Here is a 57671-nt window from a genome sequence, read left to right as displayed (position 1 = left end):
GCGTCGGGCGATCCGTCGATCGACAAGGTCGCCGGTCCGGTCGGTGAAGCGCTCATCATGACCGCGCTCGGCCTGGTCGTCGCGGTGCCGGCGGTGCTCGCCTACAACTGGCTGCAGCGTCGCAACAAGTCGATCGCGGAAGACCTGTCGGCCTTCTCGAACGACGTGCTGGGCTTCCTGGCTTCGAACGGTGCGGTGAAGCCGGCGGCTGCGGGCCCGGCGCCCAAGGCTCCGGTGAAGCCGGCGGCGACCACGACCGCCGGCCAGGCCGGTGGCGTGCAGACCCGCCCGTAAGATAAAAGGGGTACGCGGGGCCGCCCCTGGTGGTGGCCCCGTTCATCACCTGCCGCTGCTTCCTTGTGGTCCGAAGGATCGGAAGCGAGGCGGCGGAACGAAGGAATAGGAAAGCCTGATCCATGGCGATGAGCGTTGGCGGAAATTCCGCTGAAGAAAAACCGATGTCGGACATCAACACGACGCCTCTCGTAGACGTCATGCTGGTGCTCCTCATCATCTTCCTGATCGCGGTGCCGGTCGCCATCCAGACGGTGAAGGGCATCAAGCTGCCCAACGTCACCTTCGATCCCACCACGACCAAGCCCGAGAACGTCTCGCTGTCGGTCACCGGCAACAACGGCACCTGCCAGGTGTACTGGGGCATCACGCCGGTCACCCACCAGGAACTGCTGGATCGTGCGGTCGCGAAGCTGAAGACCGAGATCGATCGTCAGGGCGGCGCAGGCAACCCGGACCTCGAACTGCCGGAAGCGCACATCCGCGCCGACGTCGCCACGCCGTGGCGTTGCGTCGCGGGGACGATCTACAACATGCAGATGGCCGGCTTCGCAAAGGTCGGATTCATCTCGCAGCCGTCCGTCGCGGGTTAAGGAGTAGCTGACATGGCAATGAGTGGTGGCCGCGATGACGGCGAACCGATGATGGAAATGAACACGACGCCGTTGATCGACGTCATGCTCGTTCTCCTCATCATGTTCATCATCACCCTCCCGGTGCCGACCCACGCGGTGAAGGTCGACCTGCCGGTCAACGATCCGAAGGCGGTCAAGCCGCCGGTCGACCCGATCAAGAACAAGATCGCGATCGACGTGGCCGGCAACGTCACCTGGAACGGTGCGCCGGTGAACTCGACGCTGCTGCGCCAATATCTGGACCAGTCGGCGGCGATGAACCCCGAGCCGGAACTGCAGTTCCAGCCGGACCCGGCGACGCGTTACGACGTCGTCGATCAGACCCTGGCGGAGATCAAGCGGTCGAACGTCACGAAGCTGGGCTTCGTCGGCAACGAGCAATATTACCGCGACTTCTGATCGGGTGCGATCCGGTTCGCTTGCGAACCATCGGACGATGTACGGGCGGCCCCAACGGGCCGCCCGTTTTCGTTTGTCATGTTTTGATCGGTACAGGGCTTACGTCGCTCGGTGACGACCGCTGGCAAGGATCGTGCGCATATGCGTGGCTCGGCCACACGCAGACACGCGGCCTAGCCAACGGACCCACCGGGGGAACGCCTCTCGGCGGAGCGCGAAAGCAGGCGGGATGCGACGTCGCGCGCCGACCATGGTGGTTCGGTATCGCTGCCCTCGCGCTCACGCCGTAACGCCTGGTTTGGCTCCGAAGCGCCATTATCCCGACTGGGTGCAGACACTGTAAGTCGCGCCGGCCGTGGCGCGTCCAGTGCGACGAGAAGACCGCTGTCTCGATGAGGTAAGGGAAAAGTTGTCGCTTCCTGTCTCCACCGCATGACATCGCCGTTCCGGCATCGCCACGCCGGATGATGCCGGGCGCCACGTGTCACGGGCGCCATCAGTACTGGCGCTCCGCGGGAACTCGGCATCGCGAGCACGATCGGGGCCTTCCGGAGCGGATGCTAGAGCCGAGCGAGACTTCGGCCGAACACCACGTCACCGCGCTCAATGGCTCTTGCCAATATGACGTAACGATGACACTCTTCATGTCATAAAACAGTAACCGAAGCATTGGGCGGAGGTCAGTGACAGGAGACGGTGATGGGCAGGATCGTCATGATCGCAGCGGCGTCGGCCGCAGTTCTCGCCACCCCGGCGATGGCGAAGGATCGCACCGGGTATCAGGCTATCTCGGCAGGCAGCCTGTCGCAGGCGGAAGCGACGCTGAACCGTGAGCGCGCGATTTTTCCCAGCAGCCCTGAGCTTATGCTCAACCTCGCCGCGGTCTACGCGCGGACCGGCCGCATCGATCAGGCCCGCGCCCTGTACGGGCAGGTGATGGAACGCGAGGCGGTGGCGATGGACCTTCCGGACGGCGCGGTGCTGTCGTCGCATGACATCGCACGACGCGGTCTCACCCGGCTCGGATCGGCGATGGCGTCGCGGTAAATGTGATAATGCTGCCACATTAGTTGCATTGAAGACACATGCGAGGGCCGGGGGGCGAAAGCCTTCCGGCCCTATCTTTTGTGGCTGCCGGCTACGGCGCCGATGATCCGATAAAGGGCGCTATCCGCACGGGATGTTGTCGGTTACGCTGCATGCTTCGAATGGGAACAGGGGCGGTCGATGAGGATGAGGTGGCCTGTAGCCGCGGCGATGGGCGCTTTGACGCTTGGGCTGGGCGCGCCGGCCGATGTGTCGGCACAGGCGCGCCGGCCGATGGCGGCGAAGGCCGTCGCGCCGGCATTCCAGGTGCCGGTCACCTATTACACGCTGCTCAACGGGCTGAAGGTGGTGATGAGCCGCGACACCACCGTGCCGCTGGTCACGGTGTCGGTCTATTACGGCATCGGCTTTCGCGTCGAGCCGCGCGACAAGACCGGCTTTGCGCACCTGTTCGAACATCTGATGTTCCAGGGGTCGGCGAATGCACCCAAGGGCGTGTTCGACAAGACGGTGACCAATTCGGGCGGGATCAACAACGGATCGACCCGCTTCGATTTCACCAATTACTATGAAACGGTGCCCGCCGGTGCGCTGGGGCGGATGCTGTGGCTGGACGCCGATCGCATGGCGCGGCCGGTCATCAACGATGCGGTGCTGAAGAACCAGCAGGGCGTCGTCGGCAACGAGGTGAAGGGCAATGTCCTCAATCAGCCGTACGGTGGGTGGCCGTGGATAGACCTGCCGATGCTGGCCAATACCAACTGGTACAATGCGCATAATTTCTACGGCGATCTGAAGGAGATCGAGGGGGCCATCGTCGCCGATGCCGAGACGTTCCGCCGCACCTTCTACAGCCCGAACAATGCCGTGCTGGTGATCGCGGGCGATTTTGACGAGGCAGCGGCCAAGGCGATGGTGGCGCGCTATTTCGGGCCGATCCCGCGCGGACCTGCGGTGGTGCTGCCCGACCTGTCCGAACCGCGCCAGACCGCGCCGCGCGTCAAGACGCGGGTCGATCCGCTGGCGCCCAAACCCGGTTACGCGATCGGCTATCACGTGCCCGACCGCGGCACGCCCGAATGGTATGCGATGGGGCTGCTCGACCAGATACTGGTACAGGGCGAGGACAGCCGCCTGTACCGCAAGCTGGTGAAGGAAAAGCAGATCACCGGCGATCTGGCCGGCGGGATCAATGACGGCCTGGGCAACATGTTCAACTATCGCGGGCCGATGTTGTGGGACGTGTACTTCACGCATGACGCCGCGCGCAGCCGTGCCGAGATCGATGGTGCGATCGACGCGGTGATCGAGGATGTGCGCAACCGCCCGGTCAGCGAGGCGGAACTGGCGCGCGCGCGGACCAAGCTGCGTTCCAGCCTGTATGACAGTTTCAACGATCCCACGCGCATGGGGCTGGTCGATCTGCTGGCGGTATATGCCCTGTTCGATAACGATCCGGCGAAGGTGAACACGCTGCAGGCCGGGTTCGATGCGGTTACCCCCGCGCTGATCCAGAAGGTGGCGCGCGACTATCTGCGGGCGGAGGCGCGATCGACCTATCTGATCGAAGCCGGGCTGAAGCGTGAAGGAGCCGCGAAGTGATGCGCCCGATCCTGGCCAGCGCGCTGTTGCCCGCCGCCGCCGCCGTCGCCGCAACGTCGATGCCGCTGTACGCGCAGGAGGCACCCCCGCCGCCGCCGATCGCCCCGCTCAAGCCGTTCCAGCTGCCGCGCAGCGAAACCTATGCGCTGCCCAACGGGATGAAGGTGACGCTGCTGCCCTATGGCACCACGCCCAAGGTGACGGTCGACCTGCGCGTGTTCGCCGGCACGCTGAACGAGGCGGGGACGCCGTGGGCCGCGCAGATGACGGCGGAGATGCTGAAGGAGGGCGCTGGCGGGCTGACGTCGGATCAGATCGCCGATCGCGCCGCCGACATGGGCGGCCGGATCACCGTCGGCGCAGGGGCGCAGATGACATCGATCAGCACCGACGTGCTGTCCGAAAAGGCGGCCGAGGCGGTCGCGTTGATCGGCGCCATTGCGACCCGGCCGACCTTCCCGGCGGCGGAATGGGCGCGGGTGAAGGCCAATGACGCGCGTTCGCTGGCGGTATCGCTGGCGCAGGCGCCGGTGCAGGCCAATGTCGTGCTGGCGCGTACCTATTATGGCGATGCGCATCCGTACGGCACGCCGATGCCGACCGCGGCGCAGCTGGACGGTTACGGGCTGGACACGGTCAGGAGCTTCTATGCCGCCAATTACGGGGCGCGGCGGGCGCATCTGTATGTCGCGGGGCGCTTCGATCCGGTCACGGTGAAGGCGGCCGTGGCGCGCGCGTTCGGCGGCTGGGCCAGCGGCCCGGAGCGTTTGAGCCGTCCGGCCGAACCGAAGCCGGGGATGCAGGTGGTGCTGGTCGACCGCCCCGACGCGCCGCAGACGACGATCCGCATCGCCTATCCGCAATCGCTGGCGGGCAGCGCCGGGGAGCCGGCGCAGCGGGTCGGGGACTCGCTGTACTCCGGTTCGTTCAGTTCGCGGCTGACCCGCAACCTGCGCGAGGACAAGGGCTATACCTACTCGCCCTATTCGCGCGTCGGTTACAACCCGGGCGACGCGCGCTACGTCTGGAGCGCGGACATCACCACCGCGCAGACCGGCGCGGCGATGCGCGAGGTGTTCGATGAACTGCGCCGCTTGCAGACCACGGCGCCCGACGCCGAGGAGACCGAGGGTCAGAAGACCTATGTCTCCGGCATCTTCGTGTTTCGCAACGCCACGCCGCAGTCGGTGGTCGGCACGCTGGCGAGCGCGGAGAATCTGGGCCTGCCCGACAGCTGGATCAGCGGCTACATCCCCACCACCCAGGCGGTGACCGCGGGGCAGGTGCAGGATTGGGCGAAGGGGCTGCGCGCCGATCGCATGACGTTGATCCTGGTCGGCGATCTGAAGACGGTGGTCCCACAGTTGAAGGCGCTGCCCGAACTGGCGAACGCGGACCTGCGCACGGTGCCGGCGCCGCAATAGCGGTGCCGGCGCGTATCGGTCGAACGGCTAGGCCAGCGCTTCCACCACACGGACGTCATGATCAGCGCAGGCGCGGCGCAGCCGGTCGTCGGTCAGGCGATCGGTCACCAGCGCGTCGATGCTGTCCAGCCGTCCGATGCGCAGCGGGGCAGGGCGGCCGATCTTGCCGCTGTCGGCGACCAGGATCACCTGCCGCGCATTGCGCATGATCGTCTGCGTCACCTGCACCTCGTCCGCAGCGAAATCGAGCAGGCTGCCGTCGGGGTCGATCGCCGACGCACCGATCAGCGCCACGTCGACCTTGAACGCATCGATGAACGACATCGCCAGCGGCCCCACCACCGCGCGATCGCCGCGCCGCACCGTTCCGCCGACGACCACCACGTCGATCGTATCGCGCCCGTCCAGCATGTCGACGACATTGAGGTTGTTCGAAATGACCATCAGGTCGCGGTGCGCGGACAGGTTCGCCGCCACCGCCTCGGTCGTGGTGCCGATGTTGATGAACAGCGACGCGCCATCGGGGATCAGCCGCGCCGCCGCTGCACCGATCGCCGCCTTTGCCGTGGCGGCGACGTCGCGGCGGGCGGCATAGTCGATATTGTCGACGCCCGACGTGACGATCGCACCGCCATGGACGCGCGACAGCAGCGATCGGCGCGCCATGTCATTCAGGTCGCGGCGGATCGTCTGCGGCGTCACGCCCAACCGCGCCGCCAGATCCTCGACCGTGACGCGGCCGGTGTGCCGCGCCAGCGCCAGAATCTCGCGGTGACGCTCGTCGCTCATGCGCGCGCCGCCAGCCATGCGGCCAGCCGATCGGCTGTGCCGGGCGGCACGTGCAGCCCCAGCTTGCTGCGCCGATACAGGATGTCCTCGGCGCTGATCGCCCATTCCTGATCGACCAGATAGGCGACCTCGCGCGCGTGGAGTCCGCCGCCCAGATCCTCGCCGAGGCCGGCGGGGGTGCGCGCGTCGCCCAGCAGGCGGTCGACACGCGTGCCATAGGCGCGCGCCAGCCGGTGCAGCAGCGCGCGCGGCATATCCGGCAGCCGAGCGGCGAGCGTGTCGAACCAGCGATCGAAATCCGCATCCGGCACGTCCCCGCCGGGCAGCACCGCGCCCGCGGTCCAAGCGCCGGACGCCTGCGGGAAGAAGCGCGCCAGTTCGCCCAGCGCATGTTCGGCCAGCTTGCGATAGGTGGTGATCTTCCCCCCGAAAATGCTGAGCATCGGCGCATTTTCGTTCGCGCCCGCCGGGCCGGTATCCAGATCGAGGACATAGTCACGCGTCACCGCGGAGGCGTTGGCGGCCTTGTCGTCGTACAGCGGACGGATGCCGGAATACGTCCAGGCGATATCGTCGCGCCCCGGCGCGCGATCGAAATAGCGCGCCACCGTCCCGAGCAGGTAATCGACCTCCTCCGGCGAAATCTCCGCACGGCCGGGCGCACCCTGCCACGCCTCGTCGGTGGTGCCGATCAGCGTGAAAGCGCCTTCGTAGGGGATGGCGAAGACGATCCGGCGGTCGGGGTTCTGGAGCATGAAGGCGTGATCGCCTTCGTACAGCCGTGGCACGACGATATGGCTGCCCTTGACCAGCCGCACGCCGCGATCGTCGCGTGCGTGGGGCACGCGGCCCAGCACGTCGGCCACCCACGGCCCCGCGGCATTGACCAGCGCGCGCGCCGTGATCGTGCGCCGGCCGCCGGCGTCCTCGATCGTCGCCCGCCAGCCGCCGCCGGTACGCTCGGCGTCGATCAGCCGGGTTTGGGTCATGATCGCCGCGCCGCGATCCGCCGCATCGCGCGCGTTGAGGACGACCAGCCGGCTGTCCTCCACCCAGCAATCCGAATAGACGAAGGCGCGCCCGTCGTCCTTCAGCCCGGCACCGCGCGCATCGCGGCCCAGGCGGATCGTCTCCGTCGCGGGCAGCTTCTCGCGCCCGCCGAGGTGATCGTAGAGGAACAGCCCGGCGCGCACCATCCACGCCGGGCGCGGCGAGTTGGTCTGCGGCAGCACGAAGCGCAGCGGCCAGATGATGTGCGGCGCCATCGCCCACAGCCGCTCGCGCTCGATCAGCGCCTCGCGCACCAGCCGCACCTCGCCATATTCCAGGTAGCGCAAGCCGCCGTGGATCAGCTTGGTCGAGGCGGACGAGGTATGGCTGGCCAGATCGTCCTGCTCGACCAGCGCCACCGACAGGCCGCGCCCGGCCGCGTCACGCGCGATCCCGGTGCCGTTAATCCCGCCGCCGACGATCAGCAGGTCCACGTCCTGCGCGTGCCGTTCCATGCCGTTTTCTCCTGCCGCCGTCCGCTCGTACGTCATATGGAACCGAACAAACGAACTTTCAAACGAAAGTGTTGACGTTCGCCCGATGCGCGCGGACAAGCGGGATGACGACGGATGAAGGAGAGGCACGGTGGCGGGAACGACGGGCACGCACGTGCTGGCGATAGACCAGGGGACGACATCGACCCGCGCGATCGTGTTCGATGCGAACGCGCGCCCGGTCGCGACCGCGCAGACCGAATTCGCGCAACATTATCCGCAGGGCGGCTGGGTGGAGCATGATCCGGAGGATATCTGGCGCGACACGCTGGCCGTCACGCGACAGGCGATCGCCGACAGCGGCGTCGGCGCGGCCGGGATCGCCGGGATCGGCATCACCAATCAGCGCGAGACGGTGGTGGTGTGGGACCGCGCGACCGGCGCGCCGATCCACCGCGCGATCGTCTGGCAGGACCGCCGCACCGCCGGTTGGTGTGCCGACCTGAAGGCGGCCGGGCACGAACCGATGGTGCGTGCCAAGACCGGGTTGCTGATCGACCCCTATTTTTCCGCGACCAAGCTCAGCTGGATCCTCGACCATGTCGACGGCGCGCGGGAGCGGGCGGAGAAGGGCGAACTGGCGTTCGGGACGATTGACTGTTTCCTGCTGTGGCGGCTGACCGGCGGGGCGGCGCATGCCACCGACGTCACCAACGCCGGCCGCACGTTGCTCTACGATATCCGCGGACAGCGCTGGGACGAGGAATTGTGCGCGCTGTTCCGCGTGCCGATGGCACTGCTGCCGGAGGTGCACGACAATTCGCATCTGTTCGGGCACACCGCCGACGGACTGTTCGACGCCGCGATCCCGATCGCCGGCATGGCGGGGGACCAGCAGGCGGCGCTGTTCGGTCAGGCATGTTTCGCACGCGGCATGGCCAAGTCCACCTATGGCACCGGCTGCTTCATGCTGCTGAACACCGGGGAGGAAGCGGTGCGGTCCGAGCACCGTCTGCTGACCACGCCCGCCTATCGGCTGGACGGGCGGATGACCTATGCGCTGGAAGGGTCGATCTTTGTCGCCGGTGCCGCGATCAAATGGCTGCGCGACGGCATCGGCGTCATCACCCATGCCAGCGAAACCAACGATCTGGCGACGACCGTGCCGGACAGCCACGGCGTCTATATGGTGCCCGCGTTCGTCGGGCTGGGGGCGCCGCACTGGGACCCGGATGCGCGGGGCGCGATCTTCGGGCTGACGCTGGGCGCGACGCAGGCGCACCTGGCGCGCGCCGCGCTGGAGGCGGTGGGCTATCAGACGATGGATCTGACCGATGCGATGATCGCCGATGGCGGCCGCGCGCCGGAAACGATCCGCGTCGACGGCGGCATGGCGGCGAACGACTGGCTGTGCCAGTTCCTCGCCGACCTGCTGGACGTGCCGGTCGAGCGGCCGGCGCATCTGGAGACGACCGCCTTGGGCGCTGCCTTCCACGCCGGGCTGGCGACGGGGGTATGGAAGGATCTGGACGCGCTGGCCGCGACCTGGGCGCGTGCCGATTGCTTCGAACCCGCGATGGCCGCGGATCATCGCGACGCGCTCGTCGCCGGGTGGCATGATGCCGTGGCCAAGACGCTGACCCCGGCAGCGCGGCGCTCCGATTGAGCAGGCCAAAAAAAAGCCGGGGCGAACCCCGGCGTAGAAAGTTTTTAGGAGAGGATGCCTGAAAGGCCCGTCCTTTTTGCGGTGCAGCACATGATTGCGCAAGTGCAATACGATCAAACCTGATTGCAGTTAATGCAATCGTACCAAATGGCGGTGGTGCCAAGCGCGGTCGCTGCGGAAACCTCGTCCCCGTTGGTAAACGTGAACCGGTCGTCCGGCGTCGCCACATGGCCATGCAGCCGCACGGCGCATCGCAACGTCGCGTCGCCATGCCGCCGTTCGAAGGCGAGCAAATGGTCGGCACCCGGGCCGTTAACCCTGGCGGGCACGTAATCGGCCTGTTCGAACAGCGCCGGATGGGCACGCCGCAGCGCCAGCAGATCGACGATCAGGCGCATCTTCGGCGGCAGGTCGCCGTCTTCCAGCAACCGCATCCGCTGTGCGAAATCGACCGGCCGGCGATTGTCGGGATCGACCAGGCTGAGATCGGTCAGTTCGGTGCCCTGATAGCAATCCGGCACCCCCGGCAGCGTCAGCCGCAACAACAGCTGCACGAGCGAATTGTCGAGCGCCGCAGGCGCGATCCGGGCGACGAAGGCGCTCATCTCCGCGACGAACGACGCATCGCCCAGCAGCGCGTCGACCAGCGCCGCGGCATCCGCCTCATAGGCTTCGTCCGGCGCCTCCCATGACGAGCGCAGCTTGGCCTCACGCAGCGCCTTTCGCTGCCACGCCTTGATTCGCTCGCCGAAGTCACCTTCCGGCCCACCCTCCGGCCACGCTCCGGTCAGCGACTGGAACAGCATGTAGCGGTCCGCCGGATGAACCGGCGCATCCGCGCTGGACCGCATCCAGCGTTCCACCTGCTCCGCCCAGGCATCGGGTGCGGCGCTCAGCACCGCCAGCCGCGCGCGCGCATCCTCGCCGCGCTTGTGATCGTGGGTGGCGGTGGTCAGCATCGCGTTGGGCACCTCGCGGGCCCGTTCCTGCGTCAATTCGTGGAAGAGCGCCGGGCGAATGCCCAGCAGTTCCGCATCGGCACCGACGTCGTTGCGCGACAGCAGCCGGCCGTAACGATAGAAGGCCGTATCTTCGACCGCCTTGGCCGCGATGGGCGCAGACAGTTGCTGGAGCCGGCGCACCGCCTCGCCGGCCTCTGCGGCGCGCGGACCGGTGCCCGCCAGCCAGTCCAGCACCATGTCGACGACCGCCGTCTCCCCGGGCGGAATCAGCGGCGCGACCCGTTCGCTCGCGACGGCGCGGATCGGCGCATCCGATGCCGGGGCGGCATTGCCGGTGCCATAGGTGCGATAGGTAGGGAATACCCACAACAGCCGCTCGATCGCGCGGCGCAGCATCGCTGAGGTGACGCCGTCGGGCGCGATCGCGGCGAAGGCGGCGACGCAGCGGTCAAGCTGTCCGGCGAATTGCCACGACAACAGGTCCTGCCGTGCGACGAATTCCTCCGGCGCGAAGTCCGCGCTCTCGCCCGTCAGCCGCGACCACAGATGCTCCAGCGTCTCCGCCCCGCTGCCGTCGTGGATCAGCAGCGATACCTGCTCCATGAAGTCGTAGCCGCTGGTCCCGTCCAGCCCCCAGTCCGCGCCCGGTTGCGGATCGGCGGGTGCCAGGATCTTCTCGACCAGGATATACGCCTCGTCGCCCAGCCGCTCGCGCAGCGTCCGGCAATAGCCGATCGGATCGGCCAGCCCGTCGACATGGTCGATCCGCACCCCGTCGATCAGCCGCTCGCGGATCAGCCGGATATAGAGCGCGTGCGTGGTATCGAACACCGCCGGGTCCTCGACACGCACACTCGCCAGATCGTTGATCGTGAAGAAACGTCGCCAGTTCAGATCGTCATTGGCGACCCGCCACCATGCGAGGCGATAATGCTGCCGGGTCAGCAGGTCGGGCAGGGGCAGGTCGGGGGCCGTCGCCTGATCCTCGTCGCGGATCGGGAAGCGATGCTCGCCATAGGCGACGACCGACCATGTATCGCCGTCGCGTTCCAGCGTCAGATCGCCGTTCGCCAGCGCCTCCGACAAGGGTGTGCCCAGCACCGGCAGCACGATCGGCTCGTCCCAGTCTATGTCGAAGGTCTGAGCATGGGCGCTGTCACGGCCGTGACGCAGCACGTCGTTCCACCATGCATTGGCACCGCCCGCGACCCCCATGTGATTGGGGACGATATCCAGGATCACCCCCATGTCGCGCGCGCGCAGCGCGGCGACCAGCGAACGAAAGCCTTCCTCGCCGCCCAGCGCGGGGGAGATGCGCGTCGGGTCGGCGACGTCGTAGAAGTGGGTCGAGCCGGGCGCGGCGACGGTGATCGGGGAGGCATAGATGTGGCTGATCCCCAACCGGTCGAGATACGGCACGATCGCCTCCGCATCGGCGAAGGTGAAGCCGTCGTGGAATTGCAGCCGGTAGGTCGCGCGCGGGATCATGAGGATGCCTTTCCGGGGCGTTGCGCGGTCAGCGCCGCGGTCCGTCGGGAAACCGGACGACGGGCGAGCAGCACGTCCGTCGCCGCGACCAGCCGCCGCCGCCAGTTGGGATGTTCGTCGATCGTGCCCGGCAGGTTGGGCTGCTCTTCCAGCGCCAGCAGGTCCTCCATCGGGAAGATCGCCAGCGCCCCCGGTGCCGCGGCGACATGCGCGAGGATCGCGTCGACCGGTGCTTCGTCCGGCGGGTCGCCGGCGCCGCCGATCGCCTGCCACAGCGCAGCACGTTCCGTGTCGCGATGCGCGCGGTCGACCGTGGCGCCCAGCTTCTCCCGCCAGTCGAGGTCGCGGCCCTTCCACCAGCCGGCGATCGTGGGGGTGTCGTGAGTGCCGGTCATCGCCACCGCCGCTTCGTCCCATTGCGCGGGCGGGGTGAAACCGCCGTCGCGATCGCGCTCGAACGGCAGAACGCGCATCCCCAGCATGCACCGCGCCGCCAGCGTGTCGCGAAAACCGGGCGGCACGGTCCCCAGGTCCTCCGCGATGACGATCGCGCCGGCGCGCTGCGCCTCGATCGACAGGATGCGGCGCAGGTGGTCGCCCGGCATCGTCAGGTACGCGCCCTGATCGGCGCTGGCACCCTCCGGGATCACCCACAATCGCTCCAGCCCCAGTGCGTGGTCGACGCGCAACCCGCCCGCATGCGCGAATGCCGCGCGCAGCGTCGCGATGAAGGGTGCGAACCCGTTGCGTTCCAGCGCGAAGGGGTCGAGCGTGGTGATGCCCCAATTCTGCCCGTCCGGCCCCAGCGGATCGGGCGGCGCACCGAGGCTGAGGCCGGTCAGCACCTCGCCGGGCGCGCTCCACGCATGGCTGCCGTCGGGCGCCATGCCGACCGCCAGATCGGCGACCAGCCCCACCGTCATCGCGCCGCCCGCCACGCGCTGCGCCTGCGCCAGCGTCAGATCGGTCAGCCATTGCAGGAAGGCGAAGAAGGCGATGTCGCCTTCCGCCTCCGCGGCGAAGCGCAACACCGCTTCGCCGCGCGCGTCGTGCAGTTCGGCCGGCCAGTCGCGCCAACCGTTGCCGCCCAGCCGTCCGTGCAGCGCATCGAACCGCGCATGATGTTCCAGCGCAGCGCCCTTCTGCCGGCGATAGGCCAGCGCCGCGGCGCGCGCGGCCTCGCCCGCCGCGTCGTACGCGCCGCGCAGCGCCGCCATCCGCGCCGGGATCGCCCGTTGCCAGTCGATCAGAGGTGCGGCCGGGGCAGGGGGGAGCGGCAGGCCGATCAGCCCGGGGTCGGCGAGCATGACATTGTGGAACAGTCGGCTGGACGGCGAATAGGGGCTGAAACGCGCGGGGGCGGCGGGGAACAGCGCATGCGTCGGGCTGATCGCGACCGCGCACGCATGGGCGCGCGCCAGCGCCGCTGCGCTGTCGGCCAAGGTTCCGGCGTCGCCGAATGCGCGCTCAGCACGACCGCGCAGAGCGGGGATCTGCACCGCCACGCCCCAGCCGCGCGGCGGCGGTTCCGGGCAGCGGCGCGGCGCCAGCGCCAGCTGGAAGCGCCGGCCCGCCACCTCGACATGGTGATAGCCGACCTTGTCAAGCGCGGGCAGCCGTCCCGCCTCGTCGAGCGGGAGGGCCGCGCCGCTGCCGTCCTCGAACGTCACCTGCGCGATGCCGGCGCAACCGGGCGGCAGGGGCACGCGCGCACCCGCATCCCCGGACAGGAACGCTTCGGCCGCGGGGGTGGAGTCCAGCCGGTCGCGGATCGCGCGCAGGACATCCTCCTCGACGCGCTGTGCCCGGCCATCGGCGTCGACCCAGTCGCGTTGCAGGCCAAAGCCGGCGGTCACGGCGCGATCCAGGCGACGAAGCGCGTGCTGTCGGTGACGATCACCCCCGGCGGGGTCGGCAGCGGGGCGGGGACATCGCCAAGGTCGACCGCAAAGCCCAATGTGCTGCCGTCCGCCAGCCGCCAGCGCGCGGTAACCGCGGCATCGCCGGTGGCGGACGCATCCAGCGCGGTCGCACCCGCCAGGTGCGGAACGATGCGTGTATGCCGCAGCGCCAGCAGGTGGCGGTAGAAGGTCCGCCAATCGTCCGCCGCCGGCCCCGGTGTGGCGCGCGACGCATCGAAGGTGGCGGCAGCGTTGGGGTCGGGGATGGCCGCGCGAGCGTCCGGATCGGCGAAGGCGGCGAATCTCGCGAATTCCCGGCGGCGCCCTTCGCGCACCGCATTGGCGAGTTCGTCATGGAAATCGGTGAAGAACAGGAACGGCGTCTCGCTGCCCTGTTCCTCACCCATGAACAGCATCGGGATCTGCGGCGACAGCAGCAGCAGCGCGGTCGCCGCGCGCAGCCGTGCCGGATCGGTCAGCGATATCAGCCGCTCCCCCATGGCGCGATTGCCGACCTGGTCGTGGTTCTGCAGGAAGGCGACGAACGCCGTCGGCGGCAGGTGCGCGCTGGGCGTGCCGCGCGACGCGCCGTCGTGATTAGCCGATCCCTCGCCCTGATAGATGAAGCCTTCCGTCAGGCATCGCGCAAGCCGCTGGGCGGGGCGATCCGCGAAATCGGCGTAATAGGAATCACGCTCGCCGGTCAGCAGGACGTGGAGGACGTTGTGGAAATCGTCGTTCCACTGTGCGTCATAGCCGCCGCGTGCCAGACGCGCGGCGTCATTCTCCTCGTTTTCGAGTACGAGATGGACGTGCCGGTCGGGCAGCGCCGCCCGGATCTCGCGCGCCATCCGGTCGAGGAACGCGGGACTGCGGATCGCATGCACCGCGTCGAACCGCAGCCCGTCGATGCGATAATCGCGCAGCCACATCAGCGCGTTGTCGATGAAGAAGCGCGCCACCGCCTCCTCCGCCACGGCGACCGCACCGCCCCACGGCGTATCGACGTCCGCGTCGAAGAACCGCGCGGCGTAGAGGTTCAGGTAATTCCCGTCCGGCCCGAAGTGGTTGTAGACGACGTCCAGGAACACCGAAATGCCATGGCCGTGCGCGGCATCGACCAGCGCGCGCAGATCATCGGGCGACCCGTAATCTTCCTGCACCGCATAGGGCAGCACCCCGTCATAACCCCAGCCACGCGTGCCGCCGAACGCGCCGACCGGCATCAGCTCGATCGCGGTGATCCCCAGCTGCGCCAGCGACGCCAGCTGCCTCGCGATCCCGGCGAATCCGCCCATCGTGCCGGGGTGAAGTTCGATCAGCACGGTTTCGTGCCACTGACGCCCGCGCCAGTCGTCATGCCGCCAGTCGAACCCCGACGCGGTGACCACGCTCCACCCATGGACGCCGCCGGACTGCACGCGCGATGCGGGGTCGGGTACCGCGGTGTCGCCGATGCGGAAGCGATAGCGGGTGCCGGGCGGGGAAGGGGCGTTGGCGGCCATCCAGCCCTCACCGGTGGCGGTCATCGCGACGGGCGCGGCGCCCTCTACCTCCAGCGTGACCGCATCGGCATCCGGCGCCCACAGCCGGAAACGGGTTGTGCCGTCCGCGTCTGGCTGCGGCCCCCAGCCGATCATTCGAATGCGCTCCGCCACGTGACCAGAACCGCACCCTGCGGTGCGACCTCGTAACTGTCGTCGATCGCGATCTCCCCTTGGTCGGGGCGGGCGCTGTCGATCAGCACGGTGCGGCTGGCGTGCGGCGGCGGCAGGTGGAAGGTCACGGGATCGCCGCTGGCGTTCAGCAGCAGCGACACCGCCTCCACCTGACCGTCATCGGTGCGGACCGCGCGTCGCATCATCAGCGCGCGGCCATCGGGATTGTCCCAATCCTCCGCCGACAATTGCTGCCCGCGCTCGTCCCACCATTCGACGTCGTTGATGCCGTGTCCAGGGGAATCCTGCCCGTACAGGAAGGTCGCGGCATGCAGCACCGGATAGCGCCGCCGCAGCTCCGCCAGACGCGCGACATAATCGATCTGCGCCTGCCCCTCCGGCGTCGCGGCGGCGTTCCAGTCGAGCCAGCTGATAGCGTTGTCCTGACAATAGGCATTGTTGTTGCCCTTTTGCGTCCGGCCGAATTCGTCGCCCGCGACCAGCATCGGCGTGCCCAGCGACGCCATCAGCGTGGTCAGCATCGAGCGCATCACCCGCCCGCGCGCGTCGTTGATCGCCGGATCGTCGGTCGGCCCCTCGGCGCCCCAGTTGCGCGAGGCGTTGTGCGAATGACCGTCGCGATTATCCTCGCCATTCGCCTCGTTGTGGCGCTCCTCGTACATCACCGTATCGGCCAGCGTGAAGCCGTCATGCGCCGCCAGCAGGTTGACGCTCGCCCACGGGCGCCGCGCGCGGCGATCGAACAGGTCGCCCGACCCCGCCAGCCGCGCGGCCAGATCGCCGCGCTTGCCCGGTTCTCCGCGCCAATATTCGCGCACCGTGTCGCGGTACTTGTCGTTCCATTCGGCGAAGCCCGGCGGGAAATTGCCGAGCTGGTAGCCGCCCGGCCCGACGTCCCAAGGCTCGGCGATCAGCTTCAGCCGGCCCAGCACCGGATCCTGGCGCAGCACGTCGAAGAACGCCGCCCCCGGATCGAACCCCGTCGCCTCGCGCCCCAGCGTCAGGCCAAGGTCGAACCGGAAGCCGTCGATACCGAAACTCGTCGCCCAGTAGCGCAGCGAATCCGCCACCATCTGGATCACGCGCGCCTTGCTCATGTTCAGCGTGTTGCCGGTGCCGGTGTCGTTGATCGTGTAGCGCGGATTGTCGGCGACCAGCCGGTAGTAGCTGGCATTGTCCAGTCCGCGCCACGACAGCGTCGGGCCGCGTTCCGACCCTTCGCAGGTGTGGTTGTAGACGACGTCCAGGATCACCTCGATCCCGGCCTTGTGCAGACGGTGGACGGCGCGGCGCAGCTCGTCCTGATGCTCCGAGGACATATAGCCCTGCTCAGGAGCGAAGAAGCCGAGCGTGTTATAGCCCCAATAGTTGCGCAGCCCCTTTTCCTGAAGGAAGCGGTCCTGCGTGAACGCGTGGATCGGTAGCAGTTCGATCGCGGTAACGCCGATCCGCTTCAGGTGGCGGATCACCGCGGGATGGCCGAGCGCGGCGTAGGTGCCGCGTTCGCGCGCCGGCACCTCCTCCATCAGCTTCGTCAGCCCCTTGACGTGCGCTTCGTAGATGACGGTGTCCGACCAGGGCGTGTTCGGGCGGGTATCGCGCGACCAGTCCCAGTGATCGTCGACGACCACCGCCTTGGGCATGGCGGGCGCGCTGTCGCGCTTGTCGAACGACAAATCTTCCTTGCGCGATCCGATGCGATAGCCGTGGAGCGCGTCGGTCCATTTGATCTGCCCTTGCAGCTTGCGCGCATAGGGATCGAGCAGCAGCTTGTTGGGGTTGAACCGGTGGCCGGCCTCCGGCTCATACCGGCCATGCGCGCGAAAGCCGTAGGTGAGGCCCGGCCCGACATCGGGCAGATAGCCGTGCCACACTTCGTCGGTGCATTCCGGCAGCGGCAGTCGGCCCAGTTCGCGGCGACCGCCGGGATCGAAGATGCACAGGTCGATCGCATCGGCATTGGCCGAAAAGACCGCGAAATTGACGCCTTCACCGTCGAAGGTCGCACCAAGCGGATAGGGCGAGCCCGGCTGCAGCCGGTCCGGCAATGTGTCCAACGATCCGAACCCCTTTTTATCGTTCGCAGGCGCACAACCCACGATCGCACGGTTCGTCGCACGGGGTAAGAAAATTCATCTGCGGTTGCGGTGGATCAGCCTCGGATACGCTAGGCGGGGGGCTGCGTCTGCGGTGGCAGCGGATCGCCCGGCGTGCGGATCAGCTCCATCCGCTGCGGCACGGTGCCCAATTCGATCCCGTCCTCGCGGAAACGCCGCAGGATGACGGTGAACAGCTGGCTGCGCGTGCGATAGGCGGCGCGCGGGCTGGCGACATGCGCGAAGCAGTTGAAGAACACGCGCCCGTCGACAATCGAATCGATGAACACCGCGGGGGCGGGATCGTCCAGCACCGCTTCCTCCGCGGCAAAGGCGCTGGCGATGATGTCCCGCGCGGCATCGGCATCGGCCTCGATCGGGATCGAGAACTGGATCTGGATGCGCCCCAGCGGGCTGGCCAGCGTCTTGTTGTGGACGGTCTTGGTAATCAGTTCGGAATTGGGGACGATCAATGTCGAATGGTCCGGCAGCTCGATCTCGGTCGATCGCACGCTGATCCGCTTCACGTCGCCTTCGTCGGTGCCGATCCGCACCAGGTCGCCGATCTTGATCGGCCGCTCCGCCAGCAGGATCAGCCCCGACACGAAGTTCGAGGTGATCGCCTGAAGGCCGAAGCCGATACCCACCGACAGCGCCGACAGTAGCAGCGCGATCCGCTCCACCCCGATCCCCAGCGACGCCAGCGCCCAGATCACCGCCAGCGCGACACCCACGTAGCGCGCGACCAGGCTGATCGAATTGCGCCCCGATCCGTCCAGGTCGGTCGCCGGCAAGAACTTGCCCTCCAGCCAGCGCATGAACGCACGCAGCAGCGTCAGGCCGATGAACAGCACCGCCAGCCCGCGCAGGATCGCACCCGGCGAGATGAAGATCCCGCCGACCGTCACCCCCGATGCCAGCGTCGCGAGGCGGCCGAACATCGAGCCGACTCCGTCGCCCGCGCCGAACGGGAAGAACAGCAGGCCCAGCGCCGCGATCGCCAGCATCACGCGCAGCACGCCCGACAGCAGCACGCCGAACTGGTCGATCAACGTGCCGCGCACGCCCAGCGCGCGCGACAGGATGCGCCCGGCGGGGCTGTCGCGGGTGAAGACGGTCACCGCGATATCGTCCACCGCGGCCATCAGCAGATAGACCGCACTGCCCAGGATGACCGCCCAGGCCGCCAGCTGGACGACGAACAGCGCGAAGCCCAGATAGCCGATCAGCAGCGCGATCAGCGCCGTCGCCACCATCCCCCATGCGACCACGGAAGCGGCGCCCAGCCCGGCGCGGGCAGGGGTGTCCGCATCGGCGTCGGCCCGCGCGGCGCGCAGCCGCGCCACCGCCACCAGCGCGCCGACGATCAGCGCCAGGTGCAGCATTACTTCCGCCACCTGCGTCGCGCTGACCGCGGCGCCGCTGATCCCGGTGGCGGTGATCACCGCCTGCGCCAGGATCGCGAAGGCGACGAGCGCTGCCAGCGGCCAGCTGAACGGGCGCAGGTGATGCGCGACGTCGTCGGCGATCGGCGCGACCCGCCACGTCGGCTGGTGCCGCATCAGCAGCGCGCCGGTGGTGGACGCGGCGAAGCCGGCGAACGACGCCGCCGCGACCAGCGCGTCGAACAGGGTATCCCAACCCTGCGGCTGCAGCCCCGACCATCGAAGCCCTGCCACCAGCGCGCCCGTCGCCAGTAGCGGCGCCAGCGTACCGACCAGGATGCGCCAGATCGCATTGGCCGATCGCCGGACGCGGTGACCCGGCGCGCCGTCGATCAGCAGCCGCAGCGCGAGGCGCTGCGCGGCCAGCCGGCCCGGCAGCATGATCGCGACCGCCGCCGCCAGCCCGAGCACTGCCGCCCATGGCAGCGCGCCCCGGCGTCCCTGTGCGACGCTGTCGGCGCCGTGCGCGACCAGCATCGCCACCCGCCGCGTGTCGCGCGGTGCGGCATGAAGTACTGCCGACCAGAAGGCTGGCGTGACGGGGGAGGCGACGCGGGTAGAGATCATCTGCCCGAATTGTTCGGCTTGGCTTTGCGTGATCTCGTCGGCCAGCTGATCGGCTTCGACCCCCAGCAGGCGCCCGCGCTTGACCGCGGAATCGAGCAGGTTGCGCTGTTTCGTCAGCCGCGCGCGCTCGCCGCGGATGTCCGCCGCCTCGCCCGCGGCAGGGGAGGGGCCGAGCTGCGCCAGCCGCGCGTCGATCAGCGCCAGCTGTTGCGACAATTGGCTGGCCGCGGCCAGTGCGGCGCCGCGCGCGCCGGTCGCGGTATCGCGCAGGTCGGCGCGCTGGTCCGGGGTGATCCGGCCGTCCAGCGCGCGATCGACGGACCGCAAGTCGCTTTCCGCCTGCGCCAGCTGCGCCGTGGCGGCATCCACCGGCGACGGCTGCGCCATGCCTGTTCCCGGGGCGAGCAGCAGCCCCGCCGCCAGCATCGCGCACCACCGCGCCACCCGCATCGTCATCGCTTCGCGCCTGCTGCTTCGCGTCATGGCGCGCGTCGATAGAACAACCGTTGCGCAAAGGCCATGATCGGCCGTACGCGGCGACCGAAACCGGCCGCTTGAGGTGCGCGCACGCCATGCCTTCGATGACCCATGTCGCCGCCGAGGGGCGGATGCTGGCCTATTCGTCGGGCAATTTCGGCAAGGCGCTGGTGTTCGGCGCGGCGGACCTGACCATCCTGTTCCTGCTGACCGATGTGCTGGGGCTGGGCGGCGCGCGTGCGGCGGCGCTGATGCTGTTCGCGGTGATGGGCGACCTGATCTTCGATCTGGCAGCGGCCCGCATGGTCCTGCGCGGTCGCGCGGCGGGGCGCGGCTATCGCTGGATCGTGGCGCTGGCGGCGGTACCGTGCGGGGCGGCGTTCGCGCTGATCTACGCCATGCCCGCGCTGGGCCTCCACCAGCCATGGATGCTGGCGGCGGCGATCCTGGTGTTCCGGGGCGCCTATGCCGTCGTCGACGTCCCGCACAACGCGCTGATGGCGCAGGTCAGCCGCGACAGCCGCGCACGCGGGCGCGTGTCGGGATACCGGCTGTTCTTCAGCACCGCCAGCGCTTTGCTGATCGCCGCGGTCCTGACCCCGATCGTGCAGCAGGCGGGACGCGCCGGGCAGTTCGGGGCGCTGGCCGTCACCGGGTTCGCGGTCGGCGTCGCCTTTGCGGTGACGATGCTGCTGTGCGTGTGGTCGTCCGGCCGACGTGACGGGAGCGGCGGCGCCGATGAGTTGCGGGGCGACCGGATCGCGGTTCCGTTGCGCGATCCGATGGTGCTGGGGATGGGGGCGCTGGCGCTGCTGACAGGCTTTGCGATGCCGTGTTTCGGGCGGATGCTGATCTATCTGGGCGGCTATGTCGTGGCCCGGCCGGCGTCGGTCCCCGCGCTGCTGGGGGCGATGACCGCGGGGCAGTTCGTCGGGGTGATCGCCTTTACCGCGCTGTCGCATCGCTTCGACAAGGCCCGGCTGCTCGTCGCCGGCCATGCGGTCAGCGCCGGCGGACTGCTGTGCTTCGCGCTCAGCCTGGCATGGCCGCCGGGCCAATTGGCGAGCGCGGCGCTGGCCGGCGTCGGCTTTGCCAGCGTGTTCATGTTGCCATGGGGGCTGCTGGCCGACGCGGTCGATGTGGTCGAATGGCGCCACGGCCGCCGGTTCGAAACCGGGTTGTTCGCCTTCTACCTCGTCCTTGTGAAGGCGAGCGGTGCCGCCTCCACGGCGATGATCGGCTGGGTGCTGTATCGCATCGGCTACGTACCTGACACGGTCCAGCCGCCGGTAGTGCGGGCGGCAATGGTCGCCCTTGGGCTGGGGGTGCCGATGGCCGGCGCGATGCTGGCGATCTGGCTGCTGCGCGGCTTCACACTGGATCACGCCCGCCACGCGCGCCTGCTGTGCGCGCTGGCGCGGCGTCAGGCGGGGGCCGATCCGGTTTCGGGGTTGAAGCGCGGGTTGGACGGGTCGAGCGGCGAGGGCGATACCTTCGCCGGCGGCACCGCGCTTTCCGCCCAGGCGCGGCAGAGCATGTCGCGCAGCATCGCCGCGCCCACCGCCGCCCGCTCGTAGACCAGCGCGCGCACGTCCTTATCGTTGGCGTTGGCGAAGCCGTCGCGCTTTTCCAGTTGGTAGACCCGCTCAAGCCGGTTGCCGGACGTGTCGAGGAAGGCCAGCACCGCATCGAACATGTCGCCCTGCCGATTCGCCGGCGCGCCGATCCGCGGCGCGATATCCGCCGTGGTCAGCCCGATCGCGTCGACGAAGCGGCTTTCGAACCGGCCGTGGATGCTGCGGTCGCGGGTGTAGCCGTTCGGGTTGGCGCCGCGCCAGCCGTCGGAATGGATCGATACGTGCAGCGGCTGCGAACCGTCGCCGATGTAATGGCCCAGCAGGATCGCCTCGAACGCGCATTGCTGTTCGGGAACCGATACGTCACCGCCGCTGGCCCGCGCCGCGCGGACCGCGCGCATGCACACGATCAGCCGCTGATAGGCCTCGACCGCGGCATAGGGCAGCGTGCCGGTCCAGCGGACGTTGGTGCGCGCCGCGGTGGCTGGGTCCGCGTCCTTGATCGCGAGATATCGCCTGTACAGCGCCAGGACGAATTCGTGGCGCGATCGCGGGATCGGCCTCAGGAAGGTGAATTGTTCGCGGAACCAGCCATGGTTGGGATCCTCCGCGATCTTCGAGAACCCTTCCGCATCGTCGCGCCACGTGTCCGGCAGCGAGGCCGATGCCGCGATATAGTCGACATGGCGGCGCAGGAAGACCGGGCCGTCGTTCGGGATCGCCTGGATCGCAGCGCGGTCGATCACGGCATGTGCCCTGACCCCCCAGGCATGAGCGGTGACGGGGACGGTCGCGACGGCGAGAGTGGTGGCGAGGGCGGCGGCGAGCGCGAGGCGGCGCATGGCGGTTCCTTTCAGGGATCGAGCGGGTCGCGCGGGTCGACGCGATCGGCGGCGCGCGCCGGGCGGAACACCAGTTCGGTCGGCGACACCCGCCGGACGACCCGGCCGGGCTGATAGCCCAGTTCCGCCGCGTTGCGTTCGGTGAAGCGCGCGCTCTCGATGTAGCTGCTCTGCAGCGGATTGCAGATGATGATCGTCTCGACATCGGCCGGCGCGTGCATCCGCGCCAACAGGCGGCTGGCGTTGCGCAGATTGGTGGTGGTGTGCCGGGCGTAGGGTTCGCTGACGATCGCGTCGGCTGGGATGCGATAGCGTTCGATCAGTGCCTTGCGCATCTCATCCGCCTCGGTGAACGGCGTCGCGCGCGGGTGCGCGCGGCCGCCGCTGACGATGATGAACGCGATGTCGCCCTGCGCGAACCGCTGCGCGGCGAGGCGCAGGTGGTATTTGCCGAACGGGCTGAGCCGCTCGCCGTCGATCTCCGGTCCCACCCCGGTCACGATCATCGCACCGTAGCGATAGCGCCGCCAGTCGAGCGTTTTCGTGCGCGCCATCGCGGCGGCATTGGCACCGCCGGACAGCGGCTCGTGCCCGATCGCATCGGTGCGATCGCTGACGTCGAGCAGCGCCAGCGCATAGTCGATGCTGGGGTCGAACGACTGCGCCGATCCCGCGCGGGGCGCGTCGGCCAGCCAGTCGGCGGCCTGGAGGCGGGCCTGACGATCCTGCGGTGACAGCGTGCCAGGGCCGTCGATCGCGGTGGCGGGCGGGGCGCCCAGCGCGTAGGTGCGCACGATCACGTTGATACCGGCGATCTCGCGATCGGCCTGCGCGGCGGGGCCGTCGTCGGCGTCGGTCAGCGTCGTGGCGGCGGCGGCGCTGCGCACCGCCCCCGCCTCCTGGTCGTTCCACAGCAGCGCCTGCGCCCGGCAGGTGAGGTCGGTGCCGCACGCCGCGCGGCGCGCGCGTCGGCCCCGCAGGATGGCCTGCATCCCCGGCGCCGTCGCCAGACGCTCCAGCGCCGCCGGATCGCGTCCGGCCGCATCCAGCAGCGGGAACAACCGTGCCGACAGCGCGGCCAGCTGGCCGTCGCCGACCACCCCCGCCGTAGCGGGAGCGGCCAGCGCCGCCAGTGTCGCCGCGCCGGCGCAGAGCAATGCCCGCATCACCAGCTGCGGCTGACGATCAGGCGGAAGTTGCGGCCGAACAGCGGGCGCCCGTAGATCGCCTGCGACGTCCCCTGACCCGCGAACTGATCGGTGCGGGTATTGCCCTCCGTCAGGCCATGGGCGTTGAACAGATTGTCGCCCACCACCTGCAGATGCCATGGCCCGCGATCGACCGACACGCCCGCACCGGTGGTCTGATATCCCGGCATCGCGGTGCGGTTGAACAGGTCGACATAGCGCCGGCCGACCCATTCGTACCGGCCGAACACCGACACCCGCTGTTCGCCCAGGTCGAAGTCGAAGCTGGGCCGCAGGTTGCCGAAGAACTTCGCCTCGCGGATGATCTGCTTGCCGTTCACCGCCGCCGGATCGGCGCCTGACGTGTTCTGGAGGTTGGCATATTCCGGATCCTGCCACGTCACCGATCCGGTGAGCGAGAACCAGCGGACCGGCGCGACGCGACCGTCCACCTCAACGCCCTTGACCGACGCCTCGCCGATGAACGGCAATACCTGGTCGTTGCGGCCGGTCACCGGGTTGAACGCCGCGAACGAGGCGTTGAAGGGGTTGAACTTCGTGTAGAAGCCGGTGGCATACAGATAGTGCGGCCCGAAGCTGGCCTTCAGCCCGACCTCATACTGCCGCGCCTTGGTCTTGACGATCGCGGCGTTGATACCGGTGACGACGCCGAGCTGCGGCGGCACCTCCAGGTTCGAGATGCGGCCATAGGCGCCGAAATTGTTGCTCAGGTCGTAATTCACGCCGACCGTCCAGTTGGTCGCGCTGGGTTTCAGCCGCTGGTCCAGCACCTGGCCGGTGAAGGCGCGTGTGGTGTCGTCCGCCAGCGTCGTCGCGTCGCCCAGATTGACCTGCGTGGTCGGCAGCGCGATCCCCTTGTAGCTGTAGCGTTCGGTGCGGATGCCGCCATCGACACGCAGGCCGTCGGTCACTTCCCAGGTGTCGTTGGCGTAGAAGGCGATCATCTGCGCATCGCCCTCGCCCTGGTTGAGCGTGGTGGTGTAGCGCAGCACGCCGTTCTGCGTCACCGAACCCAGCACCTGGCCGGTCGCGGAATAGGCGACGAGGTCCAGCGTGCGCGGCTGGCTGCGCACCTCGATCAGCATGTCCTGATACGCCTGACGCAGCGTGTTGCCGTAGAAGGCGCCGTATACGCCGACGCGCACGTCATGGGTGCCGATCCCGGTTTCGAACTTGCGCGTGACGCTCACGTCGCCCTGGACCGAATAGAAATCCGATTCCGACGCGCGATACTGGCCCGACATGACCAGCCCCGATGCGGTGGCGGGATCATAGACCGACGCGCCGTTGGTGCCCGCGAAGGCATAGCCCAGGCGCGCGACATTGGCACCGAACGCGGTGCGCGCGGCGGTCAGGTAATTGGCGGCGAAGGTGTTTGCGTCGGCCGGGTTGGTGGTGGAATAGAAGGCGTCGAAGCTCGACTTGCCCTTCGTCCCGCCCAGTTTCGCGGCGACCTCCCACCCGTCGAAATCGGCATCATAGTCGATCGCGGCGTTGAAGAAGCGCATATGGCGCCCGTTCGACAGGTCGCGCTGCATCGTCTGCAGCGCACCGGCGCCGTCCCGATACTTGATGTTGACGTTGCGCAGCGACGGCGAGTTCAGCGTGCCGGTGAAATAGTCGATGTACGGGTTGAGGGAAACGGACGGGTTGCGCGGATCGTTGGTCGGGATCGGCAGGTAGAACAGGTTGTGGTCGTTGACATACTCGACCGATACCTTGACCGAGCCGTTGCTGAGATCGCGCTTCAGGTTGGCGCGGATCTGACCGCCCTTGTCGCTGGGGAAGCCGGCGTAACGATAGCCGTCATGCTGGCGCAGGAAGCCGCCGATCGCGAAATAGGTGTTCTCGCCGACCGGACCCGACTGCATCGCATCAAGCCGGTAGAGGCCGGTGTCGCCCAGCGTCACCTGCGCCTTGCCGCGCGCCTGCGGGCCGCCGGTCACGGTGATGTTGTTGGCGATCGCCGCCGCGCTGCTGGCGTAGATCGGCGCCGGGCCGCCGCGCACGATCTCGACCCGCTCGGTCATCAGGTCGTAGCGGTTCATGCCTTCGCCGGAGTTGAAGAAGACGCCGTCGATCTCGTGGTACAGCGGCAGGCCGTCCTGCTGGAAGATCAGGTAGCCGCGATCGGTCGGGATGCCGCGCACGCGGGTGACGTTCTGCACCTCGCCGCCGGTGGCCTCCACCTGGATGCCGGGGACGGTGCCGAGCAGGTCGGCGAAGCTTTTCGGCGCGACCTTCTGCACGTCGGTCTGGCTCAGCGAGTTGACCGCGTAGGACACGTCGAAGCGCCGCTGCGCGCGTGCCGAGCCGGTGACGATGATGTCGCCTTCTGCCGGCGCGTCGGCATCGGCGGCATCCTGTGCCGATGCGGTCGCCGTCGCGGTGCCGCCGGTCGCCGTCGTGGTGGCGGTCTGCGCTGCGGCCGGAAGGGCCAGCAGGGCCAGCGCCGCGACGGCACAGCCGGCGGCGAGTTGATACTTCTTCATCGGAACATTCCCCCTGGAAACCCTGTCTGTTGTCAGCGCCGATGCTGCCCGCGCATGACGGAATTATTTATTCCGGCGAAAATTAATCGCGAGATGCCGGATCGGCTGGTACCGGCCGCTCACCATGCGACGCGCCGAACAGACATTGCTGGACGAGGAGAAGCGGCTGCTGTGGCAGCTGCGGACCGGCGGTGCGCAGTCACGCTCCGCGCTTGCCCGCACGTTGCAGCTGAGCAACGCGGCGGTATCGCGGCTGACCCACGGCCTGCTGGCGCGGGGATTGATCGAGGAATTGCCGGCAGAGGCGCTGGCGGGGCGCGGCCGACCCACGGTGCCGCTGCGGGTTTCGCCGGCCGGCGGTTATGCGATCGGGCTGGCATTGTACGCCGGGATTCTGGAGATCGCGGTGGTCGATTATGCCGGCGGGGTCATCGCCCTGACATCCGAGACGATCGAGCTGACCGATCCGCCGGGCTTCGCGCGGCACGTCGACCGTCGCATCCATCAGCTGGCGCTGGAGCATCGCCTGCTCGGCGGGCGGCTGTACGGAGTCGGCTTCGCGGCGCCGGGGCCGGCGCTGTCGCGGGACGGAAACCGGTGGCACATCGTGCGCAACCTGCCGGGGTGGAAGGACGCGCCGCTGCGCGACATCTTCGAGGGGGCGTTGCAACTGCCCGTCTGGATCGAGAATGACGCGACCGCCGCTGCGCTGGCCGAATATTATCTCGGTGGGCTGATCCGGCGCTGCACCACAGCGGTGGTGATCCTGCTGGGGCATGGCGTCGGTGCGGGGATCATCCACGAAGGGCGGCTGATGCGCGGCGAATCCGGTAGCGCGGGGGAAATCGGCATGTTCTACCCCGGCGATCTGCCGCGCCCCACGACGCTGGACCTGATCGCGACGCTCCAGGCCGCGGGATGCAGCGTCCGTTCGCTCGCCGACTTCGAAATGGCGATCCCCGGTTACGAAGCGGTCATCGAATGCTGGCTGGATCGCGCCGCCGATCAGTTGCTGACGACGGTCAATTCGGCGCTGGCGTGGCTGGAGCCGGGCGCGATCCGCCTCATGTCACCGCTGCCGGCGGCGATCATGAACGGACTGGCGGAACGGCTGAACCGAGGCGCGGTCGTCTGGGGCGATCACACCGCCGAAAGCGAGACCGGACGCTGCGCGATCGAGATTTCGCAGCTGGGCGGGGCCGGCTCGGCGCTGGGCGCTGCGCTGTTGCCGATCCATTCATCCATCACGAGAAGCTGATCGCAGGCGTTCGGGTCGTATCTGGTCGGCGCGGACCTGACGCTCGGTGAGCTCCTCTGGCCAGGGCAGGTCGAACATCAGCGATTCGACCGCGCGCGCCATCGCCGGCGACGTCTGCAAGCCATAGCCACCCTGTCCCGCCAGCCAGAAGAAGCCCGGCGCATCGGGGGCGAAACCGGCGGTCGGCACCTTGTCGCGGACGAAGCTGCGCAGTCCCGCCCAGCGCGTCGCCACGCGCCCGACGGTCAGCGTCGTCGCTTCCTCGACGCGCCATGCGGCCAGCGCGATGTCGTAATCGTCGGGCTGGACGTCGCATGGCTCGCATGGGGTCACATCCATCGGGGAAGCCAGCAGCCGGCCGGCGTCGGGCAGCATGTAGAAGCCGTCCTCGCTGACCGTCTTCAGGAACGGCCAGTCGGCGGTCGCCAGCCCGTCCGGCGGGTCGAAGCCGATGATCGTGCGGCGCAGCGGCGTGAGGCCCAGTGGGCGCACCCCGGCCATGCCCGCCACCGCATCCGCCCAGGCGCCCGCCGCGTTCACGACGATGCGCGCCGAGTAGGTGGCGCCGGGCGTGTCCACCGTCCAGCGATCGCCATCATGGGCAAGCCCGGTCACCGGCGAATCGAACCGGATCGTCCCGCCCGCCCGGCGAAAGGCGCGCGCATTGGCCTGCAGCATCGCATCGGCGTCGAGCTTGCGCCCGCCGGTGTCGAGGAGGGCGGCCACGACCCCGTCGTCGCCGGTCTTCAGCACCGGGACGATCGCGGCGGCGGCGGCCGCGTCGATCCGCTCGATCGTGTCGACGAAGCGGTCCATTTCGCCATGCAGCGCCTCCAAATCAGGAAGCGACGCGCGGTCGGCGATGAACAGCGCGGGCTTTTCGGTCCACAGCGGACCTTCGGCATAATCGGCGGGCGGGGCGGCGAAGAAGTCGCTGCTCGCCGCCGTCATCCCGCGGACCGCATCGTTGCCGATGCCGAAATGGTAGAAGGTCGCGCTGCGTCCCGACGAATGATAGCCCAGTGCCGATTCACCCTCCAGCACGACCGCGCTGGCATGGCGCGCGATCCGTGCCGCCGCGGAAATGCCGGCGATACCACCGCCGATGATGATGACGTCCACACGCTCGGGCATTGCCGCATTCTCTCCTGGGCATCGCGTCGGACACCGAATGGTCAGTACCGGTCGAAGACGTCCGCACTGACGCAAAGCGAACGTCGAGGTCTCATGGCATCGTGCGCTTTGACAAGCCGGGCGCTGTCGGACCAGATGGGTAGCATCCACGCTATCACGGGCGGCCGATGGACCTGAAGCATCTCGAAGATTTCGTCAGCCTGTGCGACACGCGCAGCTTCTCGCGATCGGCGGCGGCGCGCAACGTCACCCAGTCGGCGTTCAGCCGCAGGATCCAGGCACTGGAAACCTGGCTGGGCGCGGCGTTGATCGACCGCAGCACCTATCCGACGTCGCTGACCCCCGAAGGCCGGCTGTTCCGCGAAACCGCGGACGAGGTGCTGAACCTGTTGCAGGACGCGCGCGACGACACGCTGTCGCGTCGCCAGCTGTCCCGCCGCACGATCAGCTTCGCCGCGCTGCACACGCTGGCGCTCAGCGTCTTTCCCGACTGGCTGCGCGATATCGAGCAACTCGTCGGCCGGCTGAAGACCGATGTGCTGGCCGACAATTTCCACAACTGCGTGCAGTCATTGGTCGAGGGGAAGAGCGACTTCCTGATGACCTTCCACCACGATGCGATCCCGCTGTCGATCGACCCGGAACGGTTTCCGTTCGTCGTCCTGGGCGAGGACCGGCTGCTGGCGGCGTCATTGTGCCGCGATGGTCACGCGCTGTTCGCGCTGGACGATGGTGCGCCGCTGCTGGCCTATGGCGCCAATTCCTTCCTTGGCCGCATGAGCGTCCATGCGGCGCGGACGGCGCGGCTTCAGCTTACCGCCAGCCACGTCAACGACAATGCCATCGCCGAAATGCTGAAGGCGATGGTGCTGGCCGGACATGGCATAGCATGGCTGCCCGAAAGCCTGATCCGGCGTGAACTGGCCAGGGGGGAGCTGTGCGACCTGGGGGCGGACGTGCAGATGCAGATCCGCATCTATCGCTCGCTCGATCGGAACAGGGCCGCGGTCAATCGCGTGTGGGAAGCGGCGCGCACCTTGCCGGCGCTGGGCGGGCAGGGCGCTACTTCGTCGGCGGTGCCACGCGGATGACGCCCACGCCGTCCTGAAGAAGGATCGTCGTGCCGAGCGCGGCGGACAGCTTCTGGAGACGGGTAAGGATGCGGTCGCCGTGCGCGCGCGATGCCATCCGCGGCACGCCGCGATCGGCGCCCTTGATGTCGACCCCCAGGTCGATCGGGTAGAGCCTGATCTCGCTCAGCGCGCCGTTCGTGTAGCGCGTGATCGCGATCACCGATTCATACAGGTTCGGATCGCCGAACGTCCGCGCATTGCGGGCCTGTAGCAGTTCCGGGACGGTCGCGCTGTCGGGGCTGACGCCGAACTGGTCGTACATGTCGGCCGGCACCGCATCGAGCGAGTTGTTCATCATCGCGAAGTTGCCGAGCGAATAGAAGATCGGCCGCCCCTTGTAGATCTCGATCCCCCGCAACTGGTGCGGCCCATGGCCCATATAGGCGTCGGCGCCGGCATCGATCGCGGCATGGGCCAGTTCCACCGCGAAGTTCGCGGGTTCCTGGAAATCGTTGCCGGGTTCGTGATTGTGCACCGAATAGATCACGAAATTGCCGTTCTGCTTCGCCTGTCGGATGGCGCGCAGGTTGGCGGCGAGGTCGCTCGCGTTGATCCGGTAGCGATAGTCCAGATACCGGCCGCCCGTGCCGCCCACGGCGAAGCGGTTGCCGAACAAGGTGACGCCGTCACCGACGCGGCCATCGGTACGCAGCGGCGACTTGGCGGCGACGGCGGCGAGCGCGGCGAACTGGTCGCGCGTGACGAGCGCGGTGCGCACCGTGCGCAGCGCGTTCACCCCGGGACGTCCCGCGACGTCCCCGGCCGCGTCGCTCGCACGGGACATCGGCGTGAACGTCGAGGTGGCCGAAACGAGCGCGACCCGCCCCCGCGCGACATCGACGTACCGCGGCGCCCGCGCCGCCGACAACGTGCCGCCGGTCCCCGACCAGGTCAGGCCGGCATCGTCCAATCGGCGGCCGGTTTCGGCCATCCCCTCCACGCCCCAGTCGGTCGCATGGTTGTTGGCATGGCTGACGAGGTCGAAGCCGAGCGCGGCCACGTCCCTTGGCACGCGCGGGTCGGCGAGCATCCAGGTGCCGCCCGATTCGGCCTGCGCGACGGCCTTGGTCGTCGCTAGGTCCAGCACGGTAGTCTCGAAATTGCCGAACGTGACGTCCGCGTCGCGCAGCAGCCGCAGCATGTCGGGGCTGCGCGCCTCCAGCGTCGCACGCATCGGGCGCAGGTAGATGAGGTCCCCGGTCGCGGCCAGGGTGAAGTCGCCGGCGATCGGGGAGGTGGGGACGGGCGTCGTGACCAGCCGGTCCTGCGCCACCGCCGATGGCGCCAGCGCCGCGAGCGCAGCGCCCGCCGCGATGCTGCGCACCACCGGCGGGATCACTTCGCCCCCGCAGCGGCGAACAGGATACCCAGGCCGATTCCCATCCCCTTCAGGCTGGCGGGTTTGTCGACGTCGATCCATTCGTCCAGCGAGTGCGCGCGGCCGCCCGACCCGCCAGAGCCGATGGTGATCGCGGGGATGCCCAAACTCATCGGGATGTTCGAATCGGTCGACGACGCCACCAACTGGGGCGTCAGGCCGCCGGCACGGATGACGCCATCGGCGATTGCGACAATATCGGCGGTGGCCGGCGTGCTGCCCGCGGGACGGTCCCCGATCACCTTGAGGTCTGCGGCGACCTTCCCCTCGCGCGTGCTGCGCGCGGCATTCTCGCTATCGACCCCGGCCTGCACCACCGCCTTGAACTGCTGCTCGACCCTAGCCAGCGCGCCGGGATCCTCGGACCGCATGTCGAATTCCATGAAGGTTTCGTTGGGGATCGAATTGACCGACGTGCCGCCGCCCACGACGCTGGCGGCGTAGGTCGTCTTGGGAGATGTCGGGACCGTGATCTTGTACAGGTCGACCGCGGCCTGGCTCATCGCGACCATCGGATTGACCAGTCCGAACGCGCCGTAGCTGTGCCCGCCCGGGCCGGTATAGGTCACGCGGTAGCGTTTCGACCCCACGCCGCCGGTGACGATCCGCGCGGCATCGGTGCCGTCCATCGAGATGAAGGTGCGGATGCGGTCGCGATACGCGCTGCGCGTGAACAGGTGTCGCACCCCGCGCAGGTCGCCCGGCCCTTCCTCCCCGACATTGCCGACGAACAGGATATCGGTGCCGACCCGCACCTTGTTCGCTTTCATCGCGCGGGCGTAGGCGGCGATGACGGCAAGGCTGCGCGTGTCGTCGCCGATGCCGGGTGCCGACAGCCGCGTGCCGGTGCGCCGCACCTTGACCGGCGTGCCCGTTGGAAAGACCGTATCGAGATGCGCCGCCAGCACGACCACCGGGCCGCCGGCGGGCGCGGTGCCGCGATACAGGCCCAGGACGTTGCCCTCCGCGTCGATCTCGACATTCTCCAGCCCGGCCTGTTCCAGCATGGCGCGATAGGTGGCGGCGCGCGCTGCTTCCTTGAAGGGCGGGGCGGGGATTTCCGTCAGCGTGACGATATCGTCCACAACGCGGTCGTGCTCGCGGTCGATCTGGGCGATCGTGGCGCGATAGCCGGGGCTGGCGAGCACCGCCTGGGCGTGCGCGTCGGACGCGTTGGCGGCGGCAACAGCAAGGATTTGAGCGACGATCAACGACGACGACATGCACGGCCCTCCCAAGCGACGACCGGCAAGAGCGCGTCGTCCGCTTCCTCTATCAAGGACGCCGGATCGGGTTGGAAGCGAAGGTCGCGCAATGCGAATTTTCGCGCACGGGTTCGCATTGGCCACCGCGATCCGTCATAGGCCGGTCGATACAGGGAGAGGTGCGATGTCGCGGTTGACGCAGCATGCCGTTGCGCGTGCCGATCTTTGCCGGCTGGTCGTCGCGATCACCGGCGACGCCCCCCCCACCGACGCCGCGCTGCGCGCCTTGCTGGACGACCGGCGGACCGGCGCGCTCGCCTGCGAACTGGAGGCAATCTGGCATGTCGTGGGAACGCTGTCGCCGGCCGGGCCGACGGGATCGTCGCACGCGACATAGGCGCGCAGCCGGGCGTGCAGGTGCGCCATGGCGAGGACCATGTGCTTTTGCACCATGCGCGGCGTGATCGACAGATGTGCGGCCACGTCCGGGGTCGTCATCTCGCGGTGCCGGCGCAGGCGGAACACCTCCGCGCAGCGGGGCGGCATTTCGGCGATCGCGTCGGCATAGGCGCGTTGCAGATCGGCAAGCCGGCGCGCCTCCTCCTGCTCGGGACGCACGCACAGATGATGCTCGGCGATATCGTCCAGGGGAGCCGCCGACGCCAGCGGCGTCCGGCGTCGCGCACGGTCGATGATGATGTTCAGCGCGATGCGGTAGAGATAGCCCAGCGGCTGCTCCACCAGATGGCTGCGCGAGAAGGCATAGAAGCGAAGGAACGTTTCCTGAGTGATGTCGTCGACATCCTCCGCCTGTTTCGTCCGCGCCGCGACGAACAGCCAAAGCCGCCGGCCATAGGCCTCGAATATCTGTCTTTCCCCCTGCATGACCGGATGCTGCCGGTCATGCAGGCGGCCGTCCAATGCCGATGTCGAACGGGTTATTCCAGATTTGCATGACGTCCGCGCATAACATCGCTCAGCGTCGGCGCTCGAACCGGACGTTGCGCGCGCGTTCGATGCTGACGGTCAGCGCGATCACCCGGCCGGCGCCATCGCGCACGAAGCGGACGAGGCCGTCGTCACCCTGGAAGGCGTCGCGATAGACCGGCGCCAACGCGCGCACGTCGCCGGGGCGTTCGCGAATGGTCCATGTCAGCCCTCCGCCGGGCCGGGCGGCGATGTCGTAGGTCGCGCCGACCTCGTCGCTGGCGTAGGTGCCGATGTAATCGGTGGTGACGAAACTGCTGGCGGCGACGGGCGGGGTGCGCAGATACACCGCGACATTGCCGTCCCGCCCGGTGAGTTCGATGCGGTCGGCCGACACCACCCGGCTCTCGTTCGCATTGTAGCGCGCAAGGTCGAGCGGGATCCCCGACGCCCGATCCACGAAGAGGCCATCGAGCGTCTTCGCCGTTCGCGGCGGTTCGGCGTAGGGCGGCAGAAACAGTGCGGCGACCTTCCGCCCCATGCCGCTGTCGGCATCGCTCGCATTGCACAGCATCGCGATCGACAGGCGATAGGCGGGGTATCGCCCCAGCCACGCGCGATAGCCCGCGGTCGATCCGGCGTGGGCGATTTCCTCCGTGTCGTGGAAACGGTAGTTGAACAGCCCGCGCCCATAGGTCAGCAGGCGGCCGTCGCGCAGCCGGCTGCGCTCCGACAGTTTCTTCGTGACGAACGCGCCCAGCGCGCCGCCGTCCAGCGCCCGGTTCCAGATCAGCAGATCCCCGACCGTCGTCAGCAGGCCGCCGTTGCCATAGGTGTTTTCGAACGGCATCTCCTGCCGATATCGCCCGCCCGCCTTGTCATAGGCCTGCGCACGGCCCGGCACGATGCGACGGAAATCGTCGCGCCACTGGCTGTGCGTCATGCCCAGCGGCTTGAACAATACGTCCTGACTGTAATCGGCCAGCGATTTCCCGCTGACGCGCCGGACGACTTCGGTCAGCAGGTTGTAGCCGGTGTTGGTGTAGCTCGATTCCGCACCCGGTGCGTAATTGAGCGCCTTTTGTCGCACGATGATCGCCAGCGCATCGGCCTGGTCATAGGCGCGCGTCGTGCGCGGCCAGCCGCCTAGCCCCGCGATCCCGCCCCAGTCGCGCAGGCCGCTGGTGTGGTTCAGCAACTGGTCGATCGTGATGACCCGGCCATAGTCGGGGAGCTCCGGGATGATCGTGCGCACATCGGTGTCGAGCGTCAGCTTTCCGGCCTCGACCAGCGTCAGCACCGCGGCGGCGGTGAACTGTTTGGATACCGATCCCGCCTCGAACACGGTGTCCGGGCTGTTGCGGACCCCGTGTTCCAGGTCGGCCATACCCCAGGCGCGGGAAAGGACGGTCCGGCCGTCGCGATCGACCGCGATGGCGCAGCCGGGGGAGGTATTGGCGGCCCATTGGGCGAAGATCGGATCGACCGCCTCCCGCGCGACCGATCGCAGCGCGACCGGCTGCGCGGTCGCCTGCGCGGTGACGGCCAGCGTTACGCCGATAAGCAGACCATGCCGTATCATCACCCCAACCCCCTGTTCGTGAAACGTGTCAGAACGCGATGCGCGCAGCCATCGAGAAATACCGGCCCATCTGGTCGTAATGGATCTGGCCCGTCGTCGTCGGCGGCGCATCCTTGTCGAACACGTTGGTGACGTTGGCGGACAGCGTCAGCCCGTCGATCCGCACGCGCGCGCCGAGATCGAGATACGCCTTGGCCGAAATCGCATTGTTCTCGATATCCAGCAGGTGGTTCCACAACCCGCCGCCGACATAGCGCACGCGGGCATCGGCGCCGAAGACGCTGTCGTCATAGGTAACGGTCAGGTTGCCGCGCCAGTGCGGCGTGCCGAAGGGCACGGCCTCGCCGACGTCGCCGACATATTCGATCCTGCTGACGCCATCGTCGGTCGTCAGGCTGTCGACATAGGTCGCCAGCCCGCGGACGCGCAGCTTGCCGGGCAGCGATGCCGACACGGTGCTGAGCGGCAGATCGTACGACGCCTCGAAATCCAGGCCGTTCGTATGATATTCGGCCAGGTTGACGAACGTCGCGAAGACGGTGGTGATGACCCCGTTCGCGCGGACGATCTGACTGCACAGCGCGGCATTGCCGTTGGCGCAGCGTGTGACGATGTCCTGGCCGCTCAGTGTCGCGATCGCGCCCTTGATGCGGATGTCGAAATAGTCGACCGACAGGTTCAGCCCGGGCACCGACGATGGCGAGAAGGTGCCGCCGATCGTCGTCGTCCGCCCGATTTCGGGCGCCAGGTTCGGGTTGCCGCCGCCGAAGGTCACGATCTGATAGGTCGTCTTCGTCGTCGGATCGGCGATGTTCGATTGCGTCGTCGATCGCGTGTTGAACAATTCGGTGAGGCTGCCCGAGCGGATGTCGCGCGACGTCGACACGCGCAGCAGAAGATCGTCGAACACGCGGTCGGTGACGCCCAGCTTCCACGACGTGACGTTGCCGGTGTTGCTATAGTGGCTGTAGCGACCGGCGGCGCTGAACTCGATCTTGCTGAACGGCTGGTCGAGGAGCGGTACGGCGACCTCGCCGAAACCCTCCTTCACGTTGAAGCCGCCGTTGATGAGCGAGAAGTTGAACGTGGTGAAGGCCTGGGCGGCGGACAGCGGGTCAAGGTCGCTCGACGCGATCGATTCCCAGCGCGCCTCGGCGCCGACCGCCACCGACACCGGACCTGCCCATAGCGAGAAGGGATCGCCGCGCAGGCTGACCATCGCGGTGTCCAGCTTGGTCGTGTTGCGCACGTGCGCCCCCGACGAAAAGGCATAGGCGACCGCCGCCGGATCCGCATTGCCCTCCCCGAACAGGTTGAGCGGGCGGCACGCGGTGGTCGGATCGGTCAGCGCGACGCGGCAGATCGGCGCGCCGCCGGCGGGGTTGGCGACCACGTCGATCGCGCGGTTGAAATTGGCGGTGACCTTCTGGTTCAAATACCCGCGATCGTCGGACAACTCGCCGTGCCCGTAATAGGCGCTGTAGCGCCAGTCGCCACCGGCGAAGCTGCCGTCGACGCCGATCGCGGCGTCGACCGTCTCCCGCGTATAGCCGTAGGTGCGATAGCCGTAATCCTCAAACACGCGGCCGAACCGGAAGCTGGTCTGACCCGCCGCGATCAGCCGGTTGCGGACGGCGACCGGCAGGAAGGGATTGTCGCGCGAGATCGTGATGTTGTCGCGATTGCTCTCCGCATAGAACGGATATTGCGCGCGCATCCGCGAGTAACTGGCGTCCGTCCAGACAGTCGCATCGCCGACGGCGAAGCTGAGCCGCGCATAGCCGTTCAGCCGCCGGTAGGGCGCGGCTAGCGCGGTTTCGTCGCGCAGGCTGGTACCTTCGCCGCCGACCATCACCGCGCTGCCGCGTGGATTGCCGTAGATGAACGGGCGCAGCGTTCCGTCGCGGTTGAACGTCTGGCCCGCCAGTACGCCGCTGGTGATGAGGCCGCCGACGCTGGCGTTCGAATAGTTCACGTCCGGCGCGATCACGAACGCATGCGCCGATCCGGCCGGGTTGGTGTAGAGCGTCGTGCTGCCCAGGTTCGGCCGGGAATCGCGGTCGAGCACGCCCTCGTCATCGAAATACTGCACGCCGACCATGAAGTGGCCGCGTCCGCCTGCGAAGCGCGTGCCGAACGTGCCGTCCACCCCGTAGCGAAAGGCATCCCCGCGCGAGGAGACGCCGGTCGTCGCGCCGATCGCCAGCCCGTCGAGCTTCGTGTCGAGCAGGATGTTGACGACCCCGCCGACCGCGCCCGATCCCCATGCGGCCGACGCGCCGCCGGTGACGACTTCGACCCGGCTGATCAGCCCCTGCGGCACGGTGTTGAGGTCGCCCGACCCAGTGAAGCGCCGGCCGTTGAGCAGCGTCAGCGTCCGCGTGGTGCCCAGCCCGCGCAGATCGGCGGGCGACGAACCGGAGGCGGTGCCGGAGAAATTGGTCGTCGGCGTGGTCGTCGCGCGGAATTGCGGCAGATCGTTCAGGACCTGCGCGATGCTCGGGCGATTGCCGACCAGCAGCGCGTCGCCGCCAATGATCGTCGTGGGGGTGGGGGCGTCGAACCCGGCACGGTCGATGCGCGATCCGGTGATGACGACGTCCGGATTGGCTGCTGCATCGTCTTCCTGCGCCGTCGCCGACGCGACCTGGGCGAGGGCGTTCGCATCGGTGGCCGATCGCGCCTGTGCCGCGCCGGCGCACACCACCGCGCAGGCCGCGGCGGCAGGCCACAAGGAACGCCGATAGGTCGTGGTCGTCATGCTGTCCCCCCGAACGAATGTCGCACCCCGGTGCGGCCAAGTCGAAGGACAGGACGTTGCCACCGCACGTTTCCGAACGCTGGGCGCGGATTTTTTGAAGTTTTCGTGACGGGCGGTGTGCAGGCTTAAAAGCGGTCCTGTGTCAAATCCGCCCGCACCAGCGCAGCGACGGCATGAAACACAGACGTTCGGGGGCCAGTAACGCGCCGGGCGACTGATGTCGCTGGTGACCCCTACGGGACTCGAACCCGTGTTTTCGCCGTGAGAGGGCCGAGATCTGAAATTTTGATCATTCGCTTAGGTTCGCCGGCGTCGCGAAACACTAGGTAAACCGCCGTTATTGTCCTCCCCAGTTCGTCAGCGTATATTTGACGCATATTTGATGGGTTCGTGGAGCGGGTGGTGGCGAAGACGCTGATTGAGCATCGGATATCGGGACGGGCGGATCGTAAGCGGCTCGCGGCAAGCTCTACCCCTTACTGGCGAAGCGTCGATCCGGACGTGCACCTTGGCTATCGCAAGGGCGTGAGGGGAGGGACTTGGCTCGTTCGGTGGCGTGTGGGGGCGGGATATCGCCAGGCCAGCCTCGGCACTGCCGACGACGAGTTGCATGAAGGCACGATGAGCTTCGATACCGCGATCAGAGAGGCTCGCTCATTTGTCGAGCGTGCAAGAGCGTCAGAACGAGCGGCTGCTCAAGGCGCACCGACCACCGTAGGCTCGGCCATCGAAACCTACATTGGAAAGCGCGACGCTCGACACAAGGCGCGTTCCGGAAAGGCTGTTCGATCCGACGCAAATCACCGGCTGACACGGTACGTCATTGGCAAAGCCTCATCCGGTCGCCGAGCCGCCATCGCACGTGCGCCCCTCGCTGATGTCGAGCTTCACGCGCTGACTGAGGCACAGCTGAGAAACTGGCTCGGCGATCTGCCTGGCGAATTGAAAGAGGCAACGCAACGGCGCCTGATCAACGACCTACGCGCAGCCTTGAACGAAGCGTATTCCACCAAGCGAGACGGGTTGCCGGCAGGTCTGCCCGAAATCGTGAAGAATGGCCTGCGGCTCGACGCGGTCGCGTTTGATCGAGACCCGATTGCTCGCGAGAACCAGATCCTCAACGACGCTCAGATCTCACGGATCGTCGAGGTCGCCCGTGACGTGGACGCCGAGCAGGGATGGGAAGGAGACCTGTATCATCTCATTCTCGTGCTTGCCGCGACCGGATCGAGATTCTCGCAGATAGCGCGTGTTCGCGTCGGCGACTTTTTGCCCGGTGAATCGCGCCTGATGGTGCCGTTTAGTTACAAGGGTAAGCGCGAGCGTGGCGGTGAGACTCCCGTCCCGCTGGGGGCCGACGTCGTGGAAGCGCTCAAGACCGTCGCGGCAGGACGCTCGGCTTCTGAGCCGCTATTGCAGCGGTGGCGACGCAAGCAGGCGCCAGGGGGCATTCGGTGGGTGAAGGAGAGCCGGGGGGCTTGGGAGTTGGCAACTGAGATCGTTCGTGCGTGGGGCGTCATACGTGAAAGGGTTGGGCTGCCGGACATCGTTCCCTATGCTCTACGACACTCGAGCATCGTTAGGGGCATACGTGCAAACTTGCCGATCCGCCTTGTCGCCGAATTGCACGATACCTCGGTGGCCATGATTGAGCGCCACTATGGTCGCTATATCGCTGGCAGCTTTCATGAACTTGCGGCCAGGGCAGTGGTCCAGCTCGTACGTGACGGCTGATCGGAAAGCCGCACGACGAACGCCACTGCACGCAGCAGCGTGCACGCCTCGTTGGCGCTCGTTGTTGAACGTGGGCGCAAGCCATGAGCTGGACTTCGAGATGCCGCTCCAAGGGCTCGAAGCATATGCCTCTCTGCTGGAATTCAGACGTGCGTTCATGGTGGTGAGCAGCCTGGCAGATTTCGGGCGCGCGAGGACGATAGCGGCCGTCTGTTCATCAATCGCGGGACGACAGCTAACGACCAACTTAAGCCGTTCCCATCGGGGGGATGGGAACGACGGCTCGGACCGAAAGCGGCCGTTGGCGGCCACAATCGCTTGATCGGCGGTAGCGCCAAAGAATCGATTTCCGCACTGGCGGCTCCCGTCCAATCTCAGGCATTCGATAGCTTTGGCCGGCTCCCCGGAAGCGAACGCAAGAGAGCGCCTAGCCTCTGCGTCAGCACGCTTACGGGAACGGTGGCGGGACGACGCGACGTGGCGCGAGGAGCTCAATCAGTCCCGTCACGCTGCTTGACATTGGTCTTCCCCTTCTGCTCAATCGCGGCATGGGGAACGCGATCTCCCCACGAGGCGTCAGGCTGAAGTATCGTGTCCCTAGCTACCAGAGGACGCGTCATGCCTTCCACGAACGCCATCACGGCCGACAAGCTCGCCCGTCTCGTTGCCACGCCCCGCGGCCCCGCAATCATCGATATTCGGGCGCCTGCTGATTTCGATGCTTTGCCAAAGTTGATCCCGGGTGCAGTCCGCCGCGGCATCGCGGAGCTGGAGCATTGGCCGGGATCGCCCGTGCTGCTCGTCTGCGGCGATGGCCGCGCCGCCAGCCAAGGCGCGGCTGCCTGGTTGCGTCAGGCGGGCACGCCGGCGGAGGTACTCGAAGGCGGCATGTCCGCCTGGATCGCCGCAGGCCAGCCGACCATTGACACCGCTGCGCTGCCGCCGCGCGACGCGGCCGGCCGCACGCTCTGGGTGACGCGCGCTCGGCCCAAGGTGGACCGGATCGCGTGCCCCTGGCTGATCCGCCGATTCGTCGACCCGCAGGCACAATTCCTGTTCGTGCCGGCGCCGGACGTGCTCGGCGTCGCCGAGCGCATGGCCGCCACGCCCTTCGACATCCAGGCGGGCGGCCTGCAGTGGACGCATTACGGCGAGCGCTGCACGTTCGACGCGATGGTCGAAGGCTTCGGGCTCACCGGTTTCGCGCCGCTGGAACGGCTGGCGACGATCGTGCGGGGTGCCGATACCGGCTGCCCCGATCTCGCGCCCGAGGCGCCGGGGCTGCTGGCGATCTCACTTGGGCTGTCGCGCGCCTATGCCGACGATCTCGAGCACCTCGAAGCCGGGCTGCTGGTCTATGACGCGCTGTATCGCTGGTGCCGCGACGCAACGGGCGAGACGCATGATTGGGCGTCGCATACGCCCGCCACCAAGCGGGTGCCGGCATGAGCGCAGCGGTGGCGTCAGACGCCCCAGCCCGCCGCAGGCCAGAACCCGTTCCGCTGGGGCAGGCCTTTTGGGTCTGGCTGCGGATCGCGGCCCTGTCGTTCGGCGGTCCCGCCGGGCAGATCGCGGTGATGCACCGCATCCTGGTCGAAGAGAAGCGCTGGATCGGCGAGCACCGTTTCCTCCACGCGCTCAATTACTGCATGCTGCTGCCCGGCCCGGAGGCGCAGCAGTTGGCGACCTATATCGGGTGGCTGCTCCACCGCACCCGGGGCGGCATCGTTGCGGGCGTGCTGTTCATCCTGCCGGGCGTGATCGCCATCATGGCGCTCTCCTGGATCTATGCGCTCTATGGCCGTCTTGGCATCGTCTCTGCGCTGTTCTTCGGCCTGAAGGCGGCGGTGCTGGCGATCGTGCTGCAGGCGGTGACGCGGATCAGTGCGCGGGCGCTCAAGAATGGGGTAATGCGGGCGCTGGCGGGAGTCGCCTTTGTGCTGATCTTCTTCCTGGGGGTGCCGTTTCCACTGATCGTGCTGGCGGCGGGGCTGATCGGGTTCCTCGGCGCCCGCGCCGGCATGGCGGCGTTCCGCGTCGGTGGCGGGCATGGCGCGGCCAAGGGAACCATCGTCGAAGACGCGGACACGCTGCTGGGGGAGGAGCTGCCGCTGCATGCGCAGGTCTCCTGGCGGCAGGCGCTGCGGACGGCGCTGGTCTGGCTGACATTGTGGCTGGTGCCGGTCGCGGCCATGCTGATCGGCCTGGGGCCGAACCATGTGTTCAGTCAGATCGCGACCTTCTTCTCGAAGCTCGCCATGGTGACCTTCGGCGGGGCCTATGCCGTGCTGGCCTATGTCGCGCAGGCGGCGGTGCAATCTTATCACTGGCTGCAGCCCGGCGAGATGCTCGACGGGCTGGGCATGGCGGAGACCACCCCCGGTCCGCTGATCATGGTGCTGCAGTTCGTCGGCTTCATGGGCGCCTATCGTGCCCCCGGCATGCTGCACCCCCTGCTGGCTGCGACCCTGGGCGGGCTGATCGCCACCTGGGTGACCTTCGTGCCGTGCTTCCTGTGGATCTTCCTCGGCGCGCCGTTCATCGAGCGGCTGCGGGGGAATGCCGCGGTGGCCGGCGCACTCTCGGCGATCACGGCGGCGGTGGTGGGCGTGGTGCTGAACCTCGCTCTGTGGTTCGCCATCCACACGCTCTTTCGGGCGGTCCGGCCCTTCTCGACAGGCCCGATCCGACTGGACCTGCCCGTGCCTGCGAGCATCGATCTCTGGGCATTGCTGCTGTCGGCGGCGGCGATCCTGGCGATGCTGCGCTTCAAGGTCGGTGCCATCCCCACGCTCGTCGTCGCTGCGGCGGCAGGCATCCTCCTGCACTTCGCCGGTTTCACCCGATAGTTCCGCAGCCCAAGGAGTTTCATCATGACGGAAGCTAGCCTCGATCGCCGCCGCCTTCTCGCTGCTGGCGCTACCCTCGGCGTCGGCGCAGTCGCTGGGCGTGGCAGCGAAGCAGTAGCGGCGGCCACGGTGCCCGCAGCCGCGGGACGCAGCTTCTCGCCGCAGCCGCTGCCGTTTAACCCCGCGACCATCCCCGGGCTGTCCGAAAAGCTGCTCGTGAGCCACCACGACAACAACTATGTCGGCGCGGTGAAGCGCCTGGGCGCTATCACCGCGCAACTCGCTAGCCTGGACCCTGCCACCGCGCCAGGCTTCACCCTCAGTGGGCTGAAGCGCGAGGAGTTGATCGCCTGGAACTCAATGATCCTGCATGAGCTGTATTTCGCTGGCTTCGGCACGGCGACTGCGCCCGCAGCGGCGTTGGCAGAGGTGATCGAGCGCGACTTTGGCAGCTTCGATCGTGGGCCGCCGAGTTCGCTGGGGTCGGCAAGGCGCTGGCCGGCGGCTCCGGCTGGGTGCTGCTCACCTGGAGCCACCGCGACAACTGCCTGGTCAACCAATGGGCTGCGGACCACACGATGACGCTGGCCGGCGCGACCCCGATCCTTGCACTTGACATGTATGAGCACGCTTATGCGATCGACTATGGCGTCAAGGCTGACGCCTATGTGGGCGCCTATATGAAGGCGATCGACTGGCGGGAGGCCGCGCGGCGGTTCCGCTCATCGATAGCAGTCTAAACCAGCCACTCCTCCCCTGGAAACTGCCCATTGTGCAAATGAACGAAAAAGTAGTTGTCGACGCGATTGCACCCGGTGGCTTCGGAAAGCGCCGGCCGAGAATGGCTCCTTTGAGGGGCGGGCCGACGCGATATTCGTCGGTTCCCGCATGCGTTCACGATACCGCTGATCCCCTTCGTCCCTGCTCCAGCACCTTCCATAGCGTTCGAGAAAGCTGGTCCACCGAATACGGCTTGTGCAGAAGCTCGAAGCCGTGGGTGCCGTTCTGCGCCAAAACATGGCTATACCCACTCGTCAGGACTATTGGCAGGTCAGGGTAGCGATCGCGAATTTCCCGCGCGAGATCGATGCCACTCATGCCAGGCATTACTACATCGGAGAATATGATGTCGAACCGTCTCCCGCCGCGATCGAGTTCGGCCAATGCCTGTTCAGCGTTCGGCGCCAGCACAGAGTGGTAGCCCAACTCCCCCAGCGATCGCGTCGCAAACTCGCCAACGTCGGCATTGTCCTCTACTACCAGCACGCAGGTCGCATGCCCGTCTGGCAACGGTGACATGTTGGCCTCGCCTGCGCCGTGTCGATCGACGCCCTCGACGTGAGGCAGATAGAGCGTGAAGGTCGTTCCGACACCCACCTCGCTCTTCACAAGCACTTCGCCGCCGGATTGTTTGGCGAATCCAAATACCTGCGAGAGCCCGAGCCCCGTTCCTTTGCCGACGCCCTTGGTTGTGAAGAACGGCTCGAAAACTCGCTCGACCTGATCCGCCGGGATACCGGTTCCGGTGTCCGAGATGGAAATGGCAACAAATTCGCCGTGAACCTCAGGATGTGAACGCAGAGCCGGAATGGACGAAACGGGGGCAACCGTTATGGTCAGCACGCCCCCGCTTTGCATAGCATCGCGGGCGTTCGCCACCATGTTTACGATTGCCGTGTCAAACTGGTTGGAGTCGGCAAAGATGTGACATGCCGCGTCGGGCAAGGTGGTGGAGTAACGAATTCGCGAGCCGATAAGGGTGCCGATCACCTCTCCAATCGCGCTGATGCTACGGCCGACATCCAAGGTCTCGGCATTCAATGCCTGGCGGCGTGCGAATGCAAGCAGTTGACCAGTGAGTTTGGCAGCGCGATCGGCCGTGTCCGAGATGGCGTTGATGTATCGCCCACGCTTCTCCTCGCTAAGATCCGGCAGGCGCAGAAGGTCGACGGCCGAGCGAATGACGGTAAGAAGATTATTGAAGTCGTGCGCGACACCCCCGGTAAGCTGCCCTATTGCCTCCATCTTCTGGGACTGGCGAAGGGCTTCCTGAGCGACAGCCAAGTCTGCTTGTTGCGCCCGTTCAGCGCTTACATCTCGGCCATATGCGTAGATCCACTCTCCTTCCGGCGCAGCGACCCAGGAAATCGTGCGTAGTCCTCCGTCCTTGGTGCGATACCTGTTCTCAAAGGTCGGGAGCACTTGAGTCCGCGCATGCTCCAGCGCGCCCAACGACAGCGGCACGTCCTCCGGATGGATGAGGTCGAATACCGATCGACCGACCAGTTCTGCCTCGCTCCATCCAAGGATCGCGGTTGTGGCAGGATTCACCCGATGAAGCAGTCCTTCACCGTCGATAACGACGAAGATATCGCTTGCGTTACGCCATACTCGGTCGAGATCAGCTGCCACTTCAGACACGCGGCTTTCCAGCGTTTCGTTCATGGCACGCAAAGCGTCTTCTACGTCACGCTGCTCGGTGATGTCGGTATGTACGCCAACCCATTCCCGGATAGCATCCGCATTGTCGATTACCGGAATGGCGCGGATCGAGAAACGCCTCCACACGCCGTCATGACGGCGAACACGATGCTCAAACTTGAAGGTGCTCCGTGATCGGACGGCCTCGTTCCACGCTTTGATAGTGGGCTGCGCATCTTCGGGGTGAACGGCGTCCGCCCATCCATAACCCTGATACTCGTCATATGACTGGCCAGTTAGATGTGCCCAGCCCGATTGTTCACCACGCATCTCTCCTTCAGGCGTGTTGGTCCAAAGCACACCATGCGTGGCGCGGACGGCTGCCTGAAAACGCTCATTAGCTTCTTCCAGGAGCTGCGCTGCTCTGATCTGGTCGGACACTTCAGCGTTCGCCCCAAACCAGCGGGCGACAAGACCATCGGCTGACCGCATGGGGCAAATTCTGGTCTGGAAAGGTCGGTACTGACCGTCCGCCCCCCTCAGCGGAAAGGTCATCTCGAACGCCTTGCCGGTTCCAATCGCGGCGGTCCAGCGTTCCATTACTGCAGGAAGCACCTCCGGGTCATGCACCGACTGCCACCCCCAACCCTTCATTTGTTCTGGCGTTGTGCCGGTGTAATCGTACCACCGGCGATTGTACCAAGTGATGTAGCCGTCGCCGTCCGCAATCCAACACAAGGTGGGGATGTTGTCGGCAAGTTGGCGGCAGGAGGCCTCGTCCAACATGCTGGCGTTCGCAGGCTCTTCTAAGGCGTCTCGCCAGAACATGGCCGCAAGATCATTTGGGTCACCATCATTCATCCCCGTTTTCCCCAAGGCAACCGCTTGTTGCAGATTTCATCGCCGTATCAAGCCAGCGCGCCTCTGGCGCACGACCACGCTCCCAGTACCTGTTCTCGCCGATTGGCGGCGGGCTAGACTACTGCAACACTTCGGCAAAATAGGGAAGTAGACCACGCGGCGCCTTCGTGACGTCCTAGAGCGAGCAAGCGCCGGACGTCGGGTTCTGGCCAGACCTGCCGTCCATAACGTCACCACGGCATGTCCGGAAAATCCCAAACGCCCGTGTCCGGCTCCTCACCGGGAACGGGCGCCGTTGGGTTCAAATCTCGGTATTTTCGGCGAGGGCAAGAGCATCCTCCACGTCGATTCCGAGGTAGCGGACCGTATTTTCGATCTTGCTATGGCCGAGCAGGATCTGAACAGCACGAAGGTTGCCGGTGGCCCTGTAGATTATTGATGCTTTCGTTCGGCGCAGTGAGTGCGTGCCATACTCGCTTCGCATGAGACCGACACCTGTTACCCATTCGTCGACAAGCCTCGCATACTGGCGGGTGCTGAGATGCCCGTTATGATCAACCCTACTGGGGAAGACATAATCGTCGACCGTGCCGCCGCGCCGGTCCAACCAAGCCAGCAGGCTTGCCCGAGCGTCCGGCAATAGCTCGAACTGAACCGGTCTTCCCGTCTTTCGCTGCATCACGATTGCGCGCGTCCGGATCTGTCCGCCGCTGACAATGTCGCCGATCTTCATCTGTACCAGATCGCAGCCCCGAAGCTTGCTATCGATCGCAAGATCGAACAGCGCTCGATCTCGTAGGCGGCGGCGCTGATTGAGGTAGAACCGGATTTCCCAGATCTGTTTTGGTTTCAGAGCCCGCTTTGCACCGACCATCCTTCCGGCATTCCAGACCTGGCGCTTCGTGGCGCTGTGTTGGGTTTCAGGCATCTCCATCGTCGTTCTCCTATGGCCAAATTGGCCATCTGCAGAACGCTTGCGAGCGACGTGGGCGAATAAACTCGAGGCCTGTATCGACCAACTCAAGACATTCAGCGTCACTGATGTAAGCGTCAGCTTTTGCCAGAACCTGCCATTTGCCATCACCAATTCGTCCGGGCGATGCGTCCCAATATCGATCACTCGTCGACGGAACAACGGCTTCTGCAAGGCCGAGGTGATCCACAGGCAAGGACCGTGGGCGCGGCAAGCTACGAGCGATGTTGTGCAAAATTTCGTTGATCAGCCCCGGTCCACAAATCACGCGGCACCAGCATTGGATTTGCGTTTACGTTTCATGCATTGATTCTGTGAAACGTCGATGTATATAGGTTGGGTCGATCAGGAAAGGTACGGCCATGGCTGCTACGCTTCACGTCCTCCGGCCACAGACGCCTCCGCTCGCCGGCTTTCTCCGCCTTGGGCACACGGGTCACCGCAAGCTTGCTGAGCTTCACGCGGCGGGCCGCTTTCCCTACAAGCGCGTGGTCGTCGATGCCGCGCACTTCCTCGAGCAGCGCGATCTGGTGAAGTCGCTGAAGGCATCCGGCTGCGAAATCGTCATCGATCCGAACTTTGCCGAGATGGCGACAGCACGATTTGGATCGTTGGCGCTGCAGAAGCTGGGCTGGTCCAATGTGGACCGCCCCTGGCAGGACAGCGATTTCGGTACACGCCGCAACTATGACGCAGCGCGCGCGATTGCGAAGTTCGCAATCGAAGCTGGTGTGCATGCGATCCTTGCGCCGACCCACCTGATCGAGGCCAGCCAGCAAAGTTGGCGGACTGTCGACATGCGGATGTGCGAGGCACTTCGGCACGAGCTTGATCAGGCAGGGGGCCGGGAGATAGAGATCGACTATCAGTTTATCACGACCGCCGCGGTGCTTAAGGATGCCCCGCTGCGCGACAGATTGGCGGCGGACATCGCCGGCCTGCCAATCTCGAATGTCTGGCTGCGGGTTTCAGGTTTTGGTGCGACCGCGACGGGATTAGGCACGCGCACTTTCGTCGAGACGGTTCGCGCTCTTCACAAGATCGACCGCCCTTTGATCGTTGATATGGCCGGCGGCTTTGCCGGTTTGGCGACGCTGGCATTTGGCGCTGTCGCAGGCATTAGTCATGGTGTGGGGCAGAAGGAAGGGTTCAAGGCGAGCGACTGGAGCAAGCCGCCCAGTGGCGGCGGCGGTGCCGGTGCCCGCACCTATATCCCGGAGCTCGACCGCTACCTGAAGGAAGAGCAGCTCGCGGCCATCTACGCGGCGCGTGGCGGTCGCTCGCGGTTCAGCTGTAACGACCAAGGTTGCTGCCCGGGCGGCGCCGAGGATATGTTCGAAAATTCGCACGCGCATTTCATCAACCAGCGCCACCGGCAGATCGAGGATATCTCCGGGACGCCGGAGCTTCGTCGCAGCGAACAGTTCCTCCTGAAGCATCTCGATCCCGCCATCCGGTCGGCGCGTTTCGGTGCGAACCTCAAGATTGAGGACGCTAAGGTGGCGGAAACGGTGAATGCGGCGAAGGGTCGGATGATCCGTCTCCGCGATGCGCTCTCCGACCTTGATTCAAAAGGACAGCCTGATACCCGGTCGCCCGCCACCATCTTCAGGGGCGGATCAAAGAGTATCAGCGCGGTTCTCGGACGATAAACATGGCAAGTGCAGTCGCTACAATCATCAACGACCTACGGGAGCGCGGAGGGCTGAAAGGCACTGACGTCGCAAACATCGCGGCCGTGTCGCCCGCCACGGTATCCCGCTGGACCACAGGCACGTCGTTTCCGCAGCCCAAGACCCAGCTCCTGATCTCGGATCTTCGCTATGTCGTCGATCGGCTCGCCGACCTCTACGATCCCGAAGAGACGCGCCTATGGCTCTACGCCAAGCATCGCTTGCTCAACGGTGAGCGTGCGATCGATCTCATCCACGGAGGTCGAGCGGATGAGGTGCTGGGGATCATCGAAGGGCTGAACGAAGGGACGTACAGCTAAGGTGATGGGCTCGTCGCGGATGCATGACCGGGCGATCCTCGACGCCCTGGAGGCTACCGAAACGGCAGCACTCACCTTGGACGTATGGCGGATCACGCGGTCGGATCGCGATCCGATTCGCGGTTCTGCGGCACCGGGACGGTGGAGCCCCGGTGGTTCGATCGAGGTGCTCTATACGAGCCTCGAACGAGATGGCGCTCTTGCCGAAATCGGGTTCCGGCTCGGCCTCGAACCCGTCTGGCCAAGTCGCATCTCGCATCAGATCCACGCCATCGGGACCCAAACCGAGCGGACCCTCCATTTCGCAGACGTGCCGGCGCTCGCCGCATTCGGCATCGACACCGATCGCTATTCCAGCTTCGACTATAACGCGTGCCAAGCGCTCGCGGCGGCTGCGCACTTCATGGAGTTCGATGGGCTTCTCGTTCCAAGCGCTCGACATCGCTCTCAGAATCTCGTCGTGTTCATGGACCGCGACGCTGCGACCTCGCTCGAGGTCCGCTCGACCGAGGACGTGAACTGGGCAGCATGGCGGCGCGCCAGCAAGCGGTAGGGGGTGCGCGACATGACGGAAAAATCCAAGACGGAAGAGGCCGCCGGTCGCAGTCGTGACGCAGGTGTTGGTCGTGTCACGGATACGCTCATGCCCGTGCCAAGGGTGTCAGGCGTTTCTGGAGCCATGCCGTGACGGAGGTTTTCAAATTTGCCTATCCGCGCGAGATCTTCGATCGAGCCCCGGCGCAGCATCGTCTTGGATATCTTCTGCTGGGGCAGCTCTGGAACGATAGTATCCTGCTGACGCGCCAGCTCATCACGGCCCGGACCAAACCGCCTGAAGGACGCTCGGACGCAGACACGCATGGCCAGATTGCCAGCGAATTCCTCAATCTGCGATTTCTCGGCGCCCGTTTGAACGAGGGTGCCGAACTGCTGAAGGAGTTGGGCACATTTCTGCCATCCTGGAAGCAGGATCTTCCCGAAGAGGTCGTAGCGGCGGTCAAAACGATCCGGCGCTATTTCGACAAGAAACAGGCGCCGCTGCGTCTCCTCCGCCACAAGCTCGGCTTCCACCAGGACGTCGAGCTTGCCAAGCAGTCGCTGGACGGGATCCCGGACAACGAACTGGTGGATTATCGTGGACGGTTTTTCGCCACCACCCTGTTCATGAGTGCGGAGGTCCTGCACCTGCGCGCGCTTGCTCTTTTGCTTGAGATTGATTCGAGTCGGGATGCGCTGAACGTCGTGGCTGAAGACGTGACGACGCTCCTCAGCGAGTTTCACTGCGTCTGTCAGGGCTATCACGATTGGTTCATGGCAACACACGTCCTGCCTGAATTCGGACTGGATCATGGAGAGATGCTCTCGCTGGCGAACGCACCCCGGATCGAGGACGTCGTGACGCCTTTTTTCTCCAATTTTGAGACTATGAAAGAACGGGTCGATGCCCGGACGGATGGTCGTGCGGAAGGCTAGCGTTCATGGCTGCCGATCGCTTATCAGTGAAGCAGCGAGATCGACCATTTGCAGGGCCGGCAGACTTTGCCGAATGCGCAGAGAAAGACATACAGCTTGATGGCGAAGGAATTGGATGAGCAGCAAGCGGCCGAGGTCGCTAGTATCCGCGAGCGGATCAAGGACCTGATCGAGCGCGCCTTCGCCAAAGGCAAGCCGGCTTATTTTCTCGCACAGCTTGGGAACGAGCTTAGCGATCAGGATCGCAAGACACTGGAGCATCTCACCGGCACCAAGGTCGCGCGCTTTGTGATGGACAACTTCGACTACGAGGTCGGTCGCACCGGGCAGCACGAAAACATTCTCTACCTTGTTGCGCCTCACGGGAATGGGGCGATCCGGCCCGAGCTGGCCCCGCGGTACAACGGCCGCTTTTGGGCGGCGTTCAAAATACCATTGGATGCCGGCGAGCAGCGCTTCATCAACCTGGAAACGTTCGAGTTCGGGCCGGATGCCACTGCGATCGCGGCCCAGGATGCGCAAGTCCGCGAAATTTCCCCAGACTTCCTTCCCCGAGGCGGAGAGGTGCCGACTTCCGAGGAGATTCTCAAGCGGATCGCGGGGTGGCTTGAGGCGCAAAAACTAGACCAAGCTGCCTTCTTGATCCAGCGGCGCAAGCGCCATCGCGGTCAGGACGATCTGCTCTCGGCGCTTATCAACGCCCTCGACAAGGACCAGCTTAAGCGCGTTAGCCTCCCGCTTGACGTCATCCAAACGCTCGGCACAACCAAGCGCGACTAAATGCAGATTCTAACCTGCATCGCGGGGCTACCGCGCGCGGTAGTAGACGAGATCCGTTCGCTGCCGGCTGCGCGCTTCACCGAAGATGACGGCAATCGGCCGATCATGAGACCGGTCAAGCCGCCGTTCGCGTTCCGGCCCGGGATGGAGGAAGGCTATCATCAGGATCTTCGGGACCGCATCGCACAACTCAATCCGCATGACGAAGCGGCCGTGATCCTGGCATATGTCAACTATCCGAATTCCGAGACCTCGCGGTTCGTGGCGACCTTCTTTCCATTCGCAATCCATGCGCCGCTTGAGCCCTTCGACCCCGAGGCTGGTCCCAAGTCTACGCGCCGCGCCGCGCTCGTCGCCTATGTCGATGCCATTGAAAAGGCGCTGACCAAGCTTGTCGCCAAGATGCGCGGCGTGCGCGACGCGCTGAGCGGTCGCAACTTCACGCCGTTGCTGCTTCCGCTTGGCAACTTCAAATCCGATATTGTTCGTCCCCAAATTGCCGCCTTGTACGACGCACTTGGAACGGCACCCGATCCACGCACTTTGCTCGAGATCGCGAGCAAGTCGATCGCCGCTGCGCACCCGATCGGGCTCATCGGAGAGGGAAAGAAACGAACCCGCTTCTACGAAGACGCGCGGCGGCTGCGCTTCAAGAGTCCGGGAAGCAATCGGCATGGTATGGCCCAACAGGGTGGTGCGGGGCACGGGCCACACTGCCTCATCAACGGCAGGGTTCGGCTGGGCGGCCCGTTCGATTCCCAATTCCATTACGACTGCGAGTATGCGCGCGGCAATGTGGATCGGGAATATCCCAACTGCCACGCTGAAAATATAGCGCCAGCCGATGCACAATACGTCAACATCGCGCCCAACGATTACGTTCGCTGACAACGTAACGGGGCAAGTCGTTTCCGACCCGCCCCGCCCGTCAAACTGGCTTGCTCTTCAGCATCACGGACAATGACGAAGCACACGGCTTCGTATCATCCTCACACCTACCTTCGCGTATCCGACCACATCAAACGTGCCAGGCCTGGCCGCATTTGACATCTAACCGAACCGCGCACGTACGAGATTGCCGCAAGGGAACAATCTCGTACTCGACTGGCTTTGCGAACTGCCAACAGCCGTAACTGCCCGCAGCCGGTCCGCTCGTGCGTTGCCGTACGGGCTATATATAGTAGGTTCAGGTAATTTCAAATTTCTTATCGGCGTACTGGTATGCGCCAACCGGTAGCCGGCGAACTGAGTATGTCGGAGGAGGTCGCATAACCAACGTCCTATCAACAGTCGTCGCAAATACACCCCGTTAACGCCGTTCCGGCCCGTCCAATGGCTAATCTCGCCAAAAAGGACGGTCGGATTCGGCGACGTTACAAGTCTGTCGCCTGTCGACCAGACTGCGACGTTCGTAAGTTGCGCCTTCAACGGCAGCTTCTGTCAAAAGTCGATGCCACAGGCTTCCTCGACCGGTCTCGGGAGTACCCCGAACTGGCCGTAAGCCGTCAGGCGGCTTTCGGGTAGGGAAATGCGAAAGCGGACACCAGCTTGCAGTGGCTGACACGTGCTATCGGGTATCGCATCCCTAACGGCCTCTGGGCCGTGACCTGCCAGACTGCTTTTGCCACCAGCGGACTTTCGCACAAGCAATTGAGCGAAATCGCCGGCTGATCACCACTGACACCAGGCTTGCCGATCGGTTCGATCCAGTGATTTCTGAGCCGCGCCTTGATCTCATTTGACGCCGCCAACGCGACTGACGCAAATGCTCGCCACCCGGATCGAAATGGTTTATTAGAGTTGCGCCAGAGATCAGAGGTTTAATTGGTTCAGTTCGCTACATGGTGCAATTCATCAGCGACGCCGGTCGGGGCGCACAATTTGCAGATTCTCACCGGCGATCCGGCGCGGCTGCACCTGGGCGTCGGCGCAACCGCCGCCGTCGTACCCGGCCATTACGCCTCCGAGGAGCGGATCGCGCATGTGCTCCGCCACTTGGGCAAGCCCCAGGCTGCCGCCATAATTGAGGCCAAGTTGCCCACGACCAAACAGATCCGGTCGGGTGATCTCGGCGAGATTTTCGCGACCGAGTGGATAGTGACCAATACGTTATATCAGGTTCCTATCAAACGATTGCGCTGGAAGGACCACCGCAACATGGCCATGCGCGGCGAGGACGTGATCGGGATTGCCCAAGATCCGATCACGTCGCGGCTGCTGTTTCTTAAGACTGAAGCGAAGAGTCGCGCTACGCTCACCGGTCAAGTGCTCGTGGAGGCGCGCGCAGGGCTCGACAAGGAGAACGGGCTGCCGTCGGCGCATGCGCTGTCCTACATATCAGCCCGGTTGTTCGAGACTGGCGACCACGTGCTGGCTGACGCGATCGATCAGGCAACCTTCAATTTGGGTATTCAACCGAACTCGGTCCGGCATTTGCTATTCACCTTTTCGGGGAACGCGCCGCATGCGCTGCTCACCGCGTCGCTTCAGGCCTACGGCGGGAATTACGGGCAGATGAGCGTCGGGTTGGAGGTCAACGGTCATCCGGCGTTCGTTGGCGCGATTTATGATCAGGTGATCGCCAATGCCAACCAGCCCTGAAGCGATCCAGGCCGCGATCGAGCTTGCCGCTACCGCCGGCTTCCGCGGCCGGCTCATCGCGCGCGGCCAGGCCCGTGCGATGGTCTGGCGCGATGGCGTGCTGCCGGCCGACGCACCCGCCTTCTCGTCACAGCTCAGCTACGATCTCACGACCTACGCCTATTCGTTGCTCGATCTCGGTCTCAGGCTCCGCGATCTCGACGGCGACCAGGCGAGCGCGCGCACTGCCTTCGAGCAGGCCGCCACCGCCCTCGAAGCGGTCATCGCCAAAGGCGATCCGGCTGACCCCGACCGAGACTTCCACTTTGTCATGGCCGCTGCGAGCTATCACCTCGCCCACCTGTCCGCGCGCGCCTACTCGCTGCTCAGCATCGTCGCCGCCGACGCCAACTTTTCACCGCTGGAGCGCGCCCTCGCGCTCCTGATGCGACGCGACTTCCGCGACCTAGAGGTCATGGTTCTGGCGTTCAGGACCGGCGGTGTCGCGAGCGACGCGCGGATCGCCGCGGCGATCGAGGCTGGGCTGGAACCTGCACAACCCGACGGGGCCGAGCCGGGAGCGGCGCTGATCGATGGTGTGAACCTCGCGCTGACCGATAAATTTTTCGGCGCCATCGCCACTTATCTGCTCGCGCTGGAGCGCGGCGATCTCGCCTTGGTCGAAGCTGGCTTGAATGACCTGCGTGTCGGGCTCACGGCCTGTGCGGAGCTTAATCTCATTCCGCACTGGTGGGCCTATCGCATCGGCCTGCACCTGCTCGCCGACCTGTGGAGCAGCACCTTTCACCAGCGCTTGCCCGCGCTGCCCGTCGGCGGCGCCGCGCCGGACTGGCTCGGCATGCGCGAGCTCTTCATCGCGCTTATGCTGCGCCGGCCCCGCGCGGAGGTAGACCTCTGGCCGTCTCAGATCGCCGCCGCTGAGCGCGCGGCCGACCAAGGCGACGATCTGGTGGTGTCGCTGCCGACAAGCGCCGGCAAAACCCGAATCGCCGAACTGGCGATCCTGCGCTGCCTCGCCGGTGGCCAGCGCGTCATGTTCGTAACGCCGCTCCGCGCATTGTCCGCGCAAACCGAGACCACGCTCCAGCGCACCTTCGCCCCATTGGGAAAGACTGTCTCGGCGCTTTATGGGAGCATCGGCGACAGCGGCCTCGACGAGGATGCGATCCGCACCCGCAACGTCGTCGTCGCCACGCCCGAGAAGCTCGACTTCGCGCTCCGCAACGATCCGTCGCTGCTCGACGATGTCGGCCTGCTCGTCTTCGACGAAGGGCACATGATCGGGCTAAATGAGCGGGAAGTGCGCTACGAGGTTCAGATCCAGCGGTTGCTGCGACGCCCTGATGCTGCCGCGCGGCGGATCGTATGCCTTTCAGCGATCTTGCCTGACGGCAACCAACTCGAGGACTTTGCCGATTGGCTGCGCCGGGATGCGCCGGGCGGGCTCATCAAGAATGATGGGCGTCCGACTCGCTTGCGCTTCGGCGAGGTCACCTGGAATGGACAGACGGCGCGCCTCGATCTGCGCGTCGGCGACGAACGTACGTGGGTGCAGACCTACCTGACCGGCACCGTTCCAACGGCATACAAGCCGCCTAAACGGCAGCGTAGCACACTCTATCCGCACGATCAGCGCGAGCTGTGCCTCGCAACCGCGTGGCGCCTGGTCGAGGATGGCCAGACGGTGCTGGTTTACTGCCCGGAGCGCCGCGGCGTCGAACCCTACGCCAACGTAATCGTGGACCTGCACGAGCGAGGCGCGTTGCCGTCGCTTTACACCAAAGACCCCAATCTGCTGAACACTGCGCTGACGCTCGGGGAAGAATGGTTGGGAGTTGGTCACCCCATACTTAGCTGCTTGCGACTGGGGGTAGCACTACATCACGGCGCCTTGCCGACCGCCTACCGCAAGGAGGTCGAGCGCCTGCTGCGCGACGGCGTGCTGCAGGTGACGATCTCGTCGCCGACCTTAGCACAGGGCCTGAACCTCTCGGCGACCGCGGTGGTGATGCACGGACTTCACCGCTCGGGTGCGCGGATCGAGGCGTCGGAGTTCAAGAACGTCATCGGCCGGGCCGGCCGCGCCTTCATCGATGTCGAGGGGCTCGTGCTCTATCCCATCTTCGACAAGCTGGCGAAACGGCGGGCTACCTGGAATGGCTTGGTCGATGATTTAGGCGCACGCGAAATGGAGAGCGGGCTCGTCCGGCTGATCATGGAGCTGTTGACCCGGCTGCACCGCAAGGTCGGAGGCGACTTTGATCAGCTAGTCGAATACGTGGTCAACAATGCTGAACCCTGGGCCTTCCCGGAGCTTGCTGGTGAGAAGCCCACCGACCGCGACCGCGCACAGAAGGCGTGGAATGAGCAGGTGGCGATGCTGGACACGGCCATCCTCAGCCTGATCGGCGAGCACGACGTCCCCGATGCCGAGATCGCCGCGACCCTCGATACCGTGCTTCAATCCTCGCTATGGAGCCGCCGCCTGGCGCGCGTCGCCGACGTCCGGCAGAACACATTGAGGACCATTCTCCTGACGCGCGCGCGGCTTATCTGGGCGCAGACCACCGCGACGCAGCGGCGCGGCTACTTTCTTGCCGGCTTGGGTCTGCAGGCGGGCCACGCGCTTGACGCGATCGCGGCTGAAGCCAACGAACTTCTGGTCAAAGCCAATACCGCCCTGATGACCGGCGATCGGAACGGCGCGATCGACGCCATCACCGGCATCGCCGAGCGGGTGTTCCCCTTCGCGCCGTTTACGCCGGACCCCCTTCCGGAAAACTGGAAAGCCGTTCTACGCGCCTGGCTACTGGGCAAGCCTATCAACGGCGGCAATCCGGACGAAGCGAACGAGATGCTGCGATTCATCGAGAACGGGCTGGTCTACCGCCTGCCCTGGGCAATGGAGTCGATCAGGGTTCGCGCCAGCGCCAGCAGTGACAAGGTCGGCGATGTCCCGGTCGACGATTACGAACTCGGACTGGCGGTTCCTGCGGTGGAAACCGGTACCACGGTGAGAGCCGCCTCATTTCTCATCCAAGCCGGTTTCAATTCACGACTGGCCGCAATCAAGGTTGTGGAAGACACGGCCGCGAGCTTCGATAGCGGTGCGGAATTGCGTGCTTGGTTGAGGAGCGACCTGGTTCGCCAGCTGACCGCGTCGCCAGACTGGCCAACCGCGGCCACGAAGCCGCTGTGGCTGGACTGGGTGTTTGGGTTCGTGCCGCCGGACAGCCGAGCGTGGTCAGATCAGCGCTTCTTTGCGCCCGTCGAGTGGAGCGTTCACCCACCGCCAGCATCCGGAGCGCCGGTGCGAGCGCATCACATCGCGAACGAGCCGTTCATCCTGTCGTCCACCGGCGAGCGGCTGGGCAAACTCCATGCGCCACTAAATCCCGCGCGTCGCGGGTTGGTCAGGGTGACGGTTGCGAATGAACCAGGGCGGATCAATGTGGCCTATCTCGGTCCTGATGATCTATGGATCACCTGATGGTTGCGAGGGGAGGTCGCCCGAAGGTGCCAGTCCGCTACCGGCTTAGCCTCGATCGCTACTCGATCAAACTTTTCGCGGCCGCGAACGTCAGCTTCAGCTGAAATACGACCTTCACGGTCGGGCTCACGAACGACGGCCTTGTCCCACATCACGTCGTTCCGCGTAGGCCTCTGCGGCGCCTCGCGGAATGATCAGTTCACATGAACGCATGGGCAAAGTTGGGAAGCGCAACAAGGCCGCGGAATGGCTAGAAATGGGTCCTCGCCGTCGCGAAATCGTCGAAGAGGATCGCTTGCAGTTTGGCGGATCGGCATGGCATCCCGAATCTGGCCATTCCAATGACTCGGAGGAATACCGATTTCCGTGTTTGACGCACCTTTTATGAATGCGCAGTTTGAAATAAATTGTGAAAAAATGTGAATTCTTTAGTCTTTGAGAGGCCATGCCTGCCCTTTGCTTTCTCGACAATTCTCCTAATCGAAACCTTTCGGTATTGCTGTTCGCTTGCAGTCTGGAGCACCAATTACCGACTTACTTGTTGCCGACACCTTCACGATACGCGCGGCGTACGGACGCAGGCGCTTTGTTCATGAACAAAAGGATCGCATAACCGGGGCAGTATCGAGCGCTGGCAAGATGCGGGTCAAAGATCGCAGTTTCGTCCTGCGGATCGTACGCATCGCAGAAGTCTCGAGCCGCTCGGTCTACGCGCTCCACGAGCTCGTTCCGCCCAGCCGAGGTATCGAGCGCGAGGTCGGTGTAGCGCACCACCATGTCAGGAGGTGGATGCGGCGTCGTGCGGGGCGTGGCACAGGCGGACAGCAGAAGTGCATTCAGCACCCATGATCGTTTCATGGCTTTGCCTTTGTATGAGGGCCGACAGCCTCCGTGGCGTGGCACGCACGCGGCTGAAGGTAAGCGTCCGGTCTTCTCCACCTTGCTGACGAGGTGATGCGCAAGCCACAGGTGCGGCACTGTGGCAGACACCGGTGCGGCATCATGGCGACGCGAATTATCGAGATGGTCGGGACTGAGCCGCGC

41 protein-coding genes (1 of these 41 running past the window's edge) are annotated in these 57671 nt (G+C 66.2%); 23 read left to right on the top strand and 18 right to left on the bottom strand.

The features are described from left to right. The 6 genes from COA07_RS15290 to COA07_RS15265 all read left to right on the top strand — a co-directional run. A protein-coding gene (locus tag COA07_RS15290; protein ID WP_066708735.1) for a MotA/TolQ/ExbB proton channel family protein crosses the window boundary here: on the top strand, nucleotides 1-294 show its end. Its footprint begins 495 nt before the window's first position; 294 of the gene's 789 nt are visible here — the last part of the coding sequence; the start codon falls outside the window, past its left edge; the stop codon is at nucleotides 292-294. A gap of 122 nt (nucleotides 295-416) precedes the next feature. Further along, on the top strand, nucleotides 417-887 hold the full coding sequence (locus COA07_RS15285; protein ID WP_083956770.1) for an ExbD/TolR family protein: 471 nt from the start codon (nucleotides 417-419) through the stop codon (nucleotides 885-887). Nucleotides 888-899: 12 nt separating this feature from the next. Then, complete coding sequence (locus COA07_RS15280; protein ID WP_066708739.1) at nucleotides 900-1328, top strand: ExbD/TolR family protein; 429 nt, start codon at nucleotides 900-902, stop codon at nucleotides 1326-1328. A 699-nt stretch (nucleotides 1329-2027) separates the two neighbouring features. Continuing rightward, nucleotides 2028-2375: a tetratricopeptide repeat protein gene (locus COA07_RS15275; protein ID WP_066708744.1), complete on the top strand. Its 348-nt coding sequence runs from the start codon at nucleotides 2028-2030 to the stop codon at nucleotides 2373-2375. 210 nt (nucleotides 2376-2585) lie between these two features. Beyond that, on the top strand, nucleotides 2586-3977 hold the full coding sequence (locus COA07_RS15270) for a M16 family metallopeptidase (RefSeq protein WP_066708747.1): 1392 nt from the start codon (nucleotides 2586-2588) through the stop codon (nucleotides 3975-3977). Then, complete coding sequence (locus COA07_RS15265) at nucleotides 3977-5401, top strand: M16 family metallopeptidase (RefSeq protein WP_066708750.1); 1425 nt, start codon at nucleotides 3977-3979, stop codon at nucleotides 5399-5401. The genes COA07_RS15270 and COA07_RS15265 overlap by 1 nt, the downstream gene beginning before the upstream one ends. A 27-nt stretch (nucleotides 5402-5428) precedes the next feature. Here COA07_RS15265 and COA07_RS15260 read toward each other — a convergent pair whose 3' ends face one another. Further along, a complete protein-coding gene (locus COA07_RS15260; RefSeq protein WP_066708767.1) occupies nucleotides 5429-6190 on the bottom strand; it encodes a DeoR/GlpR family DNA-binding transcription regulator in 762 nt (253 codons plus the stop codon). Then, nucleotides 6187-7695 (bottom strand): glycerol-3-phosphate dehydrogenase, encoded by a 1509-nt coding sequence (locus COA07_RS15255; RefSeq protein WP_066708753.1) that lies wholly within the window; start codon nucleotides 7693-7695, stop codon nucleotides 6187-6189. Before COA07_RS15255 ends, COA07_RS15260 begins: the two co-directional genes overlap by 4 nt. Before the next feature lie 130 nt (nucleotides 7696-7825). Here COA07_RS15255 and glpK point away from each other — a divergent pair, with 130 nt between their 5' ends. Then, entirely contained in the window at nucleotides 7826-9340 is a 1515-nt protein-coding gene (glpK, locus tag COA07_RS15250) for a glycerol kinase GlpK (RefSeq protein ID WP_066708755.1), read from the top strand. A gap of 113 nt (nucleotides 9341-9453) precedes the next feature. Here the strand turns inward: glpK and treY are convergent, their stop codons facing one another. The 5 genes from treY to COA07_RS15225 form a co-directional block, all read right to left on the bottom strand. Further along, the gene (gene treY / locus COA07_RS15245) at nucleotides 9454-11790 is read right to left on the bottom strand and encodes a malto-oligosyltrehalose synthase (RefSeq protein WP_066708758.1); all 2337 of its coding nucleotides are present in this window, start codon (nucleotides 11788-11790) and stop codon (nucleotides 9454-9456) included. Continuing rightward, the gene (gene malQ, locus COA07_RS15240; RefSeq protein WP_245842190.1) at nucleotides 11787-13646 is read right to left on the bottom strand and encodes a 4-alpha-glucanotransferase; all 1860 of its coding nucleotides are present in this window, start codon (nucleotides 13644-13646) and stop codon (nucleotides 11787-11789) included. The genes treY and malQ overlap by 4 nt, the downstream gene beginning before the upstream one ends. Beyond that, nucleotides 13643-15331: a malto-oligosyltrehalose trehalohydrolase gene (gene treZ, locus COA07_RS15235; RefSeq protein WP_066711229.1), complete on the bottom strand. Its 1689-nt coding sequence runs from the start codon at nucleotides 15329-15331 to the stop codon at nucleotides 13643-13645. The genes malQ and treZ overlap by 4 nt, the downstream gene beginning before the upstream one ends. Next, on the bottom strand, nucleotides 15328-17427 hold the full coding sequence (gene glgX / locus COA07_RS15230) for a glycogen debranching protein GlgX (RefSeq protein ID WP_245842189.1): 2100 nt from the start codon (nucleotides 17425-17427) through the stop codon (nucleotides 15328-15330). Before glgX ends, treZ begins: the two co-directional genes overlap by 4 nt. A gap of 110 nt (nucleotides 17428-17537) precedes the next feature. Continuing rightward, complete coding sequence (locus COA07_RS15225; RefSeq protein ID WP_066711234.1) at nucleotides 17538-19934, bottom strand: DUF3772 domain-containing protein; 2397 nt, start codon at nucleotides 19932-19934, stop codon at nucleotides 17538-17540. 116 nt (nucleotides 19935-20050) lie between these two features. Here COA07_RS15225 and COA07_RS15220 point away from each other — a divergent pair, with 116 nt between their 5' ends. Continuing rightward, complete coding sequence (locus COA07_RS15220; protein WP_373853903.1) at nucleotides 20051-21532, top strand: MFS transporter; 1482 nt, start codon at nucleotides 20051-20053, stop codon at nucleotides 21530-21532. An 853-nt stretch (nucleotides 21533-22385) separates the two neighbouring features. On the opposite strand, the gene COA07_RS15215 is transcribed toward COA07_RS15220, so the two are convergent. Both COA07_RS15215 and COA07_RS15210 read right to left on the bottom strand, forming a co-directional pair. After that, on the bottom strand, nucleotides 22386-23540 hold the full coding sequence (locus COA07_RS15215; protein ID WP_096641312.1) for a YdcF family protein: 1155 nt from the start codon (nucleotides 23538-23540) through the stop codon (nucleotides 22386-22388). Further along, complete coding sequence (locus COA07_RS15210; RefSeq protein WP_066706717.1) at nucleotides 23540-26074, bottom strand: TonB-dependent receptor; 2535 nt, start codon at nucleotides 26072-26074, stop codon at nucleotides 23540-23542. Before COA07_RS15210 ends, COA07_RS15215 begins: the two co-directional genes overlap by 1 nt. A 124-nt stretch (nucleotides 26075-26198) precedes the next feature. On the opposite strand from COA07_RS15210, the gene COA07_RS15205 reads away from it, so the two are divergent. Beyond that, nucleotides 26199-27332 (top strand): ROK family transcriptional regulator, encoded by a 1134-nt coding sequence (locus COA07_RS15205; protein WP_066706709.1) that lies wholly within the window; start codon nucleotides 26199-26201, stop codon nucleotides 27330-27332. Here the strand turns inward: COA07_RS15205 and COA07_RS15200 are convergent. Continuing rightward, nucleotides 27312-28466: an NAD(P)/FAD-dependent oxidoreductase gene (locus COA07_RS15200; protein ID WP_066706707.1), complete on the bottom strand. Its 1155-nt coding sequence runs from the start codon at nucleotides 28464-28466 to the stop codon at nucleotides 27312-27314. The two genes, COA07_RS15205 and COA07_RS15200, sit on opposite strands and share 21 nt — an antisense overlap. Nucleotides 28467-28633: 167 nt before the next feature. Between COA07_RS15200 and COA07_RS15195 the strand changes: the two genes are divergently transcribed. Beyond that, a complete protein-coding gene (locus COA07_RS15195; RefSeq protein ID WP_066706704.1) occupies nucleotides 28634-29557 on the top strand; it encodes a LysR family transcriptional regulator in 924 nt (307 codons plus the stop codon). Here the strand turns inward: COA07_RS15195 and COA07_RS15190 are convergent. The 5 genes from COA07_RS15190 to COA07_RS15170 form a co-directional block, all read right to left on the bottom strand. Continuing rightward, nucleotides 29529-30938 carry a CapA family protein gene (locus tag COA07_RS15190; protein WP_245842187.1) on the bottom strand — a complete coding sequence of 470 codons (1410 nt, stop codon included), beginning with the start codon at nucleotides 30936-30938 and terminating at the stop codon, nucleotides 29529-29531. The genes COA07_RS15195 and COA07_RS15190 overlap by 29 nt on opposite strands. Continuing rightward, nucleotides 30935-32200 carry a M20/M25/M40 family metallo-hydrolase gene (locus COA07_RS15185; protein WP_066706701.1) on the bottom strand — a complete coding sequence of 422 codons (1266 nt, stop codon included), beginning with the start codon at nucleotides 32198-32200 and terminating at the stop codon, nucleotides 30935-30937. Before COA07_RS15185 ends, COA07_RS15190 begins: the two co-directional genes overlap by 4 nt. A gap of 135 nt (nucleotides 32201-32335) precedes the next feature. Beyond that, entirely contained in the window at nucleotides 32336-33067 is a 732-nt protein-coding gene (locus COA07_RS15180) for an RNA polymerase sigma factor (RefSeq protein ID WP_141396553.1), read from the bottom strand. 91 nt (nucleotides 33068-33158) lie between these two features. Further along, on the bottom strand, nucleotides 33159-34691 hold the full coding sequence (locus COA07_RS15175) for a serine hydrolase domain-containing protein (protein WP_066706694.1): 1533 nt from the start codon (nucleotides 34689-34691) through the stop codon (nucleotides 33159-33161). A 28-nt stretch (nucleotides 34692-34719) separates the two neighbouring features. Continuing rightward, the gene (locus COA07_RS15170) at nucleotides 34720-37452 is read right to left on the bottom strand and encodes a TonB-dependent receptor (RefSeq protein ID WP_066706691.1); all 2733 of its coding nucleotides are present in this window, start codon (nucleotides 37450-37452) and stop codon (nucleotides 34720-34722) included. A 402-nt stretch (nucleotides 37453-37854) separates the two neighbouring features. Between COA07_RS15170 and COA07_RS15165 the strand changes: the two genes are divergently transcribed. The 5 genes from COA07_RS15165 (at nucleotide 37855) to COA07_RS18450 (ending at nucleotide 42775) form a co-directional block, all read left to right on the top strand. Next, entirely contained in the window at nucleotides 37855-39186 is a 1332-nt protein-coding gene (locus COA07_RS15165; protein WP_066706723.1) for a tyrosine-type recombinase/integrase, read from the top strand. Nucleotides 39187-39804: 618 nt separating this feature from the next. Continuing rightward, nucleotides 39805-40635: a chromate resistance protein ChrB domain-containing protein gene (locus tag COA07_RS15160; RefSeq protein WP_066706688.1), complete on the top strand. Its 831-nt coding sequence runs from the start codon at nucleotides 39805-39807 to the stop codon at nucleotides 40633-40635. Continuing rightward, the gene (gene chrA / locus COA07_RS15155; RefSeq protein WP_066706686.1) at nucleotides 40632-42035 is read left to right on the top strand and encodes a chromate efflux transporter; all 1404 of its coding nucleotides are present in this window, start codon (nucleotides 40632-40634) and stop codon (nucleotides 42033-42035) included. Before COA07_RS15160 ends, chrA begins: the two co-directional genes overlap by 4 nt. A 24-nt stretch (nucleotides 42036-42059) precedes the next feature. After that, a complete protein-coding gene (locus COA07_RS15150) occupies nucleotides 42060-42617 on the top strand; it encodes a hypothetical protein (protein WP_211280982.1) in 558 nt (185 codons plus the stop codon). Further along, entirely contained in the window at nucleotides 42551-42775 is a 225-nt protein-coding gene (locus tag COA07_RS18450; protein ID WP_245842186.1) for a Fe-Mn family superoxide dismutase, read from the top strand. Before COA07_RS15150 ends, COA07_RS18450 begins: the two co-directional genes overlap by 67 nt. A gap of 154 nt (nucleotides 42776-42929) precedes the next feature. Here COA07_RS18450 and COA07_RS18615 read toward each other — a convergent pair whose 3' ends face one another. Both COA07_RS18615 and COA07_RS15140 read right to left on the bottom strand, forming a co-directional pair. After that, nucleotides 42930-45317, bottom strand: a complete 2388-nt coding sequence (locus COA07_RS18615) for a hybrid sensor histidine kinase/response regulator (protein ID WP_083956671.1) — start codon at nucleotides 45315-45317, stop codon at nucleotides 42930-42932. A 301-nt stretch (nucleotides 45318-45618) separates the two neighbouring features. After that, the gene (locus COA07_RS15140; RefSeq protein WP_066706676.1) at nucleotides 45619-46251 is read right to left on the bottom strand and encodes a tyrosine-type recombinase/integrase; all 633 of its coding nucleotides are present in this window, start codon (nucleotides 46249-46251) and stop codon (nucleotides 45619-45621) included. 401 nt (nucleotides 46252-46652) lie between these two features. Here COA07_RS15140 and COA07_RS15135 point away from each other — a divergent pair, with 401 nt between their 5' ends. The 8 genes from COA07_RS15135 to COA07_RS15100 all read left to right on the top strand — a co-directional run bounded on the left by COA07_RS15135 (nucleotide 46653) and on the right by COA07_RS15100 (nucleotide 56627). Next, nucleotides 46653-47942 carry a hypothetical protein gene (locus COA07_RS15135; RefSeq protein ID WP_096641311.1) on the top strand — a complete coding sequence of 430 codons (1290 nt, stop codon included), beginning with the start codon at nucleotides 46653-46655 and terminating at the stop codon, nucleotides 47940-47942. A gap of 2 nt (nucleotides 47943-47944) precedes the next feature. Then, on the top strand, nucleotides 47945-48283 hold the full coding sequence (locus COA07_RS15130) for a helix-turn-helix domain-containing protein (protein WP_066706670.1): 339 nt from the start codon (nucleotides 47945-47947) through the stop codon (nucleotides 48281-48283). A gap of 4 nt (nucleotides 48284-48287) precedes the next feature. Continuing rightward, nucleotides 48288-48836, top strand: a complete 549-nt coding sequence (locus tag COA07_RS15125) for an RES family NAD+ phosphorylase (protein WP_066706720.1) — start codon at nucleotides 48288-48290, stop codon at nucleotides 48834-48836. A 131-nt stretch (nucleotides 48837-48967) separates the two neighbouring features. After that, nucleotides 48968-49756, top strand: coding sequence for a hypothetical protein (locus tag COA07_RS15120; RefSeq protein ID WP_066706668.1), 789 nt, complete (start codon nucleotides 48968-48970; stop codon nucleotides 49754-49756). A 99-nt stretch (nucleotides 49757-49855) separates the two neighbouring features. Beyond that, complete coding sequence (locus tag COA07_RS15115) at nucleotides 49856-50536, top strand: hypothetical protein (RefSeq protein ID WP_141396552.1); 681 nt, start codon at nucleotides 49856-49858, stop codon at nucleotides 50534-50536. Then, on the top strand, nucleotides 50537-51424 hold the full coding sequence (locus COA07_RS15110) for a hypothetical protein (protein ID WP_066706662.1): 888 nt from the start codon (nucleotides 50537-50539) through the stop codon (nucleotides 51422-51424). Between the two features lie 993 nt (nucleotides 51425-52417). After that, complete coding sequence (locus COA07_RS15105; RefSeq protein ID WP_211280981.1) at nucleotides 52418-53137, top strand: Hachiman antiphage defense system protein HamA; 720 nt, start codon at nucleotides 52418-52420, stop codon at nucleotides 53135-53137. Next, a complete protein-coding gene (locus COA07_RS15100) occupies nucleotides 53121-56627 on the top strand; it encodes a DEAD/DEAH box helicase (protein WP_066706656.1) in 3507 nt (1168 codons plus the stop codon). The genes COA07_RS15105 and COA07_RS15100 overlap by 17 nt, the downstream gene beginning before the upstream one ends. A gap of 534 nt (nucleotides 56628-57161) precedes the next feature. Here the strand turns inward: COA07_RS15100 and COA07_RS18610 are convergent. Next, the coding region (locus COA07_RS18610; protein ID WP_245842185.1) for a UrcA family protein at nucleotides 57162-57671 on the bottom strand (510 nt) is incomplete at its 5' end.

The sequence above is a fragment of the Sphingomonas adhaesiva genome, assembly GCF_002374855.1.
Taxonomy (GTDB): domain Bacteria; phylum Pseudomonadota; class Alphaproteobacteria; order Sphingomonadales; family Sphingomonadaceae; genus Sphingomonas; species Sphingomonas adhaesiva.
Note: the sequence above shows the minus strand (reverse complement) of the source record. Positions and strands in the feature narration are given on the sequence as shown.

What these genes read in the sequence shown, in the direction of transcription:
- COA07_RS15200 (WP_066706707.1), bottom strand. Translation starts at nt 28,466, where the DNA reads ATGCCCGAGCGTGTGGACGTCATCATCATCGGCGGTGGTATCGCCGGC.
- COA07_RS15285 (WP_083956770.1), top strand. Translation starts at nt 417, where the DNA reads ATGGCGATGAGCGTTGGCGGAAATTCCGCTGAAGAAAAACCGATGTCG.
- COA07_RS15130 (WP_066706670.1), top strand. Translation starts at nt 47,945, where the DNA reads ATGGCAAGTGCAGTCGCTACAATCATCAACGACCTACGGGAGCGCGGA.
- COA07_RS15115 (WP_141396552.1), top strand. Translation starts at nt 49,856, where the DNA reads ATGGCGAAGGAATTGGATGAGCAGCAAGCGGCCGAGGTCGCTAGTATC.
- COA07_RS15260 (WP_066708767.1), bottom strand. Translation starts at nt 6,190, where the DNA reads ATGAGCGACGAGCGTCACCGCGAGATTCTGGCGCTGGCGCGGCACACC.
- COA07_RS15225 (WP_066711234.1), bottom strand. Translation starts at nt 19,934, where the DNA reads ATGACGATGCGGGTGGCGCGGTGGTGCGCGATGCTGGCGGCGGGGCTG.
- COA07_RS18615 (WP_083956671.1), bottom strand. Translation starts at nt 45,317, where the DNA reads ATGAATGATGGTGACCCAAATGATCTTGCGGCCATGTTCTGGCGAGAC.
- COA07_RS15215 (WP_096641312.1), bottom strand. Translation starts at nt 23,540, where the DNA reads ATGCGGGCATTGCTCTGCGCCGGCGCGGCGACACTGGCGGCGCTGGCC.
- COA07_RS15210 (WP_066706717.1), bottom strand. Translation starts at nt 26,074, where the DNA reads ATGAAGAAGTATCAACTCGCCGCCGGCTGTGCCGTCGCGGCGCTGGCC.
- COA07_RS15160 (WP_066706688.1), top strand. Translation starts at nt 39,805, where the DNA reads ATGCCTTCCACGAACGCCATCACGGCCGACAAGCTCGCCCGTCTCGTT.
- COA07_RS15180 (WP_141396553.1), bottom strand. Translation starts at nt 33,067, where the DNA reads ATGCAGGGGGAAAGACAGATATTCGAGGCCTATGGCCGGCGGCTTTGG.
- COA07_RS15110 (WP_066706662.1), top strand. Translation starts at nt 50,537, where the DNA reads ATGCAGATTCTAACCTGCATCGCGGGGCTACCGCGCGCGGTAGTAGAC.
- COA07_RS15280 (WP_066708739.1), top strand. Translation starts at nt 900, where the DNA reads ATGGCAATGAGTGGTGGCCGCGATGACGGCGAACCGATGATGGAAATG.
- COA07_RS15170 (WP_066706691.1), bottom strand. Translation starts at nt 37,452, where the DNA reads ATGACGACCACGACCTATCGGCGTTCCTTGTGGCCTGCCGCCGCGGCC.
- COA07_RS15100 (WP_066706656.1), top strand. Translation starts at nt 53,121, where the DNA reads ATGCCAACCAGCCCTGAAGCGATCCAGGCCGCGATCGAGCTTGCCGCT.
- COA07_RS15205 (WP_066706709.1), top strand. Translation starts at nt 26,199, where the DNA reads ATGCGACGCGCCGAACAGACATTGCTGGACGAGGAGAAGCGGCTGCTG.
- COA07_RS15195 (WP_066706704.1), top strand. Translation starts at nt 28,634, where the DNA reads ATGGACCTGAAGCATCTCGAAGATTTCGTCAGCCTGTGCGACACGCGC.
- COA07_RS15270 (WP_066708747.1), top strand. Translation starts at nt 2,586, where the DNA reads ATGGGCGCTTTGACGCTTGGGCTGGGCGCGCCGGCCGATGTGTCGGCA.
- COA07_RS15275 (WP_066708744.1), top strand. Translation starts at nt 2,028, where the DNA reads ATGGGCAGGATCGTCATGATCGCAGCGGCGTCGGCCGCAGTTCTCGCC.
- COA07_RS15150 (WP_211280982.1), top strand. Translation starts at nt 42,060, where the DNA reads ATGACGGAAGCTAGCCTCGATCGCCGCCGCCTTCTCGCTGCTGGCGCT.
- COA07_RS15175 (WP_066706694.1), bottom strand. Translation starts at nt 34,691, where the DNA reads ATGATACGGCATGGTCTGCTTATCGGCGTAACGCTGGCCGTCACCGCG.
- COA07_RS15135 (WP_096641311.1), top strand. Translation starts at nt 46,653, where the DNA reads ATGGCTGCTACGCTTCACGTCCTCCGGCCACAGACGCCTCCGCTCGCC.
- COA07_RS15255 (WP_066708753.1), bottom strand. Translation starts at nt 7,695, where the DNA reads ATGGAACGGCACGCGCAGGACGTGGACCTGCTGATCGTCGGCGGCGGG.
- COA07_RS15125 (WP_066706720.1), top strand. Translation starts at nt 48,288, where the DNA reads ATGGGCTCGTCGCGGATGCATGACCGGGCGATCCTCGACGCCCTGGAG.
- COA07_RS15185 (WP_066706701.1), bottom strand. Translation starts at nt 32,200, where the DNA reads ATGTCGTCGTCGTTGATCGTCGCTCAAATCCTTGCTGTTGCCGCCGCC.
- chrA (WP_066706686.1), top strand. Translation starts at nt 40,632, where the DNA reads ATGAGCGCAGCGGTGGCGTCAGACGCCCCAGCCCGCCGCAGGCCAGAA.
- COA07_RS15140 (WP_066706676.1), bottom strand. Translation starts at nt 46,251, where the DNA reads ATGGAGATGCCTGAAACCCAACACAGCGCCACGAAGCGCCAGGTCTGG.
- treY (WP_066708758.1), bottom strand. Translation starts at nt 11,790, where the DNA reads ATGATCCCGCGCGCGACCTACCGGCTGCAATTCCACGACGGCTTCACC.
- COA07_RS15265 (WP_066708750.1), top strand. Translation starts at nt 3,977, where the DNA reads ATGCGCCCGATCCTGGCCAGCGCGCTGTTGCCCGCCGCCGCCGCCGTC.
- COA07_RS15220 (WP_373853903.1), top strand. Translation starts at nt 20,051, where the DNA reads ATGCCTTCGATGACCCATGTCGCCGCCGAGGGGCGGATGCTGGCCTAT.
- treZ (WP_066711229.1), bottom strand. Translation starts at nt 15,331, where the DNA reads ATGATCGGCTGGGGGCCGCAGCCAGACGCGGACGGCACAACCCGTTTC.